Here is a 46,278-nt window from a genome sequence, read left to right on the forward strand (position 1 = left end):
TTGATGGTGGCCGCCCGGGGCCGCTGCTTTCGGCTCAAATCAGTGCCTTCCGCTGACTACGTGGGTGCCGGGCAGCTGCGCGTCGGCCGTGCTGAGTTCATCCACCTTACTCGGCGTCCACCCGGTGAGCCTCGATCCAGTCCCAGTCAAGGTTCAGCCCTAGGCCGGGCCCCTTGGGGACCTCATAGATGCCGTTCCGGGGATTGAGCGGCTCGGCGTGGATTGCCCACACCAGTGGGTCTCGGGCCGGCGCGAAGACCTCGACGGGGCCAGGATTCGGTGTGCTCGTCAGGAGGTGCGCTGAGATCTGTCCCTCCTCGTGGTGCGCCATCTGCACACCGTAGGCGGAACACATCCCTGCCACGCGTAGCCACTCGGTTGGGCCACCCGCCCATGATGCGTCGTAGTTGCAGACATCGATCGCGCCGTTCTCCAACAGTTCACGCACGCCCTGGCGTGACGTCTCGCTCTGGCCCGCGGCGACCCGCACACCACCCTGATAACGAACGTCGCGCAGCCAAGTCTTGTCGTGATACCAGCGGACAGGCTCTTCGAACCACACCAGTTTCGAACGATCGATCTGCTCGAGGAACTTCACCGATTCCGCGAGCGTGTATCCCTGGTTGGCGTCTGCCATCAGCTGGAAGTCGTCGCCAGCAGCGTCCGCCATCGCCATGAAGCGGCTGGCATCGATCGAGGGGTTTGCACCGCCAATCTTCATTTTGCAGCCGCCGAGACCCAAGCCTCGCAGATAGTCGACCTCCTCTGCGAGCTCGGAGTTGGACTTGTTGTAGTAGCCACCGATCGCGATAATCTCGATGCTGTCCTGGTAGGCACCCCACAACCGATTGAGCGGGAGATTCGCTGCTTTCCCGACGATGTCCCACAGCGCGGAGTCGATGGCGGACATTGCCATGATGACGAGTTTTCGATCACGCAAGATATCGAATGTGACTGGAAGCATGTCGTTCCAGAGCTTTTCGACGAACAGTGGATCCTTTCCCTTGATCAACGGGAAGAGCTCGTCCTTCATGATGGCTGCGATCTCGTGCTGAGTGTCTATCTCGTCACCGTTGTAGGTCAGCCCGACAATGCCGTCGTCTGTCGCGATGCGCGTGACCAGGGTGGCGCGCTGGGTCATGCTGTACTTCGACCCGGAGAACTTCTCCGGAAGATCGACGACAACGGGGATGATATCAATGTCAATGATCTGCACTTTTGATTCCTTCAGTTCGAGTTCGACGCAACAGGCACATCGCCACTGTCGGGCATCGACGCCCTTTTTCGATTCCTACGCCAGAGCCACCAGAGGAGGAGCACAATGCCGGCTCCCGCGCCGATGTAGTTAAGGATATTGTTCGGGTAGAAGAGGACTGCCGCTGCGGCGAGGATGCTAACCGATTCCCACCACCGGAGCTTGCGACCTGCATACCTCGCCATTGCAATCGCCAAGAGGGCCGCACCAGCCGTCACGGCAAGGGATGTCCAGATGATCGAACCAGCCGGTCCCTGCAGAAGGAGCTCCGGTCGCAGCACGAATACGAACGGGAGCACGAAGGCGATCGCGGCGATGCGCATGGCCGTAAGGCTCGCGCGGAACCAGTCGGTCCCGGCGATCGCAGAAGCCACGAACACCGTTGCGCCGATGGGTGGCGTGAGCCCCCCGAGAACGGCGAAGTACAGAGCGAACATGTGAACGCTAAGCGGGGTCGCGCCAAGCTCGATCAGAGCCGATCCCGTGATCGCGATAGCGATCAGGTAGGAAGGCACGGTGGGGAGCGCGAGCCCGAGCACGATGTTGATGATCGCCGCGAGGACAAGTGCCAGGATGATCGATGCCGATGCGATCGAGAAGATCAACGAGCCCACGTTCAGAGCGACGCCCGTCGTGCCGATGCCTGCGACAACGATCTGCGAGCCGGCAACCAGTACGCCGATGGTGGCTGCAGTCAGGGCGCCGTTGCGGCAGCCGATGACAATGTCCTTGCCGAACTCGAGGATCGACCGACGCTTCCAGAAGACCTGAACGGCCAGAGCGCTGACCAACAGGACGACGGTGGCTGCGAAGCCAGCCATGCGGACTGGGTACGCCATGATGATGAGTGCAAGAAGCGCGCTGACAGCCGGAATGAGGATGACGAGCTCGTCGACGAAGTCGCGGACCCTCGGGATCTCCTCGCGCTTTAGCCCCTTCAGGTTGTGCAACCCAGCCTCGGAATCCACAGTCAACCAGAATGAAATGTAGTAGATGATTGCTGGGATGATGGCAGCGAGGACGATCGAGTAGTACGACATCCCGAGCAGCTGGGCCATGAGGAATACAGCCGCTCCCATGATTGGAGGTGTCCACTGTCCACCGGTGGAAGCCGTGGCTTCGACGGCCGCTGCGAACCGTTTGGGGAATCCGTACTTCTTCATCATTGGGATCGTGATGACGCCTGTACTCGCGGTGTTGGCGACCGCGCTTCCGTTCACCATGCCGAACAGCGCGCTGGAAAGCACGGACACCTTGCCGGGACCACCGCGCAGGCGGCCTGCGACAACGAGCGACATCTTCAGGAAACCGTCGCCCCCACCGAGCTTCATGAGCAGCGCACCGAAGATGACGAAGATCGCGATCTGTGTCGCGGACGTAGCTGTCACGCTGCCGTAGATTCCGAGCGGAGATGTGAACGAGTTGGCAATGACCGACTCGAAAGTCTGTCCGGAGTGACCGAAGATCCCCGGTATGTAACTGCCGAAGATGCAGTACAAAATCGTGACGAGCCCGATGATCGGGAACGCCCAGCCCATGGCTCGTCGGCAGGCATCGAACAGCACGACGACCATAAGGGTGCCGATGATGATGTCGGCTTCGGTCGGCCGCGCATAACCGAGCTCGTAGACGATCCTGTCGAACTCCGACCAGACGTATATCGTGGCGATGATCGCGATGGCGATCTCCAGAATGATGGCCACTCTGTCGATCGCCTTGCCGACGTCGGTAGTCGGCTTCTTCGAGCCGGTCGCAGACTTGACGTTGAACAGACAGAGAATGATTGCAAAGACGACGTGAATAGTCGTCTGTTTAATCCCGGCTAGCGGGCCTGCTCCGGCCGTCCAGACGTGGAAGGCGGCGGACCCGACGGCAACAACGTTGAGAAGCGCCACCGCGGTCTTCTCGAAGCGGCCGCGTGGCGCTTCCTCGGTCTCGTCGTCGACGATCGCCTCGGCTTCCTCCGCGAAAGTCGAGGTCATCGGATCATGTCTTCCGGAATGTCGATGCCCTGCTCCTCGTAGTAGCGCGCGGCGCCCGGGTGGAGCGGCAGGAGTAGTTCGTCGATCGCTACCTCGGGAGTCAGGCCCTCGGTCTGGGGAAGACGCTCGTTGACCTCGTCGATGTTCTCCCAGAACTGGGCGGTGACCTCGTACGCGACGTCCTCGGAGAGCTCCGGAGCCGCCGCGACGATGACACCCCAGTACCCAAGTGTCTGGATGTCGTTGGGAACGTCCGAGTAGGTGCCGCCCGGGATGTCGACAGGAACGATCGCCGGGTTCTGATCCTGGACGGTGGCGATGTCCTCATCGGCGAAGTTGATGAGGTTGATCGGCCTGCTGGACGAGGCTTCCAGGATCGCTCCCGTTGCCTGCACTCCGGCTCCCCGGTAGGAGAACCCTTCGATCTGCCGGCCAGCGTAGGCCGAGACGGCATCTCCAAGTCCCGCCTCGTAGTAGTCGGGCGTGACACCGAGCGCTTCGAGCGCGTCCATGGTGATCTGCGTCGAGCCGCCGCCGATTGGGCCGGCGTTCCAGTGCAGGCCGTCGAGATCCGCCGGCGTCTCGGCGTCGGTGTCGGCACCGACGACGAGCTGCCAGAGCACGATAGAAATCGGGTAGAGAGCAGCCAGCTCGTGCTCCCCCAGGGCAGTCTCGGCACCCTGGACGTCGATCATGCCGAGATCGACTTCACCCGCGTCCATCCGGATGGCGTTCTCCTCGGAGCCTGCACTCTCCTGAACCGTGATGTCGAGGGCTGAACTTTCTTCAATCAGTGCCATGCTCTCGGCGCCGTAGAGGTACCAGTCGGTGTCGCTGGGCCCCCAGGACGTGGCGAGGCTGGCACTCGTTCCGCTCTGTCCTCCCTGTTCATCCTCGTCCGGCGCGCTGAGGCCGCCTGTGTCGCCTCCGCATGCAGCAAGGGCGAGGGTGGCTGTGAGCGCGGCACCTGCAAGAGGTAGCTTCGTTGACTTGCCCATCTCGGTACACCTCCGTTGGTGTGAGTTGTGTAGTCGTTGGTCGGGGGAACTATTCGGGGTGGATAGTTGTCTGTCGGATCGTCCAGGCGTCGAGCTGCCCGGAATCGGGGGTGATGCCGAGACCAGGACGTTCACTAAGCACCAAGGCGCCATTCACCAACTCGGGTTTCTCCCCATACAACCTGGCCCAGAGTGGATCTCGATCGGAGTCGGGGAACGTCTCGCAGTGGACTTCACCGGAGAGCGCGGCGAGGAAGTGACCGTGGATGTGGCCGTCGTGGTGCGGTGCCACGGCAACGCCGCGGAGATTGGCGTAGGTTGCGACTTCCATCCACGCAGTCAGGCCGCCAGCACGGGTGCAATCGGTCTGCAGGACCGAGATCACCCCCTCGTCCACGAGCGACGCACTCGACCACTGATGAATCTCCTGCTCACCCGCAGCCATGCGGAGGCCGGACTCGTCACGGAGTCGACGAAGGTGGTGCGTGCCGAGGTGCCAGTGGATGGGTTCTTCCATCCAGAAGACGCCGAGGTCACTGAATGCACGCCCTGCCGTGAGCGCCTCGTCGAGGTCCCAGCCGCCGTTTGAATCCGCCTTGATTCGCAGGTCAGGGTGGTCGTCCCGGATCGCACGTACTCTCGCTATGTCGACCTCCGGAGCTCGTCCGGTCTTGATCTTCACCGCTGTGAATCCAGCGTCGACGTATGCGCCAATTTCAGCGAGCAACGAGTCGATTCCGGGGTCGTCATTATCGCCGTTCGGGTAGTAGCCGCCCGTCGCGTAGGCCGGTAGCACCGGATTATCCGCTCCTAGGAGCTTCCAGAGAGGGAGCCCTGCCGTCTTGGCGCGTGCGTCCCAGATCGCGATGTCGAGCGCGGATATTCCGGCGAGGAGCTGGAATCGGTCGCGCATGCCGAAGTGCGGCTGACCGGTAGCCACAGCCTCACGCTTGCCAGTGGAGACTGCGAACAGGTCGCGCCAGATCGCCCGAACCTCCCACACGGATCGACCGAGCACCAGTGGCGCGAGGGTGTCCGTGACGAGGTCGGCGATCGTCGTCATTGGGTTGCCATGTGCCTGCCCGTAGCCGAGAACGCCTCCCGCCGTCCGGACGGTGACGAACACCTGTCCGGCGGTGGCGTACGCCTGTTGCGACATCCAGTACGGCTTGTTCAGGGGGACTTCCAGGATGCGTACGTCGACCTGGTCGATCAGTGATGAGCCCATTCTCATCCTTCCGGTATCGGTACCGGTAACGTAACCAGTTCGGATTCTCCGTGTCAATCCCCTGTCCGGCACCGCCTGGCGGCGGTACCGGACAGGCGGTGCCGGCCTCTGCTGTCGGAGCCCCGACTTACCGCCCGAGGTCCCGTCCCCGACGGGCGGTGACCGCGCGGGGCCCGGGGCTAGGCCGATGGAACATGACTGCGGTGTGCATGACGGCTCAACCATCGTTAGGCAACGGTCCACTTGGAACGCTGGCACTCATGGCTTCTCCGAGCACAGCAGAGACTGGACCGCGTGCCGACGGACTACTCAGCCGAGCTCGGTGCTCTGTGCTGGTCCGGATGTCGCTCGCATCGAAGCAATGCCGGTCCTCTCAGGACGCGGGCATGCCGACGCTCGGATTGCAGGCACAGGGCGCCGAGTCACACCTGTCGCGCTGAGAACTCTTCCTGCGCCACACCGTCACCATGGCAGTCGAACCCGAAGTCGACGAACAGTCAGCGATCCACGAGTTGCAGGCCCACCCGCCGACGAACCCCATACAACGAGCGCCCCACCCGCTGACGCCGTCAGCCGGCTCGGCGGGATTCTGTGAGGTGGGCGGGAACGTGCGAGGGCGGCAGGGTCGGGCGGAGAGGGACATGCCCGACGACGACGAACGCCCGCCCGCCGCTGGAGACGTCATCGCACCTCAGCCCGACGCCGCACCCACCACGTCGCACCACCTCACCCGGCCTGCCGCGTCACGTCCTCCAGCTCGAACTTCCCCGTGCGCAGCCCGCGCAGCAGCTTCCACGTCCGCGTCACGCGCGGGATCGTGATGATGAGCAGCCCGCCGAGCATGTTGAACGGGATCACCAGGCCGAACCACTGGAGGAAGTCCCCCACCGAGATGTCCGCGCCGGCCAGCATCGCGGCGAAGATGACGATCGCGTTGAGTGCCCCGTGCAGCATCCCCAGCCCGATGAGCAGCAGCCCGGAGCTCATGCAGATGATGGCAGCCACGACGTCGTTCGACGTGCCCTGCTGCATCCGGGTGGACAGCGTGATCGTCGCACCGGCGAGCAGGGCGAGCGCGATCGTCACCGTCAGCGAGGGCTGCTCGAGGTACGACGTCGCCGACGAGATGATCGTCGCGTGGTACCCGGGCAGCGCGAGCACGATGAGCCACGCGAACATCAGCCCGCCGGCCAGGTTCATCACGAGGCTGCTCGACCACAGCCGGACCACCTGCAGCCACGTCCCCTGCCCCGCGAGCACCGCGTTGATGGGCAGGAGGAACTCCTCGGTGAACAGCTCCGAGTGCGCGAGTCGCAGGGCAAGGAGCCCGACGCCGAACGCCATCCCCGCCAGGATCGTCGAGCCCGTGGCGTCCTTGACGAGGATCATCGCGAGGATCCCGAGGCCGACGTCCACGCCACCGAAGAACCCGGTGACGAGGAGCTCGGGCCACGTCCGGTTGAGCCGTTTCGACCCCTCGCGCACGGTGGTGGCCACCTCGCCGACGAGCTCGTCCTCGACGTCGAAGTCGGTCGTGCCCAGCCGTCGCCGCTGCTCGCTCTGATCCATCCGGTCAGCGTAAGGACGCCGAGCTCTCACCGCCGTTCGGGCCCGTGCGTCGGCGTCGGATACGTTCCACGCCCGACGACGACGCCCGCCGTTCACCGCCCGCCCACCAGTGCGACCGGCCGCGCACCTACGATCGGGAGACGTGGTGTCCTCCCCCGATCCCGACGCCGAGCCGTCGCCCGACCCAGGCGACAGCTCCGCCCGCCGGCCGACCGCGACCCCGCGACTCGGCACCGCACGCCGGGCGGTCGCCCGCGGCCTCGCAGTCATCGGCCTCGACGGACGCGCCGACCGCTACCTCGTCGGCCTCGCCGTCCTCTGGCTGCTCTGGACGCTGACCGCGACGGCCGCCAGCGCCCACCCGTTCATCGACGCCGCCCCGCACCTCGCGGCACCGGTCGTCCTGCTCGTCGGCATCGTCGCCGGGCGACACCTCTCCCGCCGCGTCCCGGGGTGGACCGTCGCGACGGTCCTGACGATCGGGGCGCTCGTCGTCGTCGTGGGGATCCCGTTCTACGCGAACGCGCAGGCCGCGATCGGCGTCCAGCTCGTCGCGCTCGCCGGCCTGCTCCGACTCGGCACTGACCCCGGCGACGCTCGCACCAGCACGCACCTCAGCGTCTCGACGACGATGCTCCTCGTCGTCGCCGTCCTGCTCGCGGCGCGCGCCCAGGCCGGGATGGTCCTCGTCCTCGCGACGGCGGCGGTCGTCGCCCTCGTCGTCGCCACGCGCCGCGGCCCACCAGTGCGCACCGTCGCGGCGGTCGGGGCGGGTCTGGGCCTCGCCGCAGCGGTGGTCGTCGCGTGGCTCGGCAGCCGCGAGACGTGGCCGGGATTCCTCGCGGCCGAGGGCAGCCTCAGCTCGGCCCGCCACCGGCTCTGGGGCGACGCCCTCGACCTGTGGGCGCAGCGCCCGCTCACCGGGTCCGGTCCGGGGTCGTTCGTCGAGCACTCTGCCCTCGCCGCGGGGAACGCGAAGCTCTCCGAGGTCCACTCCGACGTGCTGCAGGTGGGCGCGGAGCTCGGCGCCGTCGGGGTGGTGCTGCTGCTCGCGATGTTCGTCGTGGCCTACGGGGTGGCCACCCGCGGCTCGCGCGCCGCCGCCGCGATCGCCGCCACGGCCTGGACCGCGCTGGCGATCCACTCGAGCATCGACCACCTGGCCGAGTTCCCGCCGCTGGTCCTCATGGCCGGCGTCGTCCTCGGCTGGGCGGGCACGCATCGCGCGTCACGAGGGGCGGCCACCGAGACGTTCGAACGCCCGACGACGACGACACCCCGCCGCTGACGACTCCGCTCGACGACGAACCCAGACGTTGCGTGCCGACCCTAGAGGTTCACCGCCGAACCCAGACGTTGAGTGCCGAACCTAGAGGTTCACCGCCGAACCCAGTCGTGGTGTGCCGACCCTAGAAGTTCATCGCCGAACCCAGTCGTTGTGTACCGACCCTAGAGGTTGACCGCCGAGCCAGCGGACGACGTCACCTGGGTCGGCGCACAACTACCTGGGTCGGCGGCAACCTGTGAGGTCGGCGCACAACTACATGGGTCGGCGGAAGGTGCTGGGGTCGGCGCGCAACTACCTGGGTCGGCGGGAAGAGGTGAGGTCGGCGCACAACTACATGGGTCGGCGGTGAGTGGTGGGGTCGGCGCTGCCGAGGCTCCGGCGCTGCTCGCTCCGATCCTTCCGATCAGCGACGAGCTCCGCGGGCCCGACCGCCTGCCCGCCGTCGGGCACCGGCTGCCCGTCGACGCGTGCCTACGACGAACCGCTGGTTCGCGGATTGCTCGCCCCGGCCTCGCGCGCCTCGCGGGCCGAGGCGACGTCGTCGATGATGACGACGATGTGCCGCATGCCGGACAGGAGGGAGCCGTAGAGCGGCCAGCTCTCCGCCGGGAGCTCGTGCTCGTGGGACACGTCCCGCGCCAGGGCGGTCAGCCGGCCGAGGACCGGCTCCACGTCCGCGTCGGGATCGGCGACGGCGTGACCCGTGTCGCGCACGATCGTGGTCCACCGCTCGCGGAACTCCTCGTCCCACGCGCCCTCGGCGTAGGCGGCCTCGTACAAGGTCCGGGCCAGGTGACGCAGGTGCGAGACCCCCTCGTCGACGCGCTCGAGGATGTTCTCGTAGCCGACCTCCTCGCCCGTCCTCGACCGACGAGCGAGGCGCTCCCGGGGGTTGTACCGCCGGCTCTCGGTGGCGAAGCGCACCGACTGCCACGCGGTGTCCAGCTCGTGGGTCATCGACTCGATCTCGTCCCGCCACGACTCGGCCTTGTCGGTCTCCCAGGATCTCGAGAACTCGTCGGCCATGTCGACCAGGACGTCCCCCATCCGGCGGTTGATGCTGTCCACGTACCGCGAGGCCTGCTGATCGCGCAGCGGCGGGATGACCAGCAGGTTGACCGCGACCCCGATGACCACGCCGAGGCCGACCTCGATGATGCGGTCGAGCAGCAGCGGTTGCTGCTCGGAGAATCCGCTGCCGAGGACGAAGATCGCGGTGGTCGCGATCGCGACGCCCTCGTCGCGGATCCAGCTGATTCGCGCTCCGGCCAGCCCGACGAACAGTGCGAGAGCGAAGGTCCACACGTTCACCCCGAGGTAGGCGCCCACGAGGAACGACAGCCCGACGCCCAGCGCCGAGGCCACCGTCGACTGCACCCCGCGCGACAGCGATCGGTGGACCGTGGCGTGCACGGTCAGCAGCGCCGTCCACGGAGCGAGGAAGGGCAGCGGAGAGCTGAGCACGGTGGTTGAGACCCACCACGCCGCGGTGGCCGCGGCGACGCTCTTGAGGATCTGCAGCAGGTCGGTCGTGAACTGTGGCCGCAGGGCCAGCTCTCGCAGTGGACGCATCCGCCCATCGTCCCTGCACCCGGCGCCGCCCCTGCCGGCCACCTCGCCGTGCGAGACGGTCCGCGCTGTGGTGCACTGCCCGTGACGGCGTGCGCTCGCGCGCGTCGACCCGGCACACCGTGAGGAGGCCAGTCGTGAGCGTGGGTCCTGCGCGCCGGCCCGACGTCTGCGTCGTCGTCCCCGCGCGTGACGAGGAGGCGCTGATCGGGCGCACGCTCGACTCCCTGCGGGCGGCCGCCGGAGCGGCCGGGGCGGAGGTGAGCGTCATCGTCGTCGCCGACTCGTGCACCGACGGCACCGCGGCGATCGCCCGGGCCTGCGGCGCGGAGGTGCTCGAGATCGACGCGCGCAACGTCGGTGCCGCCCGCCAGGCCGGCTGCGACCGCGCCCTGCTGTCCGGCGCCGCACCGGACCCGCGCTCCTGGATCGCGACGACGGACGCGGATTCCGTGGTCCCCGAGGACTGGGTCGCGGCGCACCTTCGATACCGGTCGAGGCAGGTCGACCTCGTGGTGGGGACCGTCGCGCTTGAGGGCGGTCACGCCGAGGACCCCCTCGCCCGCGCCTGGGCCGAGCAGTACGCGAGCGCCGTCAGCGCGCGCGGCCACGACCACGTGCACGGCGCCAACCTCGGCCTCTCCGCGCAGGCCTTGCGGCTCCTCGGCGGCTTCCGACCGCTGCGGACCGGCGAGGACGTCGACCTCGTGCGCCGCGCCGCGGCCCGCGGGCTGTGCACGGTGCGCGCCCTGGACATGCCCGTCGTCACCTCCCGCCGCACCGCCGGCCGCGCACCCGCCGGCTTCGCGGGCGACCTCGCCGACCTGGCCGAATCCCTCGCCCCGGCCGGGACCTGCCCCGCGTGACAACCGCCCCGACGCGACCGACGGACCACCCGGCCTCGCCCGACGGCCACCGCAGCGTGGGGCACGGGCGCGCATCCCTTCGCGGAGCACGAGACCGCAGCACATCCCGAGCACAGGAAGGACCGTGATGGCGACACCGTCGCACGAGCACGAGCACGAGGAGCGAGCCCCGGGCACGGACGGGCCGACGGCGAGGCGCCCGTGAGCTCCGCGCGCGGCACCTACGGCCGGCTCCTCGCGGGGCTGGAGCTCCCGCTGCCGGGCCGCGGGAGAACCCTCGCCCGCTGGCGCGCGCTCGCCGAGCTGACGGCCGCGAACGTGGTGACCGGCCGGCTCGCCGAGGCGCACGCCGACGCCGTCGCGATCACCACCGACCTCGGCGCGCCGGAACTGGTGGAGCCCGGCTCCCACTGGGGCGTCTGGGCGGCCGAGCCACCCCGCCCCCGGCTCTACGCCGCCGAGGCGGGCGGCAGCTGGACGCTGACCGGCACCAAGCCGTGGTGCTCGGGCGCGTCGCTGTGCACGCACGCGCTCGTCACCGCCACGACCGACGACGACGGCGCGGTGGCACTGTTCGCCGTCGACCTGCGCCTGCCCGGGGTGCGCGCCGTGCCGGACACCTGGCCGGCCGTGGGTATGGCAGACAGCGACTCAGGATGGGTGGAGCTCGAGGGCGTCCCCGCGCGCCGCCTCGGCAGCCACGCCGACTACCTCGACCGACCCGGCTTCTGGCACGGCGGCGCCGGCGTGGCCGCCTGCTGGTTCGGCGGGGCCGCGGGCGTCGCGGCTCCCCTGCTGGCGCGGGCCGCCCGTCCCGGCGCCTCTGACCTGGTCCGCGCACACGCCGGCGCGACCGCTACTGAGCTCGGGGCCGGGTGGGCGATGCTCACCGAGGCCGCGGCGACGATCGACGCCGACCCCGACGACCGGGACGGCCTCCGCGCGGCGCGGGCGCTCGCGGTGCGCACCCGCATCGACCGCCTCGCCGCCACCGTCGTCGAGCGCGTCGGCCGGGGCCTCGGCGCCGGTCCCCTGTGCGCGGACGGCGACCATGCCCGGCGCGTGGCCGATCTCGGTGTCTACATCCGCCAGACCCACGCCGAGGCCGACGAGGCCCAGATCGCCGCCGAGGTCGCCGCCCGCGCCGAGGCGGGCGAGGACGCGACCACCCTGTGGGAAGCGATCATCGGGTTCTCCCCCACCGGGGCGAACGCCCCGGAACGAGCCCCGGCAGCGGACCGTCCGGCGAGCACCGACGATGATGCCTGAGCCGCTCTTCCGCGCCGAGGACCCGCCGGCCACGTCCGAGCCGTCGCTGGCCCGGTTCGAGTCCCGACTCGCGCCGTGGACGCTGCGCGCGGCGCGGACCGGCGACCACCGTCCTGCCGACCAGGCACCCGACGACGCCGCACCACCCGAGATCGCCGCGGCACCGGCGCTGCTCGTGCTCTCCCCGCACCCCGACGACGAGGTACTCGGCGCCGGCGCCCTCATCGGCACGGCCGCCCGCGAGGGGATCCCGACGCTCGTGCTCGCCGTCACCGACGGCGACGCCTCCCACCCGCCCGAGCTCGTCGCACCGGCGGACCTTGCCGAGCTCCGCGCCGCGGAGTCCCGCGCCGCGCTGGCCTCGCTCGCGGGGCTGGCCGCCGACCCGGACCACGAGATCCGGCGCACCCGGCTGCGGCTGCCCGACGGGCGAGTCACCGAGCACGAGGACGCCCTCGCCGAGCGCATCGGCGCGGCGCTCGGCCGACTCCCGCCGGGGACGTGGGTGGCCGCACCGCTGCGCCACGACGGGCACCCGGACCACGACGCGACCGGGCGCGCCGCCCGCCGAGCCCTGGCACGAGTCCCGACGGCGCGGCTCGTCGAGTACCCGGTGTGGCTGTGGCAGCACACGCAGCCCCACGAGCACCCGGTCATCGACTGGGGCAGCGCGCGGGCGCTGGTCGTCGACGACGAGCTCGACCACGCACGGTCCGCAGCCATGGACGCGTTCCGCTCGCAGATCAGCCTCGACCTCGGCGTGCCCACCGGCCGCGCCGGCGTAGACCCGGAGCACCAGGTGGTCCTGCCCCGCCGGGTGCGGGACCGGATGCTGCGCCGCCGCCAGGTCGTTTTCCCCCACCCGGCGGCCGGGTTCGCCGCGATCTACGACCGCGGGGAGGACCCGTGGTCGGTCACCGGGCGCTGGTACGAGGAGCGCAAGTACGCCCTGACGGCGGCGCTGCTGCCGCGGCGGACCTTCCGGCGGGGCTACGAGCCGGGCTGCTCGATCGGCGGACTCACGGCGCTGCTGGCCGAGCGCTGCCAGCAGCTCCTCGCCACCGACGTCGTCCCCGCCGCGCTGGAGACCGCGCGCGAGCGCGTCCCGCCTCCGCACGTGGACTTCCGGGTGGGCGGCATCGCCGACTGGCCCGCGGGAGAGCTCGACCTCATCGTGCTCAGCGAGCTCGCGTACTACCTCGACGACACAGAGTTCGAGGACACCCTCCGCCACGCGCGCGAGTCCCTGGCGGTCGACGGGGTGCTCGTGGCGGCCCACTGGCGGCACCCGATCCCCGGCGCCTACCGGAACGCGGACGCGATCCATCGGGCCCTGGCGGACCAGCCTGGCTGGGCGCGGCTGGCGTCCTACCGGGACGAGGACATGCTCATCGAGACGTTCGGCCCGCCGCGCCCGAGCGTGGCGAGCGAGGAGTTCCTCGGCGGCGACTAATCGGGCGCTGCGCACCACCGGCCGACGTCGAACCCAGACGTTGCGTGCCGACCCTAGAGGTCCCCTGCCGAGCCAATAGACGGCGTGGCCTGGCTCGGCGCACAACTACCTGGGTCGGCGGGAGGTACTGAGGTCGGCGGACAACTACACGGGTCGGCGGAGGGGAGGACGAGCCGACGTCGAACCCAGACGTTGCGTGCCGACCCTAGAGGTCCCCTGCCGAGCCAGTAGACGGCGTGGCCTGGCTCGGCGCACAACTACCTGGGTCGGCGGAAAGAGGTGAAGAGTCAGTCCGTCGGCCGACCAGCCCCACCACCAGGCGCCTGCGTCTGGAACGCCCCCCGCGTCGAGCTGTCCCGGTACTCCGTGTACATGTACGGGTTGTCGAGGACCTTGGTCTCGGGGATGTCGGGGTTCATCCCGGCCTGCCAGACGTCGTCGCCGAGGGTCGAGCGCAGGTGCTCGACCGTGTCCTCGAGCCGCGAGCGCATCGCCGGCAGGTCCACGCCCACGAGCCGCCCGTCGAACTTCTTCACGTCCCCGCCGACGAGCACCGTGTGGACGTCCCCGCGGCTCGCCTGCATCGCGATGTGCCCGTACGGGTTCAGCACAGGGAACATCGTCGGCGAGTGGTCGTTCTTCAGCAGCACGACGTCGCCGAGCTTTCCCACCTCCAGCGACCCGAGCTCCCGCTCACGCCCGATCGCGCGAGCCCCACCCCGCGTCGCCCACTCGACCACGTGCTGCGCTCGCAGGTGCGAGTGCGTCACCGTGTCGCCGTGCTCGTGGGCGGTGAGGTGCTCCCAGGAGCGGTCGGCGCCCAGGGTGGTGCGCATCGCGGAGAACAGGTCGGCGCTGAACCAGGCGCTCGTGTCGACGGACAGGGACACCGGGATGTCGTGCGCGCGCAGCGCGTGGGAGGGCGGGTAGCCCTGGCCGCAGCTCTGCTCGCTCTCCGTCGAGAGCGACACGATGCCGCCGGTCGCGGCGATCCGCTGGTAGGAGTCCTCGCTGAGCGTGGCCGCGTGGACGTACACGGTGCCGGGCTCCATGAAGCCGTGCTCGTGCATGAGCCGCACGCCGTCGTCGTTGGTCGCGCCCCACACGCCGGCGTGGGTGGTCACCCGCACGTCGAGCTCGCGGGCCACCTCGAACGCCTTCTGCTCGGGGAACGCCGGGTCGCCGGTGACGTCGAACGCCAGCTGCACGCCGGCCAGCCTCGAATCAGCACGAGCGCTCTCGAACACGCGGCGGTAGGCCGGGTCGGCGGTCCACTCCCACGGGCCGCCGAAGATGTTGCCGAAGCCAATGACGTACCGACCCGGCGAGCTCACCAGGGCGTCGATGGCGGCCTCGGCGTGCTCGACGGACTGCAGCCCGTGCGACCAGTCCACGGTCGTGGTGATGCCCGACTCGATCGCGTCGAGCGCGCTCAGCGCGTTCCCCGCCGCGTAGTCCTGGGGTCGGAACGCGGTGCCGTGCTCGAGGTAGTACCAGACGAAGTACTGCGTGAGCGTCCAGTCCGAGCCGTAGGCGCGCATGGCGGTCTGCCACATGTGCCGGTGGGAGTCGATCATGCCGGGCATGACGATGCCGCCGGCGGCGTCGATCTCGAACGTGCCGTCGGGCACGGCGAGCGCCGGTCCGATCGCGGCGATCTCTCCTTCGACGACGAGGACGTCGGCGCCCTCGTGCACGGTCCGCCTCTCGTCCATCGTGACGACGATGCCGCCGCGCAGCACGATCGGCCGGCCTGATTCGGGTGCGGGGGTGGTCATTGCATGCTCCTCGTTGAGAATGTCTGGACGGTTCGTTGTCGATCCGGGGGTGGGCCGAGCCAGTGCTGGTCCCGTGTCGAGCCCGCACAGGGCCCGCATCGAGCCCAAGCCGAGCCCGCGGCGTCCCCGCGCGAGGCCCGGCGGCTGCGTCAGACCTCGACGCTGGGGTACTGCCTGCCGATCCAGTGCGCGAGCTTCTCGCGGTACTCCTTCTGGAACGCGAGCGGACCGCTGCGCGCCATGTAGTCCTCCTCGTAGATGCCGATGAAGATCGTCAGCGTGAGGAAGTAGTGCGCGCCCATCTCGAACAGGGCCACGTAGTCGTGATCGACGAGCGCGCGCCGTTCGTCGTCGTCGAGGGAATGGACCGTGGACCGCTCCACGCGCTGGTTCCCCGCGCCGAGGTAGGGGAGGAACTCGACCTCCCACCGCGCGACCATCGCCGCCGGCTCGGCCCTGTATGCGGCGAGCAGCTCGGGGTCGCGGTCGACCTGGAAGAGGAACTTGTTGACGGCGTACCTGGTCATGCCCTCGCCTCCTCGCTCACGACGGCGGAGCTCGCCCCGCGCTTCTCGCGCGGGTCTCCGCCGGGGTACCACGTCATGTACATCTCGCGCGTGTGGTACAGGTCGAGGTCGTCGACGTAGGCAGCCTGCTCGGGCCCGGCGATGCCGAGCATGAGGATGAGATCGAGGAAGCCCGGCGTCGCGTTGCCGGAGGCGGACATCGACTCCCACGTGACGTTCTCGAGGATCGCCTCGATGTTCCCGGTCGCGAGCCACTCGATGGCCTGGACGTCCCACTCGGGGTCCGGCCCGTGCTCCTCGAACATCCGCGGCCCGCCGAGCTCGAGCGACAGGTGCCCCGACCCGATCGCGGCCACCCGCTTGTCCGACGGGAACTCCTCGATGATCTCCCGGATCGCCCGGCCCAGCTCGTAGAACCGCTTCGGGCTCGGCAGCGGCGGCGCGAAGATGTTCGTGTAGATCGGCACGATCGGGAGGTCGCCCGCGGGTCGGGTGGTGATGATCGGGCAGATGATCGAGTGGTCGATCTTCAGCTCGTTGGACACGGAGAAGTCGAAGCCGCGCTCGAGCAGGCCGCGCAGCATGAAGCCGGACAGTTCCTCGTGGCCCTCGAGCTCGTAGGTGGGCATGCCGAACTCGCGGATCTCGTTGGAGAACGTCGCGTCGTAGCGGGCCTGCTTGCCGATGAGGAACGTCGGGTAGTTGTCGTAGAAGAACTGGTGGAAGTGGTCCGAGCCGACCATGACCAGCAGCTCCGGCTCAGCCGCCGTCAGCGTGGCCCGGTAGGCCTCGACCTTGGCCTTCCACTCAGCGGCCTGCGGCATCTGCTCCTCGGGTGGCGTCAGCTCGGTGGCCTTGTAGTAGAAGGGGTGGTGCGTCGTCGCGAGCACCGCGGACAGGGTGGCCATGCAACTCTCCTTCGAGCGTGGGGTCCGGCAAGCGGCTAGTCGGTCGGCGTCTCGTCTGCCGGCGGCACGTACCGCGCGTGCCGGTCGACCTCCGCGTAGATCGACGGCCCGACGGGGTTCTCCTGCTCCTCGGCGAGGTGCCCGATGAGCCCGGCGGTCCGCGCGAGGAGGGCGAACCCGCGCAGCAGCCCCACCGGCAGGCCGGCGTCGACGAGGCACGCCCCGGCCACGCCCGCACCGTTCAAGGGGAGCTGACGCCCGAGCACCTCGGCGTGCACGCGCCCGATCGCCTCGAACAGGGCCAGGTGCGCCCCGAACACGCCCTCCTCCCGCGCGATCCGGAACATCACCGGCGTGCGGGGGTCGCCCTGCTTGTGCACGGGGTGCCCGAGGCCGGGGATCTTCCGGCCCTCGGCACGCGCGGCTGCGACGAGCTCCCGCGCGACGTCGTCCCACTCCCCCTCGCCGTACCCGGTCACGTCGCCGAGCCCGGTCACCGCCTCGGCGAGGAACTGCCCCGTGTCCTCGGTGACGCCGAGGAACCGCGAGCCGCCGCCGAGCAGGCCGGCCGCGATGGCGCCCTGGATCGAGTCCGGCGCGGAGTAGTAGGTCATCCGGGCGGCGATCGCGGTGGGCGTGTAGCCGTGGTCGGCGAGCGAGGCGAGGACGGCCTCGAACACGCGCAGCTGCCCGGCGGTGGGGAGGCGCTTCGTGGCCAGCCAGTAGGCGAGCTCGCCGAAGGTCACCTGGCCGAGCACGTCGGCGGCGAGGTCCACGCCGAGCAGCTCGATGGTGTCCTCGCTCGAGGTCCCGATGCCCGTGGGGTAGGACCGCTCCTCGCTCATGCCGTCTCCTCGACCTTCTCCTGAGGCGCCGCGAGCCACGCCCGCAGCTCGTCGCCGTGCTCGCCGAGCGTGGGCGGTGGGAGCCGGTACTGCGCCTTGGTCCTCGAGAACGTGATGGCGTTGCGGATCATCGGCACGGCCCGCTCCCCCTCGCCCACCTGCACCACCGGGTCGAGCCCGAGTCGCTCGGCGAGGGCCACGCCGCCGTCGATGCCCTGGATGGGGCCGCACGCGATCCCGGCCTCGGTGAGGCGCTCGAACCACTCGCCGATCGTCGCGTGGCTCAGGGCCTCGACGAGGATCGGCCGCAGCGCGTCCCGGTTCCGGTTGCGTGAGTCGGTGGTCGCGAACCGCGAATCGTCGAGCACCTCCGGCACGCCGAGCGCCTTCGCCAGCGCGGCGAACTGCCGGTCGTTCGCGGCCACCACGATGATCTCGCCGTCGGCGGCGGGCAGCGGCTCGTAGGGGAAGAGGCTGGGGTGCGCGTTGCCCATGCGGGTGGGGACCTGGCCGCCGGCCACGTAGGTCGAGGAGTGGTTGGCCATGCCGGCCAGGGCGGTGGAGAGGAGGTTGACCTCGACGTGCTGCCCCTCCCCCGTGGCATCGCGGTGGCGCAGCGCGGTGAGGATGCCGATGACGGACTGGAGCCCGCTCATGATGTCGAAGACGGAGACCCCGGACCGGTAGGTCGCTCCGCCCGGTTCGCCGGTCAGGCTCATGAGCCCGGACATCGCCTGGACGATGAGGTCGTAGCCGGGCAGTCCCGCTCCCCCGGCGCTGCCGAACCCGCTGATCGAGGAGTAGACGACGCCCGGGTTGCTCGCCGAGACGCTCCCGTAGTCGAGGCCGAACTTCGCCAGGCCACCGGGCTTGAAGTTCTCGATGACCACGTCGGCCCGGCGCGCGAGCTCCTGGGCCGCCGCGCGGTCGTCCGCGTCGCGGAAGTCGAGCACGAGGTCGCGCTTGTTGCGGTTGATGCCGAGGAAGTACGTGGAGACACCGTCGAGCTCGGGCGGGCGCCAGTCGCGCGTCTCGTCACCCACGGGGGCCTCGACCTTGATGACGTCCGCGCCGAAGTCGCCGAGGATCTGGGTAGCGAACGGGCCGGCGAGCACGCGGGAGAAGTCGGCGACGAGCAGGCCGTCGAGCGGTCCGCGCCCGCCGGGCTCGGAGAAGTCGGAGCGACCCGGCCGCGTCTCGCCGAGCGGCGCGCGCCGTCCATCCGTCATCGGGGTCCTCCTGTGCTGCGGTCGTCGTCGACCCGTGTCCGCCCTGCGTACAGTCACCCGCCTGGCGGACACTCGGTGTGGTGGCGAGGCTAGCGATGCCAGATGCGGGAAGTCAACGGCCTCCCCCGACGACGACGCCCGCCCCCCGGTGCGCTCAGGCCGTGGCGGCGGGGACGCGCTCGCGCAGGGCGATGTCCACCCCGAGGTCGGCGGCCGCGCGGAGCAGGTGCGGGAGGTGCTGCTCGCGGAGCGTCTCGAGGGTGGTCTCGGCGGCGTGGGCGTTGACGTTCATGGCGCCGAGCACGGTGCCGTCGGCGCGGCGCACCGGTGCAGCGACGGAGCGGATGGCGGGAGCGAGCTGCTGGTCGGAGATGGCCCAGCCCTGGTCGCGGACCTCGGCGAGCACGGAGTCGAGCTCGCTGCGGCTGGGCTGCCAGCTGGGCACGACGCCCGAGCGGGACGGCTGCTCGAGGACCGCGTCGAGCTCGTCGGCGGTGAGGTCGGCGAGGAGCACCTTGCCGAGCGAGGTCTGGGCGGCGGGGAACCGGGTGCCGACGGAAACGGAGAGCGTGACGAGCTTGGGCACGGCGACGCGGGCAACGTAGACGATGTCGGAGCCGTCGAGCTGGGCGATGGAAGAGGACTCGTGGGTGCGGTCGACGAGCTGGCGGAGCCGTGGCATGGCGGCGGCCCAGAGGTCGCCGCCGCTGAAGTAGGCGACGCCGAGCTCGAGCACGCGAGGAGTGAGCTCGAACCGGCCGTCGCGGGCGGCCACGTAGCCGAGCTCGGTCAAGGTGATGAGCACGCGGCGCGCGGTGGGCCGAGCGAGTCCGGTGCGCTGCGCGACCTCGCTCAGGCTCTGGACGGGGGCGCCGTCGAAGGCGCGAACCACGTCGAAGCCCCGGGCGATCGCCTCGACGAAGTCGGGGTTCGTCTTCTCGCGCATCCCGCTCTCCTGACGTCTGCTGGCACGACCCGCCGCCGGCCGATCAGTGTAGGTGTCGACCCACGGGGCGGATCGTCGACCGGCACGACGCCGAACCCCTCAGCAACGGACACCCGTACGCTACACGGACGCATGGAGGCGACAGTGGAGACCGCCCTGAGGCTGCTCCTCCTGCGCATGGCCCTCGGGGCCCTACTGGCGGGGCGCGCGGGCCAGAAGCTCTTCGGCTGGTTCCACGGTCGCGGCAACCCCGGCACGGCCCCGCTGTTCGAGGCCGACGGCGTGCGACCCGGAGCTTTGATGGTGACGATCGCCGGGCTCTCCGAGCTCGAGGCGGCGACGCTCTCGCAGAAGCGCCTGTGGGCGCATCTCGGTGGATACGAGGTGCGGCTCGCCTACGCGCTCATCGCACTGGTGCTTGCGGTGACGGTCCCGGGCGAGTGCTCAATCGATGACCTGCTGCCCTGGGGGCCGTTCCACGGGCCACTCTGGGCGGTCGCTGCACTGGGGCTCGACCTGGCGACCGCGGCGCCGCTCGTGGCGATGGTCGCGCGGCACCGGCGCGCGACGAGCGCTTGAAAGGGGACCTACGGCTGCCTCGAACACGTTTGCTACTCAACTTTCGGCCTCAGCGACCCCACCCACTACATCCACCAGATACTCCAATAGACTGGCGGACCCCCCGAATGTGACGAGCCGATTATCGAGAGAGAGAGAGAGAGAGAGAGTGCCAGGGCGGCTCTCACTGTTCCGGCAGGCGCCCTTTCGCCATCAGCCTGACTAGCCCATCCACCCCGGCAATCCCCGCTCTCCTAGTTCGTCGATTTGTTTGGAACAAGATAGTGCGGTCCAACCAAGCCCACATGCACCTTCTTCGTGGGGCCATTGGTGTCGTCATAAAAGTAGACGCGGGGCGCGAGACTTCCTCCACCCTCGGAGATCTTCAGGTGCGCGAGCATAGTTGTTTCGCCCGACGGATCAATATTCGGGTCGACCCCAAAGACCCTGGCCTTGCTCAACCTCTCATTGTTCTGAACCGTCTCGCTCTCGGTCATTGAAAGCTTCTTGCTCGTCGCTGGCCATCCGAGGAGCGGACCCGAGGCACACCAATCCCAGAACCCTCCCCTGTCCCAACCGCCTGCACGATCCTCCGCGTAGGCGGCGAGGGCTCGAAGACCGCGCCAGGTCTTGTTCCCCCAGTTGTAAGCCTCAGGCGCAGTATCGATATCGTCGAGCTCCCGGATCGCCGAATCGGGTAGCACGAGCCACTCAGACAAATAGGCCTGAGCAGCCATAGCGGCTTCCGAGGTGTCCTGCACCTCATCTGGAACTGAACCTGCTTCCTCGTGCTGGGTCCCCCACAGCAACTGAGACTGGCCGCTGTCGATTAACGCCTTCTTGAGACGGGCCAGGTGACCGTTCGTGCTGACGAGCTCGCGCTCCAGCGCGCTCTGCTCGTCGCGTGCCATCTCGAGCTCAAACTCCCAATGCTCGCGGGCATCGAGGAGGTCCCTACTGGGGATCATTCCGTCGAGAACATCCGCAGGGAGCCCATTCTGAACGCCGAAGACGCGGAAAACTTCAGGTACTCGACGCCTGGTCGAGAGCTGCGAGACGGAATAGACGATCCGATCAACGGTGGCCCGCGTGGACTCTTCCAGGCGGGGCCGAAGGTAGTAGCGGTGCCTCCACCCTTCAGACTCTGCAGTCACGACGCCGGGTGCGTATACGCGCACGCCACCGTCCCAGATAGAAAGCGGACCGAACTGGCTTCGGAATGCCCTGACCGCCGCCCGGTCAAGCGTGATCACCGCAGCGACTCCCTCCGAACGCGCCGCTATCCTCCCAGCGGTGCGCAACCATGACCCATCGTGGCTGCCGTTCGGTTCGGCACAGACGATGATCGGAAGCGTCCGGTTCGCGTCCGCGAGCATCTCGGTTAGCACGGCGATCCCGTTCACCGGCAGCGCCAGGGGTTCGATCAGCACACCGCTGCCACCAGTACGCGGTTTCTGGGCCGCCTCCAACAGTTCGTGCACGATCTTCGGTCGGCCGACGGAGACTCGGCGCGCGAGGTCGTCAGAGGACATACTGAGTTCGACCAAAGTGTGGATGCCTTCATCGTCGGCAACGACCCGAATCGTCGTCACCCACTCGGTCGAGTCACCGGGGACCTGGTCGGTCGCAATGACCTCGAAAGCCTCCGAGCCGATCGATCGAACGGACACTCGCCTGCGCCGTCCCTGAGAGACCTTGAACTCGCCCCGGCCTTCCAATAAGGGCCCCGGCTCATCGGACTCCTCGACCCATCCAGCAACACGAGCTTTAAGCCCGTCGATCGTTCCGGGTTCGCGTGCCGACGCGACGTCCGACCACACCGCCAGGTAGAGAACGCTCAAGCATCTCACCCTCTCCGTTGTTTGAGTGTCGAAACATTACGAGCTATCTCCCGCAGATGGGATTACTCTATCCGCTGGATCCGATGCGCGCGAGCGACCGTGGAGTCGATCGAAACAACAAGTCGATGACACCTCCCGCATCAGCCATGGCGGTGAACGCTGCAAGGATCATGTCCCAAACGACAACCACTGCCATGCGGTGACGCCATGTCCACACCGCCTGCCACAGCCCGTGCGTCTCGGGCAGGTCCAACCACGCGATTACGCACCGGTAGCGATTGATGAACAACTCAATCAACGCCCGAGCATGCGCGAACAGCCGCCCCCAGCTTCCCTTCAAGCCAAAGAGTGCCTCCGCGAAAAACGACCACTGAGCACCCAAGAGCATCTGATAGCTAGAGACAAACTCAGGTCCTCGCCAGGCCACCAGTACTACTCTCACCCACGCTCTAGTCGTCTATAGGGCCGCACCGGGCGATTCACTCGCATTCTACGCCCCCACGTCCCAGAATGCGACAAGACCTATTCGCTACCTGGTGAACTCACCCACATCCATCTTTCCACGAATTGGGGACATTTCACCCAAGGCGCGGATTTATGCGCCGCGCACGATCCAGGACCGATTCAAGCGCACGAATTCCCGCCGACCTAGAGAACCTCGACTCCACCAGGCCCCTGCCGCGCTCAACCCATTCAGCACGCTGCTCAACTGTTGCAGCCCGTACAGCTTCAATACATTCAGTCAACTCATCAATATCCCCAAGACGTCCGCATTCGTTATCTGCCATAACGTGCCGGAGCGGAACCTTCGCGTTACTGACCACCGGAAGTCCCGCACCTAGATAGTCGAACACCTTATTCGGGCTCATCCCCAAACGAAATACAGGATAGGGAGAGATCGAAAAGATACCAGCATCACAATCCGCAAGGACATCAGCCAGATCGTCCTTGGGTACCGGCGCACGGAATTCCACGTTGCGAAGACGCTCTCGCTCCACTCGTTGCACGGCGGCACCTTTCGAAGCACCACCCCCAATTAGCAGGAAGTCAACTTCCGGAAGCTTCGCGGCGGCGTCGATAATATAGTCGATCCCATTCTTTGGGCCATGACTGCCCGCGTACACTACCTTAAACCGCTCCGACCGCCAGACCCCAACTTCGACCTTAGGCTCTCTCCGCAAACGCGCCAAGTCTGCACTGTTGGGCACCACCACAATGCGACTACTTTCAATACCCATAGCGCCATAGTGTTCCTCCCAGCCGGGAGTAACCACAACTATCGAGTCGGCAGATCGCGCCAACACGCGCTCAAGCCAACTCAATACGATCTCCAAGAGACCGCCCTCTCGGATCACACCTGCATCAACGATTGACGCTGGCCATAAATCACGGACCTCCAGCACAAACGGCACCCTTCTCAGCTTTGAGACTGCAAGCCCCGACAAAGCCGAGAGGAGATGGGGCGTAGAGGCATACACCACGTCAGGATTGAGCCGAAATGCGGTCAGCGCACTCTTGAAGCCGTAAACCACAAAGCCAAACACACGTCGAATGCCATTTGAATTGTACTTTGGCAAACGAAGCAAAATGAAGCCATCGGCGTCGGGCACAAGTTCCTGCGTTTGATGCGTACGATCAGAAGTGATGATAACCGGTGACCACGTCGTTAGACCGCCAAACAAGTCGGCATGCCGACTGCCCGCGCCGACACCCGCGGGCATAGCATATTGATTAATCACAACGACGACATTGTTCACGGCGTTGGCCCTAGAATTGGCGCCAAATCCTCTTTTCCTACGAGCGCTTTTCACCATCTTCTCCTACCCATTTGCCACTGCCCTCCGATTGATGGTCCCGATTCAGAACTTTCGAGTGATTGGCACATGTCAGCAACAGCCCACGACTCACGAGGAAACAAAGCTAGCACTACCACCGCCACCGCCACACCATGTGTCAAGAGAGATGTGGGAAGCCCCGAATTCGATAAGGTGATCGCGGGCATTAACAAGACCATCGCAGGAATCACCGGCCTCAGGCCGTGTGCTGCGTAATCCATTGATACTAGAACGACCGCGAGCACCACGACAATAAGCGCCACCCCGACCCAACCAGCATTCGCGTACCCATGCGCAAACACATTAGCGTTCATTGAAAGGCCCGGGGATCCGGTGACCTTCTCCCCGATTATCATCATATAGGACCCGTCGTATGGGTAATCTACCCACCCTGAAAGTACTGAGTTACTCAGATACAAGCGAGGATTGACGTTGAAAAACTCCACATACTCGACCGTGATCCGCCCGGGTGCTACCAAGAATCGTCGCACAAGAAGTGACGTGAATAGTATAGAACCCAGTACCCTGTCCGCAGCCATCGTAAAAACAGGAAGTGCGGCCGCCGCCCAAACAAGTAGAACAGATCGCTGCTTCGATGAACGCCCGACTGCCCATCCGACGATGAGAATCGCTGGCACCGACAGCAAGAATGTCTTCAGGCCAGTAGTAGAATACAGCACAAACTGCCCGAGAGAACCAGCCAACACGATCGGCAGGCGCCGCTGCAAGGTACCCGCAGCCATAATCACCGGATTAATGACATTACCGAGCCAACCAATCAAGTAGGCCGCTAGTCCACCCGCTCCGGTTAGGTTCTCCCGGTACTCATCGCGAACGTCATAAACATCCAGGATTCCCACCAATTCGAACCGCAGACCCACCGAAACTGCTATGTACAGGTACGACGCCGAAGAGAATACGCCCAGCAGAATCCAGAATGTCGTTCCGCTCGGACGCCATCTCAGCAAGCTTCGAGGCGCACCGAACCATCGCAGCAACAGGCAAGTCGAGATAAAGGCAAGCCCAATTCCGATGGATGCTTGCATTGCCGTAACAGGTGACACAGTGCCAGAGTAGTGGCCAATGGTAATTGAAGGAACGCCGGCAATTATGTAAAGAACCCAGATCACAAATGAGGATGGCTTTGAGATTGCGCGCGGTAGCGCTAACGCGGTAACCGCGCAAATCGCCAGCGAATAGAAGTACAGATCATACTCGGGTGTGTGATAGGTCGACCCCATGTAACCGAACGCGGGAGAAACGTAGTCCTCATACACCCAGTGCAATGTCAATGCATAGACCACAGCCGAGCAACCAATCAACGCGTCTCGGACCACCGCACCTAGCGTTATAGTCCTACGGATCCCGAAACTCCGTAGCTCGCCTGTTGCGTCCGCACGCAGCCGCTCCGGCGACGGCATGCTGACGTTTCCCCCAGTCATATGCATTACGCGTCGAGCATCCGGTCCATGCGGCTCCATAAACTACTCCTCATCGCCGATACGCCCGATTGCGGTCCATACTTGCATAAGTAGCAAACCATATACGGGAACGTGCATCAGAGAATAGACGCCAATCGCGTAGGTGAAAGATTGGCCAAACGCAGCTGGCAATGCGATCGCACCTGCGAACAGTAGCAGCCTCACCAAGTCCCACACCAGGAGCGATCTGCTCGCACCCACGACATTCAGAAGCTGTGAGAACGGAGAAGCTACGAACTGCCCGAATGCCCCGACCGACATGATTGCCATCAGTACGCCAGCTCCGCGCCACTCTCCTCCCATTAGAGTGGTGGCGATCCACGGGCCTGCGAATCCAACTATAAGGCATGGCACCAGGCCTGCGATCGCAAGCTCCATTGAGGCGCGAGCTATGAAACGGCGAGCTCCAGGCTGCCTCCGTCGGACAAGTTTGCCGACTTCACCTATCGAAGTTGCTCCCGCGGCCCTTCCGATCACCGCCAATGGCGACACGAGCAATCTGAGCATCATCGCAAACAGTCCAGCTTCCACCGAGCTATACACGGCAACTATCAAGAGCACAGGAAGCTGACCAGCGGCACTATTGATAAGCGCTGTGGTTCCAGCTACGACTGCATACCTCCAGTGCGACTTGAAAGTGACCAAAAGAGGTTCTACGTTGGTAAACATCACCCCGATTCCCTTGATCCAAGTAAGTCTCGATACAAGAAAACCCACGGCTAGCGTGGCGCTAGCTGGAGCCGCTAAACCAAGGATGTATTGCGTGGAACCCATGGACGCACCCTGAGCGAAATTGTTCGTCGCCAGGGCCAGATACCGCCTACCGTAGACCAACTGTGCCGACCTTACGAGTTGCACACTGCCGATGTAGACCATCGGCGCGCAGAATAGCCATACGATGTCAGCACCGAGAAGGACCGCTACAGCTGAGAGTATGAGAATCGGAATGGATACAATAGCTGCGACGACTAGCGCCAGACGGAATAGCGGCTTCTCTGAGCCCTCAATACCATGCGCTCGAACTTCCAAACGTAACGTCGAAACCCCGATAAATACGGAACTGAGCGCTAGTACCGCCGCAAACTCTCCGTATGTTGACGGGTCGTAGATCCGAGCGACGAGGATCGTGAACACAAGTCCGATTAGATGGCCCGATGCGCTTCCCGCCAGAACGATTCCGGTCGATCGCCTGAACGATGAACCCGACACTGCTAGCCGTTTCGTTCGGTTCGTTCAACCATCGTCTTTTCGCCTTTACCAGAGCAAGCGACGTTACTGCTGGGCTTCGTACCTAGCAGAGTGTCAACCATCTTTATGAGGGACGCAGCTTCGACCTCGAACGTAAATTCAGTTTCGAATCGCTGACGTCCTCTGCGCCCCATCGCTCGTGCTTCTGATGGGTTCTCAATGAGCCAATCCATTGCTTGCGCAATCTCCGCAGGCTCATTCGGATCCACAAAGATTCCGCAGTCCTCCCCCACGAGTCTCCTCCAGTAGGGGAAATCACTCGCGATGAACGGGCGGCCGGCGGCCATGTACTCGAATAGCTTCGTGGGCCTTGACTCGAGGTGATTCTTTGTTGGATGAAGCACTACTAGCCCGGCGATCGAATCGGCGATTACTCTGGGAACCTTCGTTGGGTCTACCCGCCCAAGATACTTTACCCGGGACTCAGCGTCCAGAGTTGCAAGGGAGTCCTCGTTCTGGCCAGGGCCAGCAACGACGAGCCTAGCTCCAGATCTGCTTATCGCAACAGCCTTGCACATTTCCGACACTCCTCGGATGCGGGAGACAGCCCCAACATAGGCGAATGTGCGATTATCGGGCGCATCGACCGGTTCCTCGTATGCCCTTAGCCAAGGGTAATTCTGCACTGTTGCTACCAAACTTCGACGGTACTTGTCGACGAAATCTGGTATCGCTACGACAACGCCGTTCATTCCTAGGCCAGCTACAGCCTGAATGTACTTGCCGAATACAGATGCAGGCTTCTTTGCCCATGAAGGAATATATGGCTTGTTTCGGATCTGTAATTCGAGATCTTCATGTGCATCATATATGACAGGTGTGCGGTGGAGGGCGCGCCACAATAGTCCGAAAGGTATTAGTTCCGGATCATGCAGGTGTACGAGCGACGGATTCTGGCTCCGTAGCTTTCTCCATGCTATTACTGGCGCAATGATCATCCGTTTGAGACGTCCCGGGACGGTCGGGATCGCATGAACTTCGACATCGTTCGTGGTGAAGTCGTGATCCGTTCGCGCAATTAGGGATACTTGGAATCCCGCCCCGGCCAATGCGGAGCATTCCTTATACAGAATCCTATTATCGGTAGCGGGGTGCGCCGTCGTAACATGCACTACATGGGCTCTCGAACGAGCAATCTGCTCGCGGTTTCCTTCCACCTGGTTCTCCCTTCTGCTGAAACATCCGTGCCGCTTCGCGGCATATGCGTCCGCTACTTAAATCCCGCTCCCGTCGATGACTGCTCTCGACCTGAAGTACGGTCGAAATGTGATTGGTCATTTCACCGGCGAGTCACATACGGATTTCAACCAACCCTGCTCAATGCAAGTTCCGATGGGTTTCAACATTCGGAGTCTAGTTTTGCTGCACCACCTACTCCACCAAGTCGATAAATGCATGCACGCGTTCTTGGATTCGATTGAACTGCTCGGTGGTGAGTGAGGATCCGCTGGGCATGGAGATCCCAGTCCGGTACAGCCTTTCACTCGTCCCGTCGAGATAGCTGGTGCACTTTCCGAATACTGGCTGTAGATGCATTGGCTTCCACAGCGGTCGCGCCTCCATGTTGGCTTCGGCAAGGTGCTCGCGCAGCTGGTATGCGTCCCACCCCGCAGCAAGGGGGTCAACGAGCATCGAAGTAAGCCAGAAGTTATCGTGGTCGCCGCTTACGTCGTTAGCGCCATCTGGCTGTCCGAAGATTTCGACGCCAGGCACATCGGTGAACATCTTCCGATACCGTAGCCTGTTCTGGCGTCTACGCTCGACCATTTCGTGAAGGCGACCCAACTGTGCGCGTCCGAGTCCTGCCAGCAAATTGGAGAGTCGGTAGTTGTAACCAATGTCCGTGTGCTCGTAATATGGCACGGGCTGGCGCGCCTGGGTCGCGAGGTAGCGAGTGCGATCGGCAAGGTCGGCATCGTTGGTGACCAGCATTCCTCCACCAGATGTCGTCATGATCTTATTGCCGTTGAAGGAGATGGCTGCGGCGACACCCGGTTGGCCCGCAGGTCTGCCGTCGCGGACTGCACCGAGCGATTCTGCCGCGTCGGACAGGACCGGGATGCCGTACTTCGCAGCCAATGGCTCTATCTCGGCATAGTCAGCAGGCTTTCCGAGCAGGTCGACCGGGATGATCGCTCCGATTGTTGACCCAAGCCGGCGTTCATCCTCGATCGCCTCCTCGAGGAGCGCGGGCGACATGTTGCCGCTTTCATCGCTGTCGACGAACACGGGCTCCGCGCCCGTGTATGTGATGGCGTTTGCAGTGGCTGCGAAGGTCATGCTCGCGGTGATGACTACCTGCCCTGGCCCAACACCCAGATTGATCAACCCGAGGTGGAGCGCTGCGGTACCCGAGGAGAGTGCCACCGCGTGATTGCGACCGACAAACCGCGCGATCTCCTCCTCGAACGCATTGACCTCCGGGCCGAGCGGTGCGATCCAACCGGAGCGGAATGCCCGCAGGAGAGCCTGTTCCTCGAGCTCGGTGACGTCCGGTGACGAGAGGAAGATGCGGTCAGCCACGTGCGATTGCTCCGGTCTGTTGCTCAGGTGAGGTCGTGGGATTCTCGGGCACCCTGCGTCCCGTATCCACACCGTTCATCAACTCGGCTCGGTGCGCCGAATCGAGAGCTGACGGCGCGAGGGGCGGCACAGGAACCTGGGAGATCAACGGGTGGTTCGAGCGGGAGGCCGTCTCCTGGTCGCTGAGGAGCACCTCGTGCATCTTCTCGTTCGGGCGGAGCCCCGTAAAGACGATCTCGACCTGCTTCCCCGAGGCGGCGATGAGGCGCTCGGCGACGTCGAGGATGCTGACGGGCTCGCCCATGTCGAGCACGAGCACCTCGCCGTCGTTCCCGATCGCGGCAGCCTGGATGACGAGCTGGGCTGCCTCGGGGATCGTCATGAAGTAGCGAGTGATCTCCGGGTGGGTGACCGTCACGGGCCCGCCCTTCTCGATCTGGCCCCGGAACGTGTGCAACATCGAGCCGCGTGAGCCAAGCACGTTGCCGAAGCGCACCGAGATGTAGGTGCCCTTCGCCTGCTCGCCGTACCAGGACGTGAGCTGCTCGGCGATGCGCTTTGTCCGACCGAGCACGCTGACCGGGTCCGCGGCCTTGTCGGTGGAGACGTTGACGAACTGCTCGACGCCGAACTCCTCGGCGACTCTAAGAACGTTAAGCGTGCCGAGGACGTTCGTCTTCCACCCTTCCTCCGGGTAGAGCTCGAGGAGCGGCTGATGCTTGAGTGCAGCCGCGTGGAAGACGACCTCCGGGCGGTGGGCTCGGAACACCTCCCGCAACGAGTCTTCGTCCCGGATGGACACGAGCACCATGTCTTGGGTGTCGAGCAGCGCCTTGCCGTAGATCGAGAGCTGCACGGAGTGGAGCGCAGACTCGTCCCGGTCGAGCAGGGCGAGCTCCGCCGGCCCGAAGCGATGGACTTGCCGTGCGAGCTCGGAACCGATCGACCCGCCAGCTCCCGTGACCAGGACGCGCTTGCCGGTGAGGTAGCCGGCGATCGAGTCAAGGTCGAGGTCGACCTGCCGCCGTCCGAGGATGTCGGCGATATCGAGCTCCTTGACGTCGGACAGGCTCACGCGCCCGCCGACCATCTGCCTGACAGGGGGCAAGATGAGGAACTTGATCCCTGAGTCTTCCGCCAGCTTGGAGACCTCGCGGATCATCTCCGGGGTGGCCGCCGAGATCGCCATGATCACCGTGGTCGCGCCCGTTGCCCGCGCGGCATCGGAAAGATGGTCCCGGCTACCGAGGACCGGCACGCCAGTGAGCACGAGGTTCCGCTTGCTCGGATCGTCATCGATGAGGCCGACGGGTCGGAACGGCGAGGCGGCATCCATCTTCAGCAACCGCACCAGCTGGTAGCCCGCGTCTCCGGCCCCGTAGACGAGCGCGGGTTCGGCGTCGTCCGGGATGATTCGACCGCGCGACCGCCAGGCGCGATACCCCCACCGGGCCGAGGCCATGAGAAGGAGGGCGAGTGGCGGCGCGAGGAGCGCGATCCCGCGCGGGAAGTCGCTGATCGGGCGGATCGCGAGGAACGTCGAACCGGCGATGAAGCTGGAGATGACGACAGTAGTGATGAGGCCGATGATCTCGTCGAAGCTTCCGATCCGGTAGCGGCCCAGGTAGAGCTTGAGCACCGCACCGGCCACGAGCTGGCTGCCGCACGCGAGTGCTGCGTAGACGGCGATCCAATTCCACTGGTCGGTCTCGAGGTAGAAGTCGTACCGCGTGAGTACGACGAAGACGATCGCGATCAACCATGCGGCGACATCCCACGCCGCTCTGAGTAGGCGCCGGACGAACGGATGGAGGTCCATCGGGTAGACGACTCCTACTGACCACACAACAGGCCATCGACGAGGGGGGGTACTGGCATCGTAATCACCCTCCACTTCACCCCCGCTCGATTGAGACGCATGAAAATGGCTCCTCGATCACGCCAAGAACTCGTCCGGGGCTGCGCACAATTTCATAACAGATCTGGGTCGCGGACGGATGCGCTCCCCTATGCTCGACGCCATGTCCTCCAGCGCGCGCCGAGTCCTCCTGTACGCCGGGCTCGGCGCCCTCGTGGTCCTCAACGTCGTCCTCCTCGCACTCCTCCTGACCAGGGACGTCAGCGCCGAGTCGGTCATGGGCGATGCCTACACGACACCGACCGCCGGCTCCGTGACCGACGAGTCGCCGAGCGACGAGGGCACGACGCCGGCCGAATCGCCGTCGGACGATGTCGTGGAGGGGCCCACCGAGTCGGAGTCAGACGCGCCTGCCATCGATGTACCTATGCCAGAACCGGCCGAGCGCCTCATCGCGAGCGCGAGCGGCGACGTCGCGTGGCGGGCGATCGTCGGCAGCTGCGAGGCGCCGGGGTCAGTCGAACTCACCACGGACGGTGGCGCGACCTGGTCGCCGGCCGACGTCGGTGGTCTTGCCCCCGTCTCCCGCCTCAAGGCCATCACCCCGGCCGCTGTGTTCGCGATCGGCGGCGTGGATCCCAACTGCTCCCCCACCTACGCGGGCTCCGTGGACGGCGGGAACAACTGGGAGCAGGCGCCCGAGCTCGCCCAGGGCAGCTGGTACATCGACCCGAGCGACCGCGCCGTGCTCGGCACGTCTGTCGGCGAGGTCGACGCCCCCTGCGAGGTGGCCGGGCTCGCCGGCTTCGACGACAACGCCGCCGCACTGCTGTGCACCGACGGCAGCCTCACGGTCTCCAATGATGGTGGCGCCTCGTGGACCACGGCCGCCGAGGAGACGAACGCCGTGGCCATCGGGCTGACGCTGCAGGGGTACGTGCTGGCGGGGTCCGACGAGGAGTGCGCGGGCACGCAGATCTGGACGGCGGGGGTCGAGGGTGACACCGCGCCGGTGGGCTGCGCCGAGGACGTCCAGACCGAGGCGGGGCAGACGGCCGTGTCTGGTGCCGGCGGTGCGATGTGGCTCTGGGCCGACGACGAGACGCTCGTGTCCACCGATGGTGGGTCGACCTGGTAGTCGCGCGGCTACGCCACTAGTTGGTTGGCGAAAGGTAGTCGGCCCGCGAGACCGCACGTGGCCCGCTCAAGGCCGCGGTGGATCACGCGAGCCATGACCGCGACGAGCAAGATGACGACGAAGATCCCTCAGGAACCCGATCCACATCAAGCGGCAGGGCCGTACGGCGGCGCCCCACGGCAGTCGCCTACCGGAACTACCTCATCCACTTGCCAGGCGCAGATCCATCAGTCGAACCCGCCCAGACACATTGACCCCAGGTCGCACATGCGTCCACAAGGTCGGTCCGACGGGCCACGATTGGCCAATCAGTCATGCCGTGGTGTTCCGGGAGGGCAATAGATTACGCGGCACGACTCTCGTTCACAACCTGTCTGCGCTTACCTGACTTCAAGACAGGAAAATCATCCACATACCGCACCTCGAAATCGGCGCCAGATCCTAGATGCTCTGTAAAGTCACGCGCGATCTGCGCCTCGTCGGCGAGTGGCGCGTCGACCTGCAGGCGCAACTCATACTTCGCATGCGCTGTCTGCGCCAACTGGAACTGTCTGATCTCCGGGTACTTCCACACGCTCTTGTAGAAGACAAACGGAGACACGTGATTTCCGGAGGCATCGGTAATGCGGTCCAGAAATCTTCCCTCGATTGAGGCGAGCCTCGACGTGTCGGGCTCACCGGTGTCCTTAACGGCGAACCTTCCGACGTCGCCGGTGTCATACCTGATGATCGGCATGCCATAGTTCCGCAAGTCTGTCACCACGATACGGCCGACCTCACCCGGCCCCGCAGGCACATCCGCATTGTTGTCAAGCACCTCAACGACGACACCCGAACGATTCAACCTATACCCACTAACACCACCGACGGATTCCTGGCCGATCACACCGACCTCTTCCATCCCATACCGCGACACCGGAAGGACGCCAAAGTGCGCCCCCATCCGATTCCGCGTCTCCTCGGAGAGCGGTTCCGACTGAGCGATGATCGATTGAACCTTTGATACCTGCGGGCAATCTGGCGTTCGGGTCACATAGGCGGCGATCTGGTCAAGGGCTGATGCGTAACTGATGATCGCTGCAGGCTGCTTCAATTCCGCTAGCTCTGAGATGAAGCGAGCGATCTGATCGTCCGACAGCTTCACTACGTCGACCGGCCGCGTGTTCCGAATGAGGTGTCGCCAACGAGGCTGCCTGTTCCGCTCACTCCACACTTTCAGGTTATACAGCCGCATTCCGACGTCAAACCCCACCTCGGCGCCGAAATAGATCGTCTCCGCATTGCGCCAGAACCTCTTCCCACGGTCCTGCAAAACCCGCAACGGGGTGCCTGTCGACCCGCTTGTCGAAGCGGTCACCAGATCGTCAACGCTGAATTGGCTTGACACAAGATCGTCGGTATGATCACGCAAGTATGCCTTGTTGACTACCGGAAAATCTTCGAGCGCGCTCCCCGGCAGCATTGACTTATAAGCAATAGTAGTTGCCCGTGCATGCTCAAGGAGTCGTCGTAGTGCGCTGTCCGCAGCGTCATTACCGAAACTACTCGAAGTCATCACACGCCTCATGTGCGCGACGGCCCGAGCAGTTTGCCGTCCACGAACGGTGTCAATCAATTGGAACGCTGCACGGCGACCTATCTGCAAATCCAAGGTTCTCTCACCTCTGGTTTGTACTTCCTGCTAACGAGTCTATTGACTGTGGTACGACTGTCAGGATTCACGTGGACGAGGTCTGGCTGGCACTCCTACCGCCACCACGCCGGATGGAATGTCACGCACGACACCAGCAGCGGCGCCAATACTGGCGTCAGTTCCCACTGTAATTCCCTGGATGATGGCGGCACCCGTTCCGACAGTCACGCCGTCGTCCAGGTTGACGCTTCCGGCGATGTTGGCCCCAGGGTATGCAGTGACGTAGTCAGACAGCTTGGCATCGTGACCGATCGAGCAGTTGAAGTTGAGATGCGTGTGCCTACCGATCGATATGTTGGTGCCCACACTAGTGTTCGAGCACACGACCACACCGGGTGACAGTCTGACGTTGCGCCCGAATGTCGCACTGGGGTGCGCGGCAATCACGGGTTCCCTATGCAACGACGTCGCCCACTTGTCGATTCGGCGGCGAATATCCCCCACGCCAATGCCGATGAGATAGCCAACTTCCGCCGGGAGTTCTTCGAGAGTCGTCACCGGACCCAGCAGCTTGGAACCGCGCTCATCGAGCAAGCGTTCATCGGGCTCACCGTCATCGAGAAACCCAAGCATCTCGAACGTCGGCGCCACCGCATTCATGGCTTCCACGACGTCGTGCGCGTGGCGACCGAAACCACCAGCTCCGATTATCACGATCGGCCGGGACATCTACAGCGCACCTTCCGAAAAGAGCGTGGTCCCGCCGCTTGCCGAGTATGTTCCCTCACGGCCTAGCACTCGACGAGCGGTCATCCCAATAATTTGCATGTCCAGCTTGTTCGACCAGTTGTCGATGTACCAAATGTCGAGCTCGATTCGCTTGGCCCAGGACAACTCGTTCCTGCCATTCACCTGAGCCCATCCTGTGATGCCTGGCCGAACCTCGAGTCGGCGTCGCTGTCGTGGGGTGTACTGCTCTACTTGGTAGCCCAAGGTCGGACGGGGGCCGACGAGGCTCATGTCTCCTTTGAAGACATTCACCAACTGCGGCAGCTCATCGATACTGGTCGCCCTCAAGGCACTGCCCACCCGTGTGATTCGGGGATCGTTCGCCGCGATACCCGGTCCAGATTTCGACGCATCCTTCGTCATCGTGCGCAGTTTCAGAATTTCGAATGGTGCTCCATCGCGACCGATGCGCTCCTGCTTGAAGATCGCGGGCCCGTCGCTCTCCATCCGAATCGCCACGGCGGCCACTGCGACAATCGGTGCAGCGGCAACGATTCCAAGGGTCGAGAGACCAACATCGATCACACGCTTTACCCATCTGGCCATGACGCAAGCCTATGCCCAGACACTCGTCCTGTTGGCAGCTTCACCGCTTGGTCAGGAACCTTGGGACCCGGCGATCCGCACGCGCCCGGTCAGCGTTGTTCAGCCAGCGAGGCCGCGCGTCGCCCGCTCGCGGCGGCGCAGCGAGCGGCGATCGAGGACGTACGCCACGATCGCGCCCAGCAGGATGCCCAGCGGCCCAAGCGTGAGGACCAGCAGGCCGATCGCGTTCGAGTCGCTCAGCTGGTCCACGTAGAACTGGCTGCCGCCGACCTGCTCGGCGTAGCCCTCGTCGAACGACTGCCCCTCCGTGAACACCACGAGCAGGATGCTGACGAGGATCCCCAGCAGGAACCCCGTCCACATGAACCGGCCGTACCGCGGGGCGCTGCGGATGTGCCCGACCGTCGTGGCGGCCGGCTTCTCGGGCTCGGGCGTCGTCTCGGGCTCGGCCGGGTCGTCGGTCACGTCCTCGGACTGGGCCTCCGGCTCACCCTCGGACTCCTCGGGGCGCGACGCGGGGTCGGCGGCGGGCGGGTGCGCGTCGTCGTCGGGAATGGTGGGCTCTCCCCCGGCGGGGCGCGGGGTGTCGGCGGGGTCGGGGGGAGTCACCGGCTGAACCTACCCCGGCGCACGAGCGGCAGGCACGCCGCGAGATCGGCCCGCTCACCGGAGGCCGAGACCCGGTTCGCAGCCAGGGCCTCGTCCCAGGAGACGTCTCCGGACGCGAGCTCGAGCCACGTGGCCGGGTCGGTCTCCACCACGCCCGGCGGCGTGCCGCGTGTGTGCTTGGGGCCGGCGATGGCCTGGACCGCGCCGGCCGGCGGGACCCGCACCTCGAGCGCACCGCCAGGGGAGGAGACAGCCAGCTCCTCGAGCGTGAACCGCACCGCGGTCATCAGATCGGCCCGCGAGATCGACCCCGCATCCTCCTGCCAGGCGCGCACGGCCGCGAGCCCGATCGTGGGGTCGATACGGCGGCGGGGCATGGCTCAAGGGTAGATCGGGCAGTGGCGGGCCGGGCGTGGGGGTTCGTCGTCGGGCGGTGTGCCCTTGGGCACGAGGGACTGCGGGGGCTCGGCGATGGCCGTAGCGTGTCCGCCCGTGTCGAGCATGAGCGGCGGGGGCCTAAGTTCCGCGGGTGGGCGGGAGTTTCCGTCCCGCCTGCACTCGTTGACCGGACTGCGGTTCTGGGCCGCGCTGCTCGTGGTGATGTACCACCTGAGCGCGCAGGTGGGGCAGGTGCCGGTGCTCAGCTACCTCACCGCGTTCGGCCGCACCGGCGTCACCTTCTTCTTCGTCCTGTCCGGGTTCGTCCTCGCGTGGACCTACCTGGATCGGCCCGTGCGGTTCTCCGTGTTCATGTGGCGGCGGTTCGCGCGGCTGTGGCCGCTCGTGCTGGTCACCGGGGTGATTTCTCTGGCGATCTACTGGTGGATCGGTGCGATGCCCGGACGGGGCGAGGCGGCGTCGACGTTCCTGTTCCTCCAGGCGTGGCGGCCCGAGTGGGCGAGCGGGGCGAATCCCGCCTCCTGGTCCCTCAGCGACGAGTGGTTCTTCTACCTGCTGTTCCCGGCTGTGCTGGGGCTGGCCGCTGCCGGGAGGCGGTGGCGGGCGGCGCTGTGGGTGGCGTGCGCGGTGGTGCTCGTCGGGCTGTGGTGGGTGTTCGGGACCGCCGGCTGGGCGGGGTTCTGGCTCGACTACTTCCCGCCGTCGCGGCTCGTGCAGTTCGTGGTCGGGGTGCTGTGCGCGGTCATGGTGCGCCGGGGCGGGCGGTCGCCGGTGGGGTACTGGGTGGCTGTTGCTCTCGTGGTGGTGTTCCACGCGGCGATGGTGCCGTGGGAGCGGGCCGTCGGTGATGGGGCGGCGTTCGGGCCGTACTCCGGGTCGCAGTGGTGGTCCACTCCCCTGTTCGCGCTGCTCATCGTGGCCGCGGCGCAGAACGACATCGACGGGCGGCCGACCCTCGTGCGCGACCGGGTGTCCGTGCGGCTCGGGGCGTGGTCGTACGCCTGGTACCTCGTGCACGAGCCCGTCATCCGGACGTGGAATCAGGTGGTGCCGGACGGGTTCGGCCATCACGCGATGGGGGTGGGCCCGGCGTTCGAGTGGGTGTACCTGCTGGTGCTGACCCAGGTGGCGGCCTGGGGGCTGTACACGCTGGTCGAGCACCCGGCGGAGAAGTGGTTGCGCGCGAGGGGGCCGCAGCCTGGTTCTCGGCCGGTCGGGGCCTGAGGGGCGGGCTGCGCAAGGGAGAAGTGCCCATGGAGCCTGCACTGACGCTCGATAACCTCGGGATGTGAACGACTCCCCCACCAGGTCTGGCCTCCGCATCGGCGCGGTGCTCGCGATCGTCGGGGCGGTCCTCGTGGCCTCGACGATCATCTGGGGCTGGGGACGGTTCGCCTACGGCGCCGGTGTCCTGCTGGCCGTCCTGGGCGTGACGGCCCTGATCACGGAAGCTGTTCGTCGTCGTGCCGTCGCCACCGTCCTCGCGAGCACCGCTGCGGTGATGCTGACGGGCGGGGCGGTCGTCGCCGTCAACGGCGCCCCCAGCGAGTACGAGGCGTGGGACGACCCCGGCGAGGACGCAGACGTGGTGGACCGCAGGTCGGTCCGGGTCGGCGACCTGTACATCGCCGACGGCGCGGCGTGGGACGTCGCGACCGGCGATGTCGCGTGGTCGATCGAGTTCACGGACTACGCGATCCCGTCGGCCGTGTCCGATGAGCTCGTCGTCTTCGCGACCGCCGATGCGACGGTGGCCGTCGACCCTACGAGCGGCGAACAGGTATGGACCGCCCCGGTCGGCGGATTCGGCATCAGCCATGACGGCGACGTCATCGTCATGGCCACCAACGACGACGACGCTGTGGCCCTCGGCCTCGCCGACGGCGAAGTCCGGTGGAAGCGGCCGGGAGCACCCACGCACGAGTGCACCAACGACCGCAGCAGGCGCACGGACCGGCCAGCGACGGAGTCGACCGCGGTGCTGATCGGGCCTAACGACTCCCCCATGAGCCGGGAGTGGCGGGTCCTCGACGTTGCGACGGGCGAGGTCACCGTGACAGTCGCCAACTGCGATCACAAGGCCCGATTCGTGGGCGGAATCCTTGTCGAGGAAGGCGGCGACGATCTGGTCGGCAGGAGCATCACCGACGGCACGGAGCTCTGGCGCACCGAGATCGACCGCCCCTGGGTGTGGGAGGGCAGCGGCAGCACGATCGTCGTCCCACCCAGCTCTCGTGCAGCCGACTGGGCCGGGGTCGACCTCATCGACGTCGAGACCGGCGAGTCCGAGCGGGTCCGCCCCCCCGCGGGCGTGCTCGACCCGGACGCCGGACGGATCGAGGTGCTGGAGTGGCAACGGCAGGACGACGTGTGGGTGCTCGTCCCCGGCGAGGAGGGGCACACACTGTGGAACCCCATCAGCGACGAGCTTGTCGAGGTTCCGGACGGGGTGAATGTCGACGATGTATGGACCCTTGGCGGCTGGTCGTGGCTGTCGCTGGGCGGCGAGATCCGCGACGTCACGGGGCACGAGAGGCCTGTCTGCTGGGCGATGGCACCGGACGGGGAGCTCCACGGGCCGGTCACCGGTGAGGGGTGCCAAGCATCGAACGGGCTCATTGAGACGGAGGACGGTGTGTTCCCGGTCGAGTAGGTGGGAGTGCGCTCAACCCTGCGGCGAGGGAACGGACTTCCTCCCGGCGAGTGGGCGCTTCGCGTCACTCGAGTTCGGCGAGGCACTCCTCGTCACCCACGCTGAACGGGGTCTCCGTCTCGGACCGCTCGTCGCCGTCGAGGGTGAGGAGGGACGAGATCCGGGCGACGAACTCGCCGCACGGCCGGTCGTAGGTGTAGGAGAACTCGACGGCGTGCCGGCCGCCCGCGGGGACGTGCGCCGTTCCCAGGCTGGCGGTCACCCGCTCGCCGAGGTCCTCTCCGTCGACGACGTTGCCGGCCTCGAACACCTCGACCCGGTACCAGCGAGGGAACAGGTCCGCGGAGTCGTTCGTGACGGTGACGCGCAGGTCGAGCGCATACGGGCGGACCGAGGAGGACGCGCGCCAGCCCTGGTCCCGCAGCTCGGGCACGACGGTGGCCGTGACGTCGTCGGTCAGCTCCACGGTGAACTCGTCCCCGGCGACGGCCGGGGTCGCGGCGTCGCCGCGCGGGAGCAGCACGAGGATGGTGAGGGCGAGGACGAAGGTGAGGATCGCCGTCGTGACGAAGGGACGGCGCGAGGGGGTGGTCGACGTGGCGGGGGTTGTGTCGTCAGCGGCGCCCGGCGGGGCGGTCGTCTCCTCGGGGGCGGCCGCATCGGGGGCGGGGCGGTCGGCGTCGGTCATGCGTCCTCCCCGGGGTGGGCGGCGAGCGTGTACTCCTCGCCGCCGACCGTCAGGTCCACCTCGTAGTGCGCGGCGTCGCCGGACGGTGGCTCGTAGGTGAGGTCGATCCAGTACGGGTCGATCGCGCGGATGGTCCCGCCGATGCTGTCGAGCGTGGCGCGGGAGGAGTCGGTGGGGACGAGCTCCTCGCGCTCGCCGGAGTCGTCGACGGCGAACAGCCCGAGCTCGAGCCCCTCGAGGTCGAGCCAGTCGTCGGCGGTCCCCTCGTTGCTGTCGAGGGCCACGTCGAGGGTGAGGTAGCGGTCGCCCGTCGGCGCCGCGAGACCCGGGATAGAGGAGGGCTGCCGGACGTCCCAGACGGAGACGAGCGAGACGGGGCCGGGGGCGAAGGCGTCCTCGTCGCTCAGCGAATAGCCGGTGGTGAGCTCCTCGGGGTGGTCGCCGCGAATCAGGCCGATGAGGAGGAAGGCGATGAGCGCGGCCGCGGCGCCGGCGAGCACGCCGAGGACCGGTTGGCGCCAGCGGCGGCGGGGGGACGTCGTCGTCATGAGCCGACCGTAGGGGGCGTGAGGGGGCCGGCCCAGAGGGAGCGCTGCCCCCGGTAGAGGTGCCCGCTCGCCTTCTGACGAATGAGGGGAGATTCCCTCGCGAGTGAGGGGATTTCCCGGCCTCTAGGACATATAGGCGTCGCCACACCCCACGAGATCAGGTGAAACGGATGAGACCAGAGGCAATATCATCTGATCTCGCAGGCTTCCCCGGGTCTGGTCGAGCTGCACGTCCAGGCGAGCCCAGCGGGATTGGTGTTCGTCGTCGGAGGCGCCAACCTGGCGAGAAAGGTGCTGATATCCGCGCAGAGATCGAGAACGACCGCGATACGGGAGATCAGTTCATCGTCAGTCGGAAGGCCGAAGCGACGCGGGCGAGCGCCGGGTCGTCCAGGGCGATCTCGCCGGCCGGTGCTGCGTCCACGACCGGCGTCCCGTCAAAGATTGCCCAGCACTCGAAGTCGCCGGTGCGCGACATGTACCGCAGACCGGAGTAGAGAGGATCGCCGTCGTCGTCGGCCTGGGCATAGGCCCAGGACGCGATCGCCCGTGTCAGGAGCCGATCGGCCCCGCGCACGTGCCCGACATCCAGGTGCTCCACACCAGCGGGCAGCACCAGATCTCGGTCGAGCACGTTCCAGGTGTCCTGATGCTCGACGTCGACGAACGGCAACGCCGCTGGTGTCGCCAGCTCGAATCTACGTCGCGTCTGTCGCCAGTCAGCAGCGATCGAGCCGGGCCGCATGTGCTCGCCACCGTCCTCGGCAAGTTCCACCATCGCCGGCGAGGGTCGAAGACGCGCAAGCACCTCCCGGTAGCACCCCTCGATATCGGTCGCCGCGTACAGCACTCCCCCACCGACGACATCGAAGCGGTTGCCCGCGTGCGGCGACAGGGCTTCCGCCGGGTCGATGAAGGAGAACTCCGTGCCCTTCCCCAGCCGAGCGACGCGCCAGATGCGGTCCGGCGCTTCGACAGTTCGGGGGTGGATATCGCTCATCCCCCGATGGAGAAGGCGCGTGCCGCAGACATCGCGGCGCGGACGTCACCGTCAGCGATGACCTCGGTCGGGCTGCGGTCCTCGAGCTGAGGGTTCATCCCGATGAACCATGCCCGCACGACGTGCCGGGAGTCTCGCTCGACGAGGTGCTGAAAGATCTGAAAGGCGCCTCGGAGCTTGCGCTCGACCTCAGGCTGCGGGGGGCGCTGCGTCCCCTCGGCCCACCGGGACACCGTCTGCGGCGACTTGCCCACCATGAAGGCCACCAGCTTGGGCCCGAGGTTCTCGTTCAAGTACTCGACGATCTGTGCCGTCGTCCAATCCTCCGGACGCGCGCCGGACATCGTCGAGTGAGCGTGAGATCGGCTTCCATGCGCCGATCGCGGGGACACCATGACGGAACTCCCTCCGGGCCGGGACGCCATCATCGAAACGACTGATAGACGAGTGAGTTCCGACTATACTCCGACGCCTGTTTGACGTCTATGCCTCGAGAACCCGCACGGCCGGTCGCCGGCCCACGAGTCGCTCACTCGCTAGCGCGGGGCAGTCCGCCGTCGGAGCGCGCAGCGTCAGCCGCCCTGGACCACGCGGTCGGCCGCGTGCTTCCGCGCGAGGATGGCCCGAGCGTTCGGCTCGTCGACGTCGCGGACCCAGGCTGCGGCGTCGTCGGGGGACTTGCCGAACTCCACGTGGCGGGCGACGAGGCGGTCCCGGCGCAAGGCATCGGCGATGTCGATAAACCAGGTCTCGGTGAGGACTGAGGTCAGGCGGTCCCACGGGGCGGCGTCGGCGAGGAGGTAGTTGCCCTCGGTGATGACGAGGTCCGCGGCGGGGTCGATGGGGACGGCGCCGGCGATCGGCTGCTCGAGGTCGCGCTCGAAGCCGGGGACGTAGACGACGTGGTCCGTGGCGGCGGCCGCGCGCTCGAGGGCGGAGAGGTAGCCCCAGCCGTCGAAGGTGTCGATGGCGCCCTTGCGGTCGCGGCGGCCGAGGCGGTCGAGCTCGACGTCGGCGAGGTGGAAGCCGTCCATCGGGAGGAGGGCGGTGCGGATGCCGCGGTCGTGGAGACCGGCCGCGAGGGCGGCGGCGAGGGTGGACTTGCCCGCTCCGGGGGCGCCGGTGATGCCGAGGATCGGGCGGGTGGGGGATTCGGCGGACCGAGCGCGTTCCACGATGGCCGCCGCGAGCTCGATGAGGCGGTCAGTCACGGGGACCACTCACTGCCAGGTGCGTCGTCAGGTACCGGTGAGCGTGAGCAGCGAGATCGGCACCGTCGTCCCAGAGGTCGCGCCAGACGGCGAGGTCGTCGGAGAGGCCACGCGCAACCACGCTCGATGAGAACGACTCAAAGGTGATCGGCCCGCTGTAGTTCACGTCCGCAAGTGCATGAAAGAAGCCAGGAAGATCGAGATGCCCCGACCCGAGATATCCGCGGTGGTTTTCACCGACATGTACATAGCCAAGTCGGCTACCGACCTCGAGGACGGGCCGCACAAGGTCATCCTCCTCGATATTCATGTGATAAGTATCGAGATGAATCATCACGTTGTCGCTGCCGATGTCATCGGCGAACCGCAATGCCTGACGAGCAGTATTGATCACGTTCGTCTCGTAACGGTTGCAGATCTCCAGACCCAGCGTCACGCCGAGCTTCTCTGCCTCGGACGCCAGCTCGCGCAGAGCCGCGACCGCATTGCCTCTCCCGTCCGGCGTCATCGCGCTTCCGTACTTCCCGAGCGCGCTGTAGAGGGCTCCGGTAAAGACCGTTCCACCCAGCGCGGCGGTGGCGGCCAGCGACTCCTGCAGGAGCGCCAGACCGCGTGCAACGACACCGGTGTCCGGGCTGGAGACGTCAGCATCGAACGCAAGTCCACGGGAGCACGCGACCTTGAGACCCGCCTCGTCGAGCGCCGCTCGCGTGCTTGCCACGTCGAGGTTCTCGAGGTCGTGCAGCGAGAGCTCGACGAGGTCGTAACCCGCCTTCGCAGACTGCGCGACGATGCTCTGGACCTCGTCGACCGAGGTGTTGCCCTCCCATACGAGGGCATGGATACCGAGCGGGTTGGTCGTGGTGGTACTAGCCATCAGGTGGTCTTCCTTCATGTCAGAGATGGGTGAAGAGCGTGTCGACCATGTGATCGACAACGCGAGGCCCGTCGACCTCGACGAGCGCACGCAGGTTGGGATCGCCGTCGCGAAGTTCGACGGTCTGGCCGGTCGTGAGGTCGCCGTTCGTCTCGACGCCGACCAACAGATCCTCAAATCGACCGAGGGCTCCGTCCGCCGCGACCGCGACGGCCAACGGGTCGTAGAGGACGCAGCCATCCGCCCACTCGAACATCGGCCGGTCGAGGTAGGTCGAACAGATCTCAGCGAGCAACCGGGTCGCGGTCGAAGTCGGTTCCCATGACCGGATCGTGTCGGCCGCCAGGACGACCCCGCTTGCCGGACTCGTGACGTCCAGGCTCACCATGGTCAGAGGCACGCCGGCGCGAAAGACTTGGTCGGCCGCCTCCGGGTCGAACCAGATGTTGCACTCGGCGACCGGCGTGATGTTCCCTCGCCCGTATACCGGCTCCCGTCCCAGCGCACCGCCCATGAAGACGATGGACTCGATCGCATCGGCGATGTCCGGGGCCTGCGCCAGAGCCTCCGCGAGGTTCGTCTGTGGCCCCACGGCCACGATCGTCACCTCACCGGGGTGTCGGCGGACCGTCTCGATGATGAGCTCGACCGCTGTCGGGGCTGCACCCGCATCGATCTGCGGGAGTGCGATCGCACCTTCTCTTCCCCGTTCGCCGTCGTACGCGTCGCGCAGCACACCAGGAAGATCTCGAGCGATCGGGGTTCCCCGTCCCACCCCTACCGGGATGTCCGGGCGCCCCGCGGCAGCCAGAACCGCAGCGGCTCCGCGCGCACCGAGCTCCGGCGGGCAGTTCCCGAATGTCGTCGTCACCGCGAGGAGGTCGAGCCGTGGGTCAGCAAGCGCCAGCAGGAGCGCAATGGGGTCGTCGGCGTCCGTTCCGGGGATCCCTACACCCGGATCGGTGTCAAGAATGATCTTCCGAGTCATTCCCCGGCCTCCGTGTCGTCGTGAACCGAGACTGCGCCGGTCATGATGGCCACAGCCTCGGCGGGCGTGTGCGACTCAGGGCTGATGACGCCGATGCGACGTCCGAGCCGCTGAATCTGGATGCGGTCAGCTACCTCGAACACGTTGGGCATGTTGTGGCTGATGAGGATGACTCCGATCCCACGGTCACGAAGACCGCGGACGACGTCGAGGACCTGACCGGTCTCGCGCACACCCAGCGCGGCGGTGGGCTCGTCGAGCACGACCACACGGCTCCCGAAGGCAACCGCGCGAGCCACCGCCACTGCCTGGCGCTGCCCACCCGACAGGGTCTCCACGAGTTGGGTGATGTCCTGGAGGGTGCGGATCCCCAGGGCATCGACCTTCTCTCTCGCCTCGTCACGCATGCCCTGGTGATCGAGCATCCGCAGGACCGACCCGAGCACCCCAGGCCGGCGCCGCTCCCGCCCCAGAAAGAGATTCGAGGCGATGTCGAGTGCCGGTGCGAGCGACAGCTGCTGATAGACGGTCTCGATGCCGGCGTCCTGCGCATCCTGGGGTCTCCGGAACTGCATCTCCTCGCCGTCGACAGTGATCGTGCCGGCGTCAGGCGTCTCAGCTCCGGTCAGACACTTGATGAGCGTTGACTTGCCGGCGCCGTTGTCCCCGATGACAGCCAGAATCTCGCCCGCGTAAAGAGGCTCTTCCGGATTGAGGGTGTAGACGGCCTGGCGCGGTGGTGAGCGAGGTGCCGGCGTGTCAGCGTCCAGATAGGGGTCGAGGTCTTCCGATGATGGGGGTTCTCACGCCACCCACCGGGAAGACCTCGACGTGCCTGACGCTACCTTCGCCCGCCCTGATCTGACCACGTTCGCTCGTCTGGACGAGCTCGGCTTGGAGGTCGTCGGCCAGCGCATCGAGCCTGGTCGGGCGGTCCTGGCCTGCAGGGTCGTCGAACCGGACAGCTGGTGCCGGCGGTGCGGGTGCGAGGGCGTCGCGCGGGACACCGTCACGCGCGAGCTCGCTCACGAGCCTTTGGGGTGGCGTCCCACGACGCTGGAGGTGAGGGTGCGTCGGTACCGGTGCACGGGCTGCGGGCACGTGTGGCGTCAGGACACGACCGCCGCGGCCGAGCCGCGCGCTCGGCTCTCCCGCCGCGGGTTGCGGTGGGCGCTGGAAGGGATCGTGTGCCAGCACTTGAGTGTCGCTCGTGTCGCCGAGGGGCTGGGGGTCTCGTGGAACACCGCCAACGCCGCGGTCCTGACCGAAGGACGCCGCGTCCTCATCGATGATCCGACCCGGTTCGACGGCGTCAGCGCCATCGGTGTCGACGAGCATGTCTGGCGCCACACCCGCCGCGGCGACAGGTTCGTGACCGTGATCATCGACCTCACCGCTGTTCGCGAGGGGACCGGCCCGTCCCGGCTGCTGGACATGGTCGAGGGCCGCTCGAAACACGCCTTCAAGCAGTGGCTCGCGGGCCGGCCGCAGGACTGGCGCGACGGGGTCGAGATCGTCGCGATGGACGGCTTCACCGGGTTCAAGACCGCCGCCGCCGAAGAGCTGCCCGACGCGGTCGCCATCATGGATCCTTTTCACGTGGTCCGCCTCGCTGGCGACGCGCTCGATGACTGCCGGCGCCGTGTCCAGCAGGACACCTGCGGGCACCGGGGCCGCAAGGGCGATCCGCTCTACGCCGCCCGCCGGACCCTGCACACCGGCGCCGACCTGCTCACCGAGAAGCAGTCCCAGCGCCTGGAGGGCCTGTTCGACGGCGACACCCACGTAGCGGTCGAGGCCGCCTGGGCCGTCTACCAGCGCATGATCGCCGCCTACCGCGTCCCCGACCGCGCACATGGTCGCCAGCTCATGGCCCAGCTCATCGCCTCCGTCAGCTCCACCGTGCCAGCCGCCCTGACCGAGCTGCGCAAGCTGGGCAGGACCCTGAAGCGCCGCGCCGCCGACGTGCTCGCCTACTTCGACCGGCCCGGCACGTCCAACGGCCCCACCGAGGCCATGAACGGCAGGCTCGAGCACCTGCGCGGCTCGGCCCTCGGCTTCCGCAACCTGACCAATTACATCGCCCGATCACTACTCGAGACGGGCGGATTCCGACCCCAACTACACCCTCGAATGTGAAGAGCC

The 46,278-nt window shown here is 66.5% G+C and carries 42 protein-coding genes; 9 read left to right on the forward strand and 33 right to left on the reverse strand.

The features are described 5' to 3' along the window. Positions 1–106: 106 nt before the first annotated feature. From ACPYO6_RS14895 to ACPYO6_RS14915, 5 genes are all read right to left on the reverse strand, one after another. Complete coding sequence (locus ACPYO6_RS14895; RefSeq protein ID WP_425715556.1) at positions 107–1,216, reverse strand: mandelate racemase/muconate lactonizing enzyme family protein; 1,110 nt, start codon at positions 1,214–1,216, stop codon at positions 107–109. An 11-nt stretch (positions 1,217–1,227) separates the two neighbouring features. Further along, positions 1,228–3,237, reverse strand: a complete 2,010-nt coding sequence (locus ACPYO6_RS14900) for a TRAP transporter permease (RefSeq protein WP_425715557.1) — start codon at positions 3,235–3,237, stop codon at positions 1,228–1,230. Further along, entirely contained in the window at positions 3,234–4,235 is a 1,002-nt protein-coding gene (locus tag ACPYO6_RS14905) for a TAXI family TRAP transporter solute-binding subunit (protein WP_425715559.1), read from the reverse strand. Before ACPYO6_RS14905 ends, ACPYO6_RS14900 begins: the two co-directional genes overlap by 4 nt. 49 nt (positions 4,236–4,284) lie before the next feature. Then, positions 4,285–5,463 carry a mandelate racemase/muconate lactonizing enzyme family protein gene (locus ACPYO6_RS14910; protein ID WP_425715560.1) on the reverse strand — a complete coding sequence of 393 codons (1,179 nt, stop codon included), beginning with the start codon at positions 5,461–5,463 and terminating at the stop codon, positions 4,285–4,287. Between the two features lie 726 nt (positions 5,464–6,189). Beyond that, on the reverse strand, positions 6,190–7,032 hold the full coding sequence (locus ACPYO6_RS14915; RefSeq protein ID WP_425715561.1) for a formate/nitrite transporter family protein: 843 nt from the start codon (positions 7,030–7,032) through the stop codon (positions 6,190–6,192). A 142-nt stretch (positions 7,033–7,174) separates the two neighbouring features. On the opposite strand from ACPYO6_RS14915, the gene ACPYO6_RS14920 reads away from it, so the two are divergent. Next, positions 7,175–8,320: an O-antigen ligase family protein gene (locus ACPYO6_RS14920; RefSeq protein WP_425715562.1), complete on the forward strand. Its 1,146-nt coding sequence runs from the start codon at positions 7,175–7,177 to the stop codon at positions 8,318–8,320. 471 nt (positions 8,321–8,791) lie between these two features. Here the strand turns inward: ACPYO6_RS14920 and ACPYO6_RS14925 are convergent, their stop codons facing one another. Further along, the gene (locus tag ACPYO6_RS14925; protein ID WP_425715563.1) at positions 8,792–9,892 is read right to left on the reverse strand and encodes an FUSC family protein; all 1,101 of its coding nucleotides are present in this window, start codon (positions 9,890–9,892) and stop codon (positions 8,792–8,794) included. A 134-nt stretch (positions 9,893–10,026) separates the two neighbouring features. Between ACPYO6_RS14925 and ACPYO6_RS14930 the strand changes: the two genes are divergently transcribed. The 3 genes from ACPYO6_RS14930 (at position 10,027) to ACPYO6_RS14940 (ending at position 13,477) form a co-directional block, all read left to right on the forward strand. Then, entirely contained in the window at positions 10,027–10,755 is a 729-nt protein-coding gene (locus tag ACPYO6_RS14930) for a glycosyltransferase (RefSeq protein ID WP_425715564.1), read from the forward strand. A 201-nt stretch (positions 10,756–10,956) separates the two neighbouring features. Continuing rightward, a complete protein-coding gene (locus ACPYO6_RS14935) occupies positions 10,957–12,024 on the forward strand; it encodes an acyl-CoA dehydrogenase family protein (RefSeq protein ID WP_425715565.1) in 1,068 nt (355 codons plus the stop codon). Then, positions 12,014–13,477: a PIG-L family deacetylase gene (locus tag ACPYO6_RS14940; RefSeq protein WP_425715566.1), complete on the forward strand. Its 1,464-nt coding sequence runs from the start codon at positions 12,014–12,016 to the stop codon at positions 13,475–13,477. The genes ACPYO6_RS14935 and ACPYO6_RS14940 overlap by 11 nt, the downstream gene beginning before the upstream one ends. 287 nt (positions 13,478–13,764) lie before the next feature. On the opposite strand, the gene ACPYO6_RS14945 is transcribed toward ACPYO6_RS14940, so the two are convergent. The 6 genes from ACPYO6_RS14945 to ACPYO6_RS14970 form a co-directional block, all read right to left on the reverse strand. Beyond that, positions 13,765–15,255, reverse strand: a complete 1,491-nt coding sequence (locus ACPYO6_RS14945; RefSeq protein WP_425715567.1) for an amidohydrolase family protein — start codon at positions 15,253–15,255, stop codon at positions 13,765–13,767. Between the two features lie 149 nt (positions 15,256–15,404). Further along, the gene (locus ACPYO6_RS14950; RefSeq protein ID WP_425715568.1) at positions 15,405–15,782 is read right to left on the reverse strand and encodes a hypothetical protein; all 378 of its coding nucleotides are present in this window, start codon (positions 15,780–15,782) and stop codon (positions 15,405–15,407) included. Continuing rightward, positions 15,779–16,690 carry a hypothetical protein gene (locus ACPYO6_RS14955; RefSeq protein ID WP_425715569.1) on the reverse strand — a complete coding sequence of 304 codons (912 nt, stop codon included), beginning with the start codon at positions 16,688–16,690 and terminating at the stop codon, positions 15,779–15,781. The genes ACPYO6_RS14950 and ACPYO6_RS14955 overlap by 4 nt, the downstream gene beginning before the upstream one ends. Positions 16,691–16,725: 35 nt before the next feature. Further along, a complete protein-coding gene (locus ACPYO6_RS14960) occupies positions 16,726–17,535 on the reverse strand; it encodes a citryl-CoA lyase (RefSeq protein WP_425715570.1) in 810 nt (269 codons plus the stop codon). Further along, positions 17,532–18,764, reverse strand: a complete 1,233-nt coding sequence (locus ACPYO6_RS14965; protein WP_425715571.1) for a CaiB/BaiF CoA transferase family protein — start codon at positions 18,762–18,764, stop codon at positions 17,532–17,534. The genes ACPYO6_RS14960 and ACPYO6_RS14965 overlap by 4 nt, the downstream gene beginning before the upstream one ends. A 154-nt stretch (positions 18,765–18,918) precedes the next feature. Further along, complete coding sequence (locus ACPYO6_RS14970; protein WP_425715572.1) at positions 18,919–19,710, reverse strand: IclR family transcriptional regulator domain-containing protein; 792 nt, start codon at positions 19,708–19,710, stop codon at positions 18,919–18,921. Positions 19,711–19,842: 132 nt separating this feature from the next. Here ACPYO6_RS14970 and ACPYO6_RS14975 point away from each other — a divergent pair, with 132 nt between their 5' ends. Next, positions 19,843–20,289, forward strand: a complete 447-nt coding sequence (locus tag ACPYO6_RS14975; RefSeq protein WP_425715573.1) for a hypothetical protein — start codon at positions 19,843–19,845, stop codon at positions 20,287–20,289. Between the two features lie 233 nt (positions 20,290–20,522). Here ACPYO6_RS14975 and ACPYO6_RS14980 read toward each other — a convergent pair whose 3' ends face one another. The 8 genes from ACPYO6_RS14980 to ACPYO6_RS15015 all read right to left on the reverse strand — a co-directional run bounded on the left by ACPYO6_RS14980 (position 20,523) and on the right by ACPYO6_RS15015 (position 31,015). Beyond that, positions 20,523–22,109: a hypothetical protein gene (locus ACPYO6_RS14980; protein WP_425715574.1), complete on the reverse strand. Its 1,587-nt coding sequence runs from the start codon at positions 22,107–22,109 to the stop codon at positions 20,523–20,525. A 67-nt stretch (positions 22,110–22,176) separates the two neighbouring features. Continuing rightward, positions 22,177–22,536 (reverse strand): transposase, encoded by a 360-nt coding sequence (locus tag ACPYO6_RS14985; protein ID WP_425715575.1) that lies wholly within the window; start codon positions 22,534–22,536, stop codon positions 22,177–22,179. 151 nt (positions 22,537–22,687) lie between these two features. Beyond that, a complete protein-coding gene (locus ACPYO6_RS14990) occupies positions 22,688–23,866 on the reverse strand; it encodes a glycosyltransferase family 4 protein (protein WP_425715576.1) in 1,179 nt (392 codons plus the stop codon). Between the two features lie 50 nt (positions 23,867–23,916). Further along, complete coding sequence (locus ACPYO6_RS14995; RefSeq protein WP_425715577.1) at positions 23,917–25,221, reverse strand: hypothetical protein; 1,305 nt, start codon at positions 25,219–25,221, stop codon at positions 23,917–23,919. 207 nt (positions 25,222–25,428) lie between these two features. After that, entirely contained in the window at positions 25,429–26,559 is a 1,131-nt protein-coding gene (locus ACPYO6_RS15000; protein ID WP_425715578.1) for a lipopolysaccharide biosynthesis protein, read from the reverse strand. A gap of 77 nt (positions 26,560–26,636) precedes the next feature. Then, entirely contained in the window at positions 26,637–27,830 is a 1,194-nt protein-coding gene (locus ACPYO6_RS15005) for a glycosyltransferase family 4 protein (RefSeq protein WP_425715579.1), read from the reverse strand. Positions 27,831–28,044: 214 nt separating this feature from the next. Beyond that, positions 28,045–29,196, reverse strand: coding sequence for a DegT/DnrJ/EryC1/StrS family aminotransferase (locus tag ACPYO6_RS15010; protein ID WP_425715580.1), 1,152 nt, complete (start codon positions 29,194–29,196; stop codon positions 28,045–28,047). Then, positions 29,189–31,015, reverse strand: coding sequence for a polysaccharide biosynthesis protein (locus ACPYO6_RS15015; protein WP_425715581.1), 1,827 nt, complete (start codon positions 31,013–31,015; stop codon positions 29,189–29,191). Before ACPYO6_RS15015 ends, ACPYO6_RS15010 begins: the two co-directional genes overlap by 8 nt. 202 nt (positions 31,016–31,217) lie before the next feature. On the opposite strand from ACPYO6_RS15015, the gene ACPYO6_RS15020 reads away from it, so the two are divergent. After that, complete coding sequence (locus tag ACPYO6_RS15020) at positions 31,218–32,192, forward strand: WD40/YVTN/BNR-like repeat-containing protein (protein ID WP_425715582.1); 975 nt, start codon at positions 31,218–31,220, stop codon at positions 32,190–32,192. A 343-nt stretch (positions 32,193–32,535) separates the two neighbouring features. Here the strand turns inward: ACPYO6_RS15020 and ACPYO6_RS15025 are convergent, their stop codons facing one another. The 5 genes from ACPYO6_RS15025 to ACPYO6_RS15045 all read right to left on the reverse strand — a co-directional run bounded on the left by ACPYO6_RS15025 (position 32,536) and on the right by ACPYO6_RS15045 (position 36,146). Then, positions 32,536–33,654 carry a hypothetical protein gene (locus ACPYO6_RS15025; RefSeq protein ID WP_425715583.1) on the reverse strand — a complete coding sequence of 373 codons (1,119 nt, stop codon included), beginning with the start codon at positions 33,652–33,654 and terminating at the stop codon, positions 32,536–32,538. Between the two features lie 249 nt (positions 33,655–33,903). Continuing rightward, the gene (locus ACPYO6_RS15030) at positions 33,904–34,554 is read right to left on the reverse strand and encodes a NeuD/PglB/VioB family sugar acetyltransferase (RefSeq protein ID WP_425715584.1); all 651 of its coding nucleotides are present in this window, start codon (positions 34,552–34,554) and stop codon (positions 33,904–33,906) included. After that, positions 34,555–35,160 (reverse strand): sugar transferase, encoded by a 606-nt coding sequence (locus tag ACPYO6_RS15035; protein WP_425715585.1) that lies wholly within the window; start codon positions 35,158–35,160, stop codon positions 34,555–34,557. 99 nt (positions 35,161–35,259) lie between these two features. Then, on the reverse strand, positions 35,260–35,769 hold the full coding sequence (locus ACPYO6_RS15040; protein ID WP_425715586.1) for a hypothetical protein: 510 nt from the start codon (positions 35,767–35,769) through the stop codon (positions 35,260–35,262). Then, positions 35,766–36,146, reverse strand: a complete 381-nt coding sequence (locus ACPYO6_RS15045) for a sterol carrier family protein (protein WP_425715587.1) — start codon at positions 36,144–36,146, stop codon at positions 35,766–35,768. The genes ACPYO6_RS15040 and ACPYO6_RS15045 overlap by 4 nt, the downstream gene beginning before the upstream one ends. A 124-nt stretch (positions 36,147–36,270) precedes the next feature. Here ACPYO6_RS15045 and ACPYO6_RS15050 point away from each other — a divergent pair, with 124 nt between their 5' ends. Together ACPYO6_RS15050 and ACPYO6_RS15055 are read left to right on the forward strand one after the other, a co-directional pair. Then, positions 36,271–37,392, forward strand: a complete 1,122-nt coding sequence (locus ACPYO6_RS15050; RefSeq protein WP_425715596.1) for an acyltransferase family protein — start codon at positions 36,271–36,273, stop codon at positions 37,390–37,392. 64 nt (positions 37,393–37,456) lie between these two features. Next, positions 37,457–38,821, forward strand: a complete 1,365-nt coding sequence (locus ACPYO6_RS15055; RefSeq protein WP_425715588.1) for a PQQ-binding-like beta-propeller repeat protein — start codon at positions 37,457–37,459, stop codon at positions 38,819–38,821. A 64-nt stretch (positions 38,822–38,885) separates the two neighbouring features. On the opposite strand, the gene ACPYO6_RS15060 is transcribed toward ACPYO6_RS15055, so the two are convergent. The 8 genes from ACPYO6_RS15060 to ACPYO6_RS15095 form a co-directional block, all read right to left on the reverse strand. After that, entirely contained in the window at positions 38,886–39,509 is a 624-nt protein-coding gene (locus ACPYO6_RS15060) for a hypothetical protein (RefSeq protein ID WP_425715589.1), read from the reverse strand. Next, the gene (locus ACPYO6_RS15065; protein WP_425715590.1) at positions 39,506–40,057 is read right to left on the reverse strand and encodes a hypothetical protein; all 552 of its coding nucleotides are present in this window, start codon (positions 40,055–40,057) and stop codon (positions 39,506–39,508) included. The genes ACPYO6_RS15060 and ACPYO6_RS15065 overlap by 4 nt, the downstream gene beginning before the upstream one ends. 337 nt (positions 40,058–40,394) lie before the next feature. Next, complete coding sequence (locus ACPYO6_RS15070; RefSeq protein ID WP_425715591.1) at positions 40,395–41,057, reverse strand: RES family NAD+ phosphorylase; 663 nt, start codon at positions 41,055–41,057, stop codon at positions 40,395–40,397. After that, positions 41,054–41,350 carry a hypothetical protein gene (locus ACPYO6_RS15075; RefSeq protein WP_425715592.1) on the reverse strand — a complete coding sequence of 99 codons (297 nt, stop codon included), beginning with the start codon at positions 41,348–41,350 and terminating at the stop codon, positions 41,054–41,056. Before ACPYO6_RS15075 ends, ACPYO6_RS15070 begins: the two co-directional genes overlap by 4 nt. 279 nt (positions 41,351–41,629) lie before the next feature. Further along, a complete protein-coding gene (locus tag ACPYO6_RS15080; RefSeq protein WP_425715593.1) occupies positions 41,630–42,268 on the reverse strand; it encodes a nucleoside/nucleotide kinase family protein in 639 nt (212 codons plus the stop codon). Further along, entirely contained in the window at positions 42,261–43,163 is a 903-nt protein-coding gene (locus ACPYO6_RS15085; protein WP_425715594.1) for a sugar phosphate isomerase/epimerase family protein, read from the reverse strand. Before ACPYO6_RS15085 ends, ACPYO6_RS15080 begins: the two co-directional genes overlap by 8 nt. A gap of 1 nt (position 43,164) precedes the next feature. Continuing rightward, positions 43,165–44,133: a nucleoside hydrolase gene (locus ACPYO6_RS15090; RefSeq protein ID WP_425715595.1), complete on the reverse strand. Its 969-nt coding sequence runs from the start codon at positions 44,131–44,133 to the stop codon at positions 43,165–43,167. Beyond that, complete coding sequence (locus ACPYO6_RS15095) at positions 44,130–44,903, reverse strand: ATP-binding cassette domain-containing protein (RefSeq protein ID WP_425715597.1); 774 nt, start codon at positions 44,901–44,903, stop codon at positions 44,130–44,132. Before ACPYO6_RS15095 ends, ACPYO6_RS15090 begins: the two co-directional genes overlap by 4 nt. Positions 44,904–44,964: 61 nt before the next feature. On the opposite strand from ACPYO6_RS15095, the gene ACPYO6_RS15100 reads away from it, so the two are divergent. Continuing rightward, entirely contained in the window at positions 44,965–46,272 is a 1,308-nt protein-coding gene (locus ACPYO6_RS15100) for an ISL3 family transposase (protein ID WP_425713489.1), read from the forward strand. Positions 46,273–46,278 lie beyond the last annotated feature (6 nt).

The organism is Georgenia sp. Z1344, assembly GCF_049856295.1.
Taxonomy (GTDB): Bacteria; Actinomycetota; Actinomycetes; order Actinomycetales; family Actinomycetaceae; genus JB111.

Bases quoted from the DNA above. Each gene is read 5' to 3' on its own strand.
- ACPYO6_RS14900 (WP_425715557.1), bottom strand. From the start codon at position 3,237: ATGACCTCGACTTTCGCGGAGGAAGCCGAGGCGATCGTCGACGACGAG.
- ACPYO6_RS14905 (WP_425715559.1), bottom strand. From the start codon at position 4,235: ATGGGCAAGTCAACGAAGCTACCTCTTGCAGGTGCCGCGCTCACAGCC.
- ACPYO6_RS14910 (WP_425715560.1), bottom strand. From the start codon at position 5,463: ATGGGCTCATCACTGATCGACCAGGTCGACGTACGCATCCTGGAAGTC.
- ACPYO6_RS14915 (WP_425715561.1), bottom strand. From the start codon at position 7,032: ATGGATCAGAGCGAGCAGCGGCGACGGCTGGGCACGACCGACTTCGAC.
- ACPYO6_RS14925 (WP_425715563.1), bottom strand. From the start codon at position 9,892: ATGCGTCCACTGCGAGAGCTGGCCCTGCGGCCACAGTTCACGACCGAC.
- ACPYO6_RS14940 (WP_425715566.1), top strand. From the start codon at position 12,014: ATGATGCCTGAGCCGCTCTTCCGCGCCGAGGACCCGCCGGCCACGTCC.
- ACPYO6_RS14945 (WP_425715567.1), bottom strand. From the start codon at position 15,255: ATGACCACCCCCGCACCCGAATCAGGCCGGCCGATCGTGCTGCGCGGC.
- ACPYO6_RS14950 (WP_425715568.1), bottom strand. From the start codon at position 15,782: ATGACCAGGTACGCCGTCAACAAGTTCCTCTTCCAGGTCGACCGCGAC.
- ACPYO6_RS14955 (WP_425715569.1), bottom strand. From the start codon at position 16,690: ATGGCCACCCTGTCCGCGGTGCTCGCGACGACGCACCACCCCTTCTAC.
- ACPYO6_RS14960 (WP_425715570.1), bottom strand. From the start codon at position 17,535: ATGAGCGAGGAGCGGTCCTACCCCACGGGCATCGGGACCTCGAGCGAG.
- ACPYO6_RS14965 (WP_425715571.1), bottom strand. From the start codon at position 18,764: ATGACGGATGGACGGCGCGCGCCGCTCGGCGAGACGCGGCCGGGTCGC.
- ACPYO6_RS14970 (WP_425715572.1), bottom strand. From the start codon at position 19,710: ATGCGCGAGAAGACGAACCCCGACTTCGTCGAGGCGATCGCCCGGGGC.
- ACPYO6_RS14975 (WP_425715573.1), top strand. From the start codon at position 19,843: ATGGAGGCGACAGTGGAGACCGCCCTGAGGCTGCTCCTCCTGCGCATG.
- ACPYO6_RS15015 (WP_425715581.1), bottom strand. From the start codon at position 31,015: ATGGACCTCCATCCGTTCGTCCGGCGCCTACTCAGAGCGGCGTGGGAT.
- ACPYO6_RS15020 (WP_425715582.1), top strand. From the start codon at position 31,218: ATGTCCTCCAGCGCGCGCCGAGTCCTCCTGTACGCCGGGCTCGGCGCC.
- ACPYO6_RS15025 (WP_425715583.1), bottom strand. From the start codon at position 33,654: ATGCTGCCGGGGAGCGCGCTCGAAGATTTTCCGGTAGTCAACAAGGCA.
- ACPYO6_RS15030 (WP_425715584.1), bottom strand. From the start codon at position 34,554: ATGTCCCGGCCGATCGTGATAATCGGAGCTGGTGGTTTCGGTCGCCAC.
- ACPYO6_RS15035 (WP_425715585.1), bottom strand. From the start codon at position 35,160: ATGGCCAGATGGGTAAAGCGTGTGATCGATGTTGGTCTCTCGACCCTT.
- ACPYO6_RS15045 (WP_425715587.1), bottom strand. From the start codon at position 36,146: ATGCCCCGCCGCCGTATCGACCCCACGATCGGGCTCGCGGCCGTGCGC.
- ACPYO6_RS15050 (WP_425715596.1), top strand. From the start codon at position 36,271: ATGAGCGGCGGGGGCCTAAGTTCCGCGGGTGGGCGGGAGTTTCCGTCC.
- ACPYO6_RS15060 (WP_425715589.1), bottom strand. From the start codon at position 39,509: ATGACCGACGCCGACCGCCCCGCCCCCGATGCGGCCGCCCCCGAGGAG.
- ACPYO6_RS15065 (WP_425715590.1), bottom strand. From the start codon at position 40,057: ATGACGACGACGTCCCCCCGCCGCCGCTGGCGCCAACCGGTCCTCGGC.
- ACPYO6_RS15070 (WP_425715591.1), bottom strand. From the start codon at position 41,057: ATGAGCGATATCCACCCCCGAACTGTCGAAGCGCCGGACCGCATCTGG.
- ACPYO6_RS15085 (WP_425715594.1), bottom strand. From the start codon at position 43,163: ATGAAGGAAGACCACCTGATGGCTAGTACCACCACGACCAACCCGCTC.
- ACPYO6_RS15090 (WP_425715595.1), bottom strand. From the start codon at position 44,133: ATGACTCGGAAGATCATTCTTGACACCGATCCGGGTGTAGGGATCCCC.